Below are 48,957 nucleotides of genomic sequence, written 5' to 3' on the forward strand. Positions count from 1 at the left end.
ACGGAAAACCCTTCAAACTCGCCATCAACGCTGCAATGAGAAAGTTCATCACCATCCTCAATGCTATCGTCAACAATCGACAGTTGCTTGACCCGAGGAGACTTCACTTAAGCCAGCGTTTCGCAAGTGCAGTGCCCTCGGGTCGAGCCCGAGGGTGACGCGCGGTGTTTGGTTGCCTAGTAGCTCTTCTCTTTCAGATACCGCTCCAGCAGGCGCACCAGAAGCGACAGCGAAATGGTCATGGTGAGGTAGAGGAAGGCCACGACATTGTAGGTTTCGAAGAACAGGAACGAGCCGGAGGAATAGACCTTGCCGAGCTGGGTGATGTCCTGCACGCCCAGGGCCGAGACCAGCGCGGAATCCTTGATCATCGAGACGAAATCATTGGCCAGAGGCGGCAGGATGGTGCGCAGGGCCTGGGGGAAGGTGACGAGGCGGAAGCATTTCCAGCGGGAAAGGCCGAGCGAGCGCGCCGCTTCGAGCTGGCCGCGATCGACCGATTCTATCCCCGCGCGGAAAATCTCGGCGATAAAGGCAGAATAGCAGATGGTGAGCGCGACGATGGCGCGCCAGACGAAATCGAACTGGCGGATGGTGACGACGGTGTCGAAGGGCTGCAGCAGCCAGTTCAGGCCGGCCACCATGCCGGGCGCGCCGACAAAGGCGACGTAGAAGAGGAAAACCAGGACCGGAATGCCGCGGATGATTTCGACGTAGAAGGTGGCGATTTCGCGCAGGACGCGGTTGCCCGAAGTGCGGGCCAGGGCGACGAGCAGGCCGATCAGCGTGGCCACGGTGAAGGCGACCAGAGTGACCCAGATGGTGGTGAGGACGCCGCCTGACAGGGCGCGGAAAATCTGGCTATAGCCCGCATCATTGGTGATAGCCCAGAGGCCGGTGACAAAGAGCAGCCCGATGGCAAGCAGCCACCAGGGGATACGGGCGAGGATGGAGGGGCGGCGGGCGATATAGGTCATGGTTTTGTTTTGCCCCGCAGGCCCTCAGTCGGTCTTCCCTCCCCCTTGAGGGGTGGGATCGAGGGTGGGGGTGTCGAGGGCTCCTCGCATACCGAGTTCGGGGAGAGCTCGACACCCCCACCCTGCTCGATTCAACGGACTTAGCTAAAGCTAAGTCCTATCTCGCTTCCAGCCATTCGGGCGTAGCCCTCATGGCCTTCTCACCTCAAATCGCTCCACCGGAGCGATTTGCCCTGCGGGACGGCTCGAAGCCCCGCAAGGGGGAGGGTGACCCGACTGACGCATCGTGACGCCTACTGCGCCGAATTGTATTCGTAGAACCACTTCTGCTGCAGCGCGTCCATGGTGCCGTCGGCCTTGATCTGGGCCAGGGCGGCGTTGATGGGGGCGACGAGGTCGGAGCCCGGGGTGAGGATGAAGCCGAAATCCTCGGTGCCGAGCGGCTCGCCGATGATTTTGAAGGCGCCGGGATTGGCGCCGATATAGCCATTGGCCGAGGTCTGGTCCATCAGCACGGTATCGACATCGCCGGCCTGCAGGGCTGCGACCGAGGTGCCGAATGTGTCAAACAGCTTGATGCGCGGATTGGCCTCGTCGCCATCGAGCACGTTGTAGACGGCAACATAGAAATTGGTGGTGCCGGCCTGGGCCCCGACCAGATTGGCGGCGTCGGCGGCAAAGCTGGCCGCGTCGGTAAAGCGGGTCTCGTCGGCGCGGACCAGCATCAGCTGCTGGCTGGTGAGGTAAGAGTCGGAAAAATCGATCTGGCTCTTGCGCTCGTCATTGATGGTGATGCCATCCATGCCGACCTCGAACTGGCCGTCGCGCACTGCCTGAATCATCACGTCCCAGCTGGAAAGCTGCCAATCGACCTTGGCATTGAGGCGCTTGGCGATTTCGTTGAAGAGATCGTATTCGAGCCCGATGCCCTCGCCGGTCGCCGGATCGGCGAAATTGAGCGGCACATAGGCGTTTTCGGTGACGGCGACAATGGTGCGGCCGCCCAGATCGGGCAGCGCATCCTGGGCCTGGGCGGCAGGCAGGCCCAGGATTGCAACAGCCGCGGCGGCGGCAAGGAACTTGGCGAGCGAAGTCATGAGGCAGCAGTCTCCCGGTCGGTGTTGCCGGGAGACTAGAGCATCCGGCCAAGGCTTGGAAATGGGCTATTACGCCTCGGCTTGGAAATGGGCTATTACGCCTCGTCGCTGACCGGTGCGTCAGGTCCGCGCGTCTGCAGCGATTCAATGGCATTCTTGGCGCTGGACTTGGAGGCATAGGTCTCGGTGCGGACCATGGTCTCGCCATTGCCGGCGACGAAGCGCACGAAATGCTGGCCATCCTTGGAGGCAACGATCTCGAAACGGTAGCCGCTGCCGGCTTCCTCGCCCTTGGAGAGATCGACCGTGGCGGCGCCGCGCGCGTTCTTCTTCAACGACTCGATGGCCGACTTGGCGCTGGCCTTCTGCTTGTAATTCTCCGACCAGAAAATCTTCTCGGAATTGTAGGAGAAATCGAACTTGAACTGATCGTTGGCGGCCGGGGTGACGTTGAATTTATGCGCCATGACGCTGAGACTCCTCTTCGGCGGCCGCGACCCGGCCGCCCTCACAAGGGGGTAGATTAGCGGCATGGGAGCAGAAGGGAAGCCCTCCTATGCCCGGTCGATATGGCCCAGGTCGCGGTCGGGATCGATACGATCGCGGACCAGCTGCTTGAGCTGCTTGACGTCGGGGAAGCCGCCATCGCGCTTGCGTTCCCAGATCAGTTCGCCATCGAGATGGATTTCGAAAATACCCCCGGTGCCGGGCACAAGGGTCACGGCGCCCATTTCGAGGCTGAAGGTGGAGAGGACTTCGGAGGCCATCCAGGCCGATCGCAGCAGCCAGTTGCACTGGGTGCAGTAGGTGATCGATAGCGTAGGCTTGTCGGCCATTCAGGCCTTCTTGCGCTGCTTGACGTCGGCCGGATCGACCAGGCTCGCCAGAATCTGGTCGACGAGGTCGAGATCCTGCCGTTTGCCGGCGGCCTGCTGCTGCAGGTCAACCAGGTAGGACGTGGTGTAATAGAGCCGCCGCGCCAGCATGGTGGCGATATGCAGCGAGAATTCGGGGCGAGAATCGAGGAAGGTCAGCGCATCGGCGATTTCATAGGCGGTGACCGCCGACAGCGCCTTGACCGTGGCCGAATGGGGCATGTCGAGCAGCACCGCCATTTCCCCGAAGATGGACCCCGGTTCGTCAACATGGGTGACCTGGGTGCGCTCGCGGATAACCTCCACCTGCCCCTCGACCAAAACGTAGAGCCGGCCGAAGCGTTCGCCTTCGGGCAGCATGACCGCGCCCGGCTTGAAGCTCGCCTGCTTGAGCCCTTTGCAATATTCGAGAATATCGGCCATCTGCACCTCCGCCTGCCGGCTTTCTATATCGCGTAATCTCAAGGCCGGTCAAAGCAAAGCCGCCCGGCGCGAACCGGGCGGCCAATGGCTGAAAGGCTCGATCAGTTGATCCAGACCACCGTGCGGTTGGACTGATCGACCAGAGCCGGGCGATCGCCGAGATAGACATAGCCGTAATGCGAATCGGGGATGGTTGAAATCGCGGTGCCGTCGGGCAGCACGTAGCCGACCACCGCATCGCCTTCGACTTCGACCGAGGTCACCGGATTGGCGACGGCGAAATCGGCGGCGGTCTGGGGCACCAGATAGCCCGGCGACTGCACCAAAGCGCGGCTCTGCAGGTCGACGATCCAGACGCGGTCATTGGCATAGACATAGCCGTATTTGGCGTCGCCCTCGATGGGGTAGACGGTCACGTCGGCGGGGACGACGAAGCCGATATCGGCGGTGCCATCGAAATAGATCGGCTCGACCGGATGGGCCGCGACATAGTCGATGGACGAAGTGGCGATGCCTGCTTCAGCGCCGATGGTGGCGCCGGCAAAGCCGCCGATGACAGCGCCGATGGGGCCGCCGAGCAGGCCGCCGATCACGGCGCCGGTGGTGCCGCCGCCGGTTGCGCCAATGACGGCGCCCGCTTCAGCATCGGACTGGACGCCGACGACCTTGTCCTGCGCGAAAGCAGGGACTGTGGCGGCGAGCGAAAGCGCGGCCACCGAGGCCAAAAGAATTTTCTTCATTTTTGTTTCCTTTCACGGAGTGGCAAAGCCACTCATTGCGGCGCGCGAACCAGCAGAGGTCCACGCCATTTCCGCCCCGTGACTGGACAACGGGAGTCCGCCCCCTTCGTTCCGGGCGGGGACAAGCCGGCCCGGAGGTGTGGCCGATGGGCTACAGAAGCGCCTGGATGGCCGGCTCGAGCGAAGCCGGCAGGATATCGGGGGCGAAGCGGGCCGCGACCTGGCCATCGCGGCCGACGAGGAACTTGGCGAAATTCCAGGCGATATCGCCGGGATGATTGGCCTTGAGCCAGGTATAGAGCGGGCTCTCACCGGGGCCATTGACATCGAGCCGGGCGAAGAGCGGAAAGCTGACGCCGAAATTGATCTCGCAAAATTGGGCGATCTCGGCGGCCGAACCGGGCTCCTGGCCGCCAAACTGGTTGCAGGGAAAACCCAGCACGACGAGGCCATCATCCCCATGGGCCTGCCACAGTGCCTCGAGCCCCTCATATTGCGGAGTGTGGCCGCATTGGCTGGCGGTATTGACCAGCAGCACCACCTTGCCCGCATAGGCGGCAAGGGGCTGGCTGGTCCCATCCAGCAAAGGCAGGGTGAAATCGGCAAAAGTGGTCATGATGGCACAATCGGCGAGGACGGGGACAGGGGAGGCCCTGCTCAGGGCTGGGTGGGCTGCTGCAGGTCGTTTTCGGACACGATACGCAGATGGGTCTCGGCCTTGGCCTGGACCTTGTATTGCACCGCATGGCCCTCATAGGGCAGCAAGGCGACAATCTGGCATTCGCCGGCCTTGCGGCTGCTGCTGCCACGATTGGGCAACAGGTCGAGCGTTTGGCCGACCTTGTATTTGTGCATGTTGGGAACTCCGGCAAAAACCGACTTTATCAGCTTAACCCGCCCGACGCGAAGATAATCGGCAGGCCGAACGGCCGGACGGCGCGGGCGCCTCCGGATGTGTGGCAGCGGGCGGACCCCGAGACGGTTTTCGCCCCTGAGGTTTTTAGTAGTGAGACGGAAGCCGCCTCGGGGTGCCGGGACTTGCTCGGACGGCGCGATCGCAAACCCCAGCGGATTGCCGTAGCGCCCCGCCCGAATGTTTCGTCCGCTCGACCCGAAAGCAGGCGCGACCCCGCCTTCCCCGGCTGGCTTCCGGACGCTCGTCGCTGCAGCGCCGCCCGTATCCCGGAAGCTGGGGACATCATACGCGCGGTGACGCCTGCAGGGATAAGATGGATAACTTTGCTTGGGACTCTAGCGATTGCGATATTGCTCGATGCGCCTGGCCAGCTTCTGGCGCAGATCGAGCATCTTCGCCTGGTAGGCGGCATATTGCGGATCTTCATGCGGCGCCTGTGGCGTCTCCAGCCGCGGCCGCAGCCGCCGCACCGGCAGGGGCACCTTGTCCTTCACCAGCCAGACATAGGCCTTGAGATCGCTGCGCCAGACGCTGTTGGCCGCCTCCCAACCATCGAGCTCCGCCAGGGCCTGGCCGAGCTGGGTGGCGAGCCCGCCATGATCGGGCGCCGCCATCGGCAGGGGATCATCATGGGCAAGGAAGGGCCTGGCGTCCCGCAACAGCGCCTCGGCCACGCCCATGGTATGGCGGGAAACCGGCGCCTCCGGGCGGCGCGTGGCCACGGAAGTGACCTGCGCCTGCAGGGCGCTGAGCCGGAGCCAGAGGGCTTCGTGGCGGGCCGCGAGGGCGTGGGTGACGCTCGGCAGGGATTTTTTGCGCGGCCTGGCGGGATGGGCGGAGACAGGCGCAGCCTGCTGATCAGGCTGGGTTTGCGGGGATTGTTCCCCGAAAGGCGGCTGGGTGGTGTGTGGGGTCATGAGGTTCTCCTGTTGGGGCGGGATACCGGACAGGAGAGGATAGAGCGGGATGGAGGGGCGGGGATAACTTAATCGAACAGTCTCTACGTCTTGACACCTCGAAGCAGCAAGCGCCTTCTGCGAGTAAATTGGGGGGCAAAGCAACGATGAGTGTTGTTGCTGACGATGAAGTCGTCGTTGAATTAGAAGTTCGGGAGGAAGATACCAATTTCCTCTCCCCGCTCATAACGGAGACTGGGAGCCTAAACTCAGAGCACCGACGGAGACGAAGTGACAGTGACTTCCTCAGCGTCCATCCAGCTGACGTAGCCGCGGAAGAGCTAAAGGGATGGTCGATCCAACGTGCAGGAAAGCGCGCGACCAGGCTAAAGCGTCGAAAGGCACACGATAGATGGCTCGAAGATCGAGTCTGGTGTTTGTTTCGTTCGATGGGCTACGAGACCCTCAACGGTAGCGATTTTAAGATTAGCTTTGCCCGACCGGATGGCTCACGAGGGAAGAAGCAAATTGATGTATATGCCGAAGACGGGGAGACTGCTCTCGTTATCGAGTGCAAGTCTCGGTCGGATCGGGGGCGAAGATCACTCCAGAAGGACATTCAGGAGACTATATCTCTTCAGCAATATTTTCGGGATTCAATCAATAGGCGATTTTCAGGCAAACCTAGGCCAAAAATCGTTTGGATTTATGTGACCAACAACATCCTTTGGTCGACGCCAGATATTGAGCGCGCGGACGCTCACGACATCAAAGTAATTACGGAGAACGAACTTCAGTATTTTGAGACCTTTGTTAAGCATATGGGGCCAGCCGGAAAATACCAGATTCTGGGTGAATTTTTGCGAGGTCAAAAAGTTGCTGGGTTAGCAGACGTTAAGCTTCCGGCTATTAAAGGACGAATTGGCGGTGAAACTTTCTACAGCTTCGTCACCACGCCTAGAAATTTGCTGAAAATAGCATTTATCAATCATCAGGCACTCAATCACCCTGACGGTCGGCCCGCATATCAACGAATGATATCTTCGTCGAGAATAAAGGAAATTGGCTCTTTTATTGCTGCCGGCGGCTTCTTCCCTACAAACATTTTAGTGAATCTTTCGGATTCTCCGCATTTTGATTTTATATCAAACAAGGAAAATACCGATCCGAACTTGAAATTCGGTTGGCTGACCTTGCCGTCGAAGTATCGATCCGCTTGGATAATTGACGGTCAGCATCGGCTATATGGTTTCTCGCACCTAGACGACAAGTACCTAGATCAGAGCTTGTTCGTCCTTGCGTTTGAGAAAATGGCTGTCCAGAAAGAGGCAGACCTCTTCATTACAATAAATCATAAGCAAAAAAGCGTTCCAAAGGGCCTTCTCGTAAGTCTCTTGGCAGATATACGCATGGGCGATAGTGATCCATCGACCGCATTATCCGCTCTTGGATCGGCGGTGGTCCGAGCCTTGAACACTGACAAGACGAGTCCACTCTCTCGCCGGTTCGCTATTCATGGCGTCCCTGCCGAACCTAACCAAAATCTAACCATCTCCGAGGTTGTAAATGGCCTTCGAAGATCAGGCCTAATCGGACGGCTGTCCGGCAAGTTAGTTGCGCCTGGCCCGCTTTCAGGCGCGACTGACGAAGATACCATCGAGCGCGCTTCAGTGGTGTTGAACGCATATTTTGAGCAGGTGCGCGCCGCCAACCCTCCTCGCTGGGAGGCGGGTAGAGAAGCATTTGTTGGCGTCAACCCTGGAGTTCGCGCGCACCTATCGGTCATAGCAGAGGTAGTAACTTACCTAACGCATAAGAAATCTCTCGATTTTGCGCTGATGAGGCCCGAGGAATTTTCTCAGCATATCATCGGTTTCTGCAAGCCAATTTATGAGTTTATCGGCCACTCGTCCGACGAGGTAATCAAGGACAAATTTTCGCGTAAATTTGGCGAGGGTGGTGTCAAGGAATACGCTTATCATCTAATGCATATATTGAAGAGTGCACATCCAGAATTTGGTACTGAAGAATTCCTACGATGGGTGGATCAAAGCAATTCTGAGAAAATCGATGAGGTGAATCAGTTTTTGATGAAGCTCGCGGAACGCCTGACTGACTATGTCATCGACACACTGAAGCGCGTTCACGGAACACATCGCCTGGCAAGCGACGAGCAGGCGTTTTGGGAAATTGGGGTCGAAAGTGAGCGCATTCGGCGCAACGCTTTCGAAGCCCAACAGAATGACAAAGCGCGAAGAAAGCCGAAGGAAGCGTACCTAAATATCGTTGACCTCGCCGAGATTGTGAAGCAAAATAACAATTGGCCGCATTTCGAGTATGTATTTAAGAATGCCTTGCCTGGAGAAAGATCTGGGCAGAAATACTATCTAGCCTGGATCCAAGACTTCAAAGAACTTAGAAACATAGCTGCACATAAAAACCAGCTGAAGACTTACACCGACGCAGATCTGGAGCTGGTAGAGTGGCTGCGGACCGAAGTGCATCCTAAGTTGCCATCATGAGCGATCGTCCATTGAAGCCGTTCCTTAAGTGGGCTGGAGGGAAGCGCTGGCTTTTTGAAAGCGCGCAGTTTTCCTTGCCAAAGTTCACGGGAGCGTACTTCGAACCCTTCCTAGGCGGGGCAGCCGTCTTTTTCGAGACCAGGCCAGACCGTGCGATCCTAAGCGACGCGAACGGGCGCTTAATTGAGCTCTATGTGGCCGTTCGCGACAAACCGCGCGAGTTGGAGTGTCTCATGCGAAAGCACGCGGGCGCCCATTCGAAGGACTACTATTACGCTGTGCGTGAAGAAAATTTTTCCGACGCACTAGATCGAGCAGCGCAGTTTTTATACCTCAACCGCACCTGCTGGAATGGCCTCTATAGGGAAAATCTCAGAGGTCAATTCAACGTTCCAATTGGTACCAAGCAGATTGTCGTCTCGTCCGCCGACGATTTTCCGGCATGGTCCGAGGCACTCGGGAGTGCAACGTTAGTACATAGCGACTTCGAGAAAACAATCGACGCCGCAACCGACGGTGATTTTATTTTTGCTGATCCGCCCTATACGGTCAGGCACAACATGAATGGCTTCGTAAAGTATAACCAGAACATATTTGCCTGGAAGGACCAGGTGAGGTTGCGTGACGCACTGAAGCGGGCCGCCGAAAGGGGGGCGTCGTTCGCCATCACCAACGCTGACCACGAGAGCATTCGGGAGCTCTACAAGGATTTTGGCCACCACAGCCAACTTGGTCGACACAGCGTCATTGCCGCGAGTTCAGTCCATCGGGCGCCTTCTACAGAGCTGCTGATTACAGGTTAAGCGTCATGGCCTTAGACGGCTAGTCATCCCCCATCTTCAGCGCCTTGATGAACGCCTCCTGCGGAATCTCCACAGACCCGAACTGCCGCATACGCTTCTTACCGGCTTTTTGTTTCTCCAGCAGCTTGCGTTTGCGCGTCGCGTCGCCGCCGTAGCATTTCGCCGTCACATCCTTGCGCATCGCCCTGACGGTTTCGCGGGCGATGATCTTGCCGCCGATGGCGGCCTGGATGGGGATGACGAAGAGGTGGGGCGGGATCAGGTCCTTGAGCTTTTCGCACATGATGCGGCCGCGCGACTCGGCGACGGTGCGGTGGACCAGCATGGAGAGGGCGTCGACGGGTTCGGCATTGACCAGGATCGAGAGCTTGACCAGGTCGCCGGGGCGGTGATCGGCCAATGTATAGTCGAAGCTGGCATAGCCCTTGGAGATGGATTTGAGGCGGTCGTAGAAATCGAACACCACTTCGTTGAGCGGCAGGTCGTATTCCACCAAAGCCCGGCTGCCGACATAGCTCAGGTTGCGCTGGATGCCGCGGCGATCCTGGCAGAGCTTGAGGATGGAGCCGAGATAGTCGTCGGGGGTGAGGATGGTCGCCTTGATCCAGGGCTCGCGGATTTCCTCGATCTTCATCACATCGGGCAGATCGGCCGGATTGTGCAGGTGGATGGTCTCGCCATTGGTCAGCACGACCTCGTAGACCACCGAAGGCGCGGTGGCGATGAGATCGAGATCGAATTCGCGGGAGAGGCGCTCCTGGATGATTTCGAGATGCAGGAGGCCGAGGAACCCGCAGCGGAAGCCGAAGCCGAGGGCGGCGCTGGTTTCCATTTCGAAGGAGAAGCTGGCGTCGTTGAGGCGCAGCTTGCCCATGGCGGCGCGCAGCTCGTCGAAATCGCTGGCATCGACGGGGAAGAGGCCGCAGAACACCACTGGTTGTGCCGGCCTGAAGTCCGGCAGGGGCGTGCTGGTCGGCTTGCGATCATCGGTGATGGTGTCGCCGACATTGGTTTCGGCGACTTCCTTGATCGAGGCGGTGAAGACGCCGAGCTCGCCGGGGGTGAGCTCCTTGACTTCGACCAGCTTGGGCGTGTTGACGGCGACGCGATCGAGCTCATAGACGGCGCCCGAGGCCATCATGCGGATCTTCTGGCCCTTCTTCATCACGCCATCGATGATGCGGACGAGGACGACGACGCCGAGATAGGTATCGTACCAGCTATCGACCAGCAGCGCCTTGAGGGGGGCGTCGATATCGCCCTTGGGGGCGGGCAGGCGGTGGACGATGGCTTCGAGCACACCTTCGATATTGAGGCCGGTCTTGGCGGAAATCTCCACCGCCTCGGAGGCGTCGATGCCGATGACGTCCTCGATCTGGCTCTTGACGCGATCGACATCGGCGGCCGGCAGATCGACCTTGTTGAGGACGGGGACGATTTCGTGATTGGCATCGAGCGCGTGGTAGACATTGGCCAGCGTCTGCGCCTCGACGCCCTGGGAGGCGTCGACCACCAGCAATGAGCCTTCCACCGCGGCCATGCTGCGGGAGACTTCGTAGGCGAAGTCGACATGACCGGGCGTGTCGATGAGGTTGAGGATATAGGTCTCGCCGTCATTGGCCTTGTAGCTGAGGCGGACGGTCTGGGCCTTGATGGTGATGCCGCGCTCGCGCTCGATATCCATGGAATCGAGCACCTGCTCCTTCATCTCACGGAGTTCGAGCCCGCCGGTCATCTGGATGAGGCGGTCGGCCAGGGTGGATTTGCCATGGTCGATATGGGCGACGATGGAGAAATTGCGGATGCGGGAAAGCGGCGTTGTCATAAGCGCGCTGATAGCAGATGCGCTTGGGGCGAGAAAGATGGTTTAGCGCAGGTTAACGGCGGCGGCGCGCACCCTTTTGCATGGCTCATGCGTTGCGAAGGCATGCGCAAACTCATCCCGCTGTTGATCGCCCTCCCGCTGCTGGCCGCCAGCCCTGCCCTGAGCCAGGATTTGCTGGGACCAATCGAAGATTTCGTCGAGACCCTGACCGACCCGCCGGACCAGCGGCAACCGGCGCCGCGGCCCGAGGCCGAGACGCCGCCCCCGGTGCCTAGGCCGCGGCCGCCCAGCCTGCCCGATGGCCCGGTGGTGGAGCGACCGGCGCCGCCTGTCACGGCCCCGGCGGCGGAGGAGGAACCCGCGGCGGAGCCGGAGGTGGAGCCTGAGCCGGAGCGTATCTACCAGGTGGCCTGTCCGGCCGTGATCATGGGGCTGGTGGAGGCCGAGATGGCGCCGCCGCTGCGTGAGGGGATTTGCGGGGAACAATCGCCGCTGGTGGTGACGGGGGTGATGAGTCGGGGGCGGATGGTGCCGCTATCGAGCCCGATGACGACCAATTGCCAGATGGCCGGCGCCCTGCCCGGCTGGGTGGAGACGGTGGATGGCTATGCCGAAACCGTGCTGGGGAGCGCACTGGCACAGATCGATGCCGGCACCAGCTATATGTGCCGCAACCGCAACAATGCCGAGGCGGGATTCACGTCAGAACATGGCTTTGCCAATGCGGTGGACGTGACCGGCTTTACGCTGGAGGACGGGCGGACCATCGCGGTGAAGGCCGACTGGCCGCCGGCGGCAGCGCCGGAGGGGCGATTGCTGCGGCTGGCGCATGATGCGGCGTGTTCGGGATTCAGCACCGTGCTGGGGCCTGAGGCCAATGCGGAGCATGAGGACCACCTGCATCTGGACCTGGGATGCCATGGAGCAAGGTGTATGGCGCGGATTTGCGAGTGAGGGCGGACCCAACCTTCGATCGTCAGAGCCCGGCAATCCACGGCTCTGCGTATGCCAGGACAAGCCGGGTGATGACGATGGGGGCGTGATGGCATGCCGCAATGTTTCAGTCGTCTCCCTCCCCCTTGCGGGGAGGGATCAAGGGTGGGGGATGGTTAGCCCGGATATCCGGGCTAAACGACACCCCCTCCCAACCTCCCCCGTCAAGGGGGAGGAGCCGCGCAGTGGGCGTGGCGAGGTTGCGATAGCACTGGCGCCACTCCCAGTCGAATTGCCTCAGAAACTTACTGCGCCGGGGTCTGGGTGGTGACGGTGCCAGCTGGCGGGGCGGCAGGGGCCGCTGGAGCGGGGGCGGTGTAGATGGCGGTTACGGCGTCGACGCCGCGACGGTCGGCGCTGCCATCGGCGCAGTCGGGCGTGGTTTTTTCGACATCGGCCTTGACCTGGTCATAGGCGGTGGCGGCCATGGCGGGATCCATGCCCAAAGCGGTTTCGAGGCGCTTGCGGTCGGCGTCCATGCCGGCGGTGACATCGGGTTCGATGGTGACCGCGCAAATCTCGATGACCGCCAGCGTGGCGTAGAAGCCGGTCAGCATATTGGCCTGCTTGGGCGTGGTATTGAGGCTGGCGGCGGGATCAATGACGATTTCGGGCGCCGCGGCGGGGGCAGCTTCCTGCGCGGCGGCAGTGCCGAGCGTCAGGGCGAGGGCAGCGAACACGGCGAGCGGACGGATCATCGGGGGCTCCTTGAAGGGCGGGTCTGATTACCCCCCTTCAAAGGCGCGATTATGGCTTCAGCACGGCACCCGGTCGCGAGACGGATGATGCACGGGCAGATCGGCCCAGTCGCGCAGGCTCATGCTTTCAGGGTCGAGCGGCAGGCGGGGTGCGGAAAACAGGCCGGCGAAGAGGCGAGTAAGCCTGGGCAGGAGACTGGACATTTTGTGACCTCCTTTCGGTCGCGACAGATGGTGATGGGCTGTTCATGCGCTTCCGGCGCCGGGCCCGCAATGGACAAGGTCGCCGCTGCATTGTAGAAAAACTATATGGCCAGCCCCTTCCCCATTCCGCTCAATGCGCTGCGCGCCATTGAAATCGTGGCCCGACGCGGGGCCCTGGCCCCGGCGGCCGAGGAACTGGGCGTGACCATCGGCGCGGTGAGCCAGCATCTGCGGCGGGCCGAGGACAGGCTGGGCATGGACCTGTTCGAGCGCACGCCGGCGGGATTGCGACCGACCCCGGCGCTGAAAGCGGCGCTGCCGCAACTGACAGCGGGCTTTGCTGCCCTGCAGGACGGCCTTGCCGGGCTCAAGGGCAGCGACGAGGGGGTGCTGAACCTGACGGTGGGCAGCGTCTTTGCCTCGCGCTGGCTGATCTGGCGCATCAACAAATTCACCGCGCTCAACCGCAATATCGAAGTGCGGCTCAACGTGACGGCGACCATGCTCGATCTCAGCCGGCCCGACCTGGACTGCGGCATCCGCTATGGACATGGGCAATGGCCGGGGGTGAATGCCGAACTGGTGGGGGGCACGGCATATCAGCCGGTCTGCGCCCCTGTCGTGGCGAAGCGATTGAAGCGCCCGGCGGACCTGGGCGACGTGCCGGTGATCCAGGACGAAACCACGATGCTGAGCTGGGATGCCTGGCGGGCGGAAGTGGGGCTGGACGCGGGCATCAGGCTGAGCGGGCCGGTCTATTCGGATGCCTCGCTGGCCTTCGACGCGGCGATTTCCGAACAGGGCGTGCTGATGGCGGCCGACATGATGAGCGCCGACGCGGTCAGCGACGGGCGGCTGGTGCGGGTGTTCGAGCATGCAGTGGACGGGCCGCAGGGCTATTGGCTGGTGACGGCCAAGGGGCGGCGCGAGAGCCACAAGCTGCGGGCATTTCGCGAATGGCTGAAACGGGAAGTGCCGGCCAGCGTGCGCGGCTATGTGTATCAGAGCCGGGGGTGAGGCGCGATGGCGGCGATGCAGAGCTATCTGGTGCTGTTGCGCGGCATCAATGTCGGGGGCAGGAACAAGATTGCCATGGGCAAGCTGAAGGCATTGCTCGAGGAACTGGGCTTTGCCGGCGTGGCCCCCTATCTGCAAAGCGGCAACGTGATCGTGCAGTCGGACCTGGCGGCGGCCAGCATTGCGCCGCGGATCGAGCAGGCCATCACGGCCGCATTCAAGCTGGACAGCGACCTGATCAAGGTGCTGGTGCTGAGCCGCGCGCAGCTTCGGGCGGTGTTCGCGGAGCGGCCGAAGGGTTTTGGCGACGCGCCGGACACCTATCACAGCGACGCCATTTTCCTGATGGGAATGGGAATCGAGGAGGCCATGACGGCGTTTTCGCCCAAGGCGGGCGTCGATACGATCTGGCCGGGGAATGGCGTCATCTATTCGCAACGGCTCAGCGCTTTGCGGACCAAGACGCGGCTGAACCGGATGATGGTGAGCCCGCTTTACCTGTCGATGACGATCCGGAGCTGGGGGACAGTGGGCAAACTGCTGGAGATGATGGGGGATGGGGCGGCGTAGTGGCGCGGCCGCCCGGTCACCCTTCTCCCCTCGTGGGACAGGGCTATCGCTTATGGGGTTGCTCGCAATTGTCTCAGTCGTCTCCCTCCCCCTTGCGGGGAGGGATCAAGGGTGGGGGGATGTTTAGCCCCGATATCCGGGCTCCCAACACCCAATCCCAACCGCCCCCGTCAAGGGGGAGGAGCCGCACGGTGGGTGAGGCGAGATCACACCCATGTCCATATGCGATTGCCCTGCCCGTCAAGGGTCTCGACCCGGGCCATACAAGGACTAACACGCTATCGGTGGCCGTTGACTGCCCCTGATAATTCGATATATCTCGATATATGGAATCAAGTGACGCCATTGCCGTGTTTTCTGCGCTGTCGCAACCGACGCGGCTGGCGGTGTTTCGGCTGCTGATGCTGCATGAGCCGGCCGGGCTGCCGGCCGGGCGAATTGCCGAGCAACTGGATGTGCCGCAGAATACGCTGTCGACGCATCTGGCGATTCTCAGCCGGGCCGGGCTGATCGCGGCGGAGCGCGACGGCCGCAGCATTGGCTATCGGGCGGAGCTGGGGCGAGTGCGGGATATTACGCGCTTCCTGGTGCAGGACTGTTGCGGCGGCCGGCCGGCGCTGTGCGAGACGCTGATGGCGGAGCTGGCGCCCTGTTGCTCGCCGCAGAGCATAGCCCATGGCTGAGGCGCGGCACGATCTCGGCCGGTCATTGGCGGCCGAGGCGCTGGGCACCGGAGCGCTGGTGGCGACGGTGGTCGGCTCGGGCATCATGGCGGAGCGGCTGACCGGCGATCCGGCGCTGGCGCTGCTGGCCAACGGGTTGGCGACCGGGGCCATGCTGGTGGTGCTGATCACCCTGTTCGGGCCGATTTCGGGGGCGCATCTCAATCCGGCGGTGACGCTGGTGCTGGCGCTGCGGGACAAATGGCAGCCGCGGCGGGCGCTGGTCTATATGGGCAGCCAGATGGCCGGTGGGCTTGCCGGCACGATGCTGGCGCAGGCGATGTTCGCGGAGCCCATTCTGGAGCTGGCGACATCGACCCGAAGCGGCGCCGGGCTGTGGCTGGCCGAGGGTGTCGCCGGTTTCGGGCTGGTCGGCACGATCCTGATCGGCGCCAGCGTGGCGCGTCCGGCGCTGGCCTGGCTGGTGGGGCTCTATATCACCGCGGCCTATTGGTTCACCGCATCCACCAGCTTCGCCAATCCGGCAGTGACGGTGGCCCGCGCCTTTACCGACAGCTTTTCCGGCATTCGACCGGGGGATGTGCCGGGCTTCATCGTGGCACAAATGGCGGGGGCGCTGCTGGCGCTGCTGCTGACGGGCTGGCTGCTGCGGCCCCTGGAGAAACAGACGCAATGACCGTCACCATCTATCACAACCCCGATTGCGGCACGTCGCGCAACACGCTGGCGATGATCCGGCAGTCCGGCGTCGAGCCCGACGTGATCGACTATCTCCGGACCCCGCCGAGCCGGGAACGGATCGTGACGCTGGTGGCGGCGGCGGGGCTGACTTTGCGCGCGGCTTTGCGGCAGAAGGATACCCCTTATGCCGCGCTGGGGCTGGATGATCCGGGGCTGGATGACGAGGCGCTGCTCGATGCGATTGCCGAGCATCCAATCCTGCTGAACCGGCCCTTCGTGGTGACGCCGCTGGGCGCAAGGCTGTGCCGGCCGAGCGAGGTGGTGCTCGAAATCCTGGAGAATCCGGATATCGGGCCCTTCACCAAGGAGGATGGCGAAGTGGTTGGTCGCGGCGACGCGCGATAGCAGGACCGCGTCACCGTCCTGGGGTCAGACGCGAGAATATTGCGCGCATTGGCCATTTGGCCGCATAACGTTGCGCGTTGGCGGATCGCGCTCCGCCGAATGAATGAAACTCTCCAAGGGGCTGTGCTAGCATCGGCAAAAGTTCGGTGCAGCGGAGCCTGTGGGTCATGAGCGATGTCATCATTCTGGGGGCCGGCATTGTCGGGGTGGCGACGGGCATTCATCTGTTGCGGCGCGGGCGCAGCGTCACGCTGATCGACAAGAACCAGCCGGGACGCGAGACCAGCTTCGGCAATGCCGGCATTATCCAGCGCGAGGGGGTGCGGCCGCATGCCTTTCCGCGCGACCTGGCCATGCTGATGCAGGTGGGGCTGCATCTGAGCACCGCGGCGCGCTACGAGCCGCTGGCGCTGCCGCGGCTGGCGCCGGCTCTGCTGCGCTATTGGTGGGAATCCTCGCCGGAGCATTATCGCCGGGTGGTGCAGAGCTATGCGCCGCTGATCGCCCGCTCGATCGTGACCCATGCCGACCTGATGGCACAGGCGGGGCCCGACGCCGAAGCGCTGGTGAGCAAGAGCGGGTGGCTGCTGGCCTTCCGCAGCGACAAAGGCCTGCGCCGGGAGGCCGAAAAGGCCCGGCAGGACCACGATCAGTTCGGCATTTCCCACCGCGTGGTGGAATGGCCCGAGCTCAAGGCGATGGAGCCGGACCTTAAGGGCGGGCTGGCGGGGGCGATCCACTGGACCGACCCCTGGACAGTGCGCGATCCGGGCGCGCTGGTGACCGAATATTTCAAGCTGTTCGAGCGGCTGGGCGGCCGTTTCGTGCGCGGCGCGGCGAGCGGGCTCATCCAGGATGGCGCCGGCTGGGCGGCCGAGGTGGACGGGACGCGGCATGGAGGCAAGCAGGCGGTGATCGCGCTGGGGCCATGGGCGCCGGACGTGCTCGACAGGCTGGGCTATCGGCTGCCGCTCTTCGTCAAGCGCGGCTATCACATGCATTACGGCACCCAAGGCGGGGCCAGGCTCAACCAGCTCATTCTCGATGCCGAGGTGGGCTATGTGCTGGCGCCGATGGCGCGGGGCATCCGGCTGACCACCGGGGCGGAATTCGCCATGCGCGACGCGGCGCCGACGCCGATCCAGCTCGGGCGGGCCGAGCATGCGGCCAAGGAACTGTTCCCGCTGGGGGAAAGGCTCGACCCCGAGCCATGGAAGGGCGCGCGGCCCTGTACACCCGACATGATGCCGATCATCGGCAAGGCGCCGCGGCATGAGGGGCTGTTCGTCGGGATCGGTCATGCTCATCACGGCTTTACGCTGGGGCCGGCGACGGGGGAATTGCTGGCGCAGACGATGACCGGCGAAGAGCCCGCGATCGACGTCAAGCCGTTCGGGATGGAGCGGTTTATCGGGCGGTAGGGGCGGCGCGCCACCATCCCTGATCCGGCCCGCAATAGCGGTGCCGATGTTCATCGCCTCCCTCCCCCTTGAGGGGAGGGATTGAGGGAGGGGGTCCATCAGTGATCCACAAAGCCACCCCCTCCCCAGCTCTGCTACGACCCTGCGGGCCGAGCGTCGCTACCCTCCCCTCAAGGGGGAGGGTGGGGCGGGAGCCGAGGGAGCAGCGTCGCTTTCAGCGCCCAAAACGCTAACGCAACCAGCCGGTGGGGCGGGGGTGGAGTTCCATCTGGCCGTCCTTGGTGGCGGCGTCGATGGCGGCGATTTCGTCGGCCGACAGGGATAGATTGTTGAGCACGCCCAGATTGTCTTTGAGCTGATCGAGATTGCGCACGCCGATCAAGGCCGAGGTCATTTCGGGGCGGCGCAGCACCCAGGAGAGGGCGAGCTGGACCATGGACTGGCCGCGGCTCCTGGCGATGTCGCCGAGCCTGTCGACGGCGGCAAGAACACGCGGCTCGATATGGCTGGCGCGGAGGCTGCCATTGGGATTTTCGCCGCGGGTGCCGGACTTGTCGCCGGAATTGTATTTGCCCGACAGCACGCCCTGGGCCAGCGGGGAGAAGGCGATCATGCCGATGCCCAGTTCGCCGCAGGCGTCAATGGTGTGGTCGTTCTCAATCCAGCGGTTGATCATCGAATAGCTGGGCTGATGGATGGTGGTGGCGACGCCCATCTGCTTGAGGATGGCATGGGCCTCGCGGGTTTCCTTTTCCGGGTAGCTGGAAATGCCGACATAGAGCGCCTTGCCGCTTTGGACGGCATGGGCCAGCGCGCCCATGGTTTCCTCGAGCGGGGTCTCGGGGTCGAAGCGGTGGGAATAGAAGATATCGACATAGTCGAGCCCCAGGCGCCGGAGCGATTGATCGAGGCTGGCCAGCACGTATTTGCGGCCGCCGAATTCGCCATAGGGGCCGGGCCACATATTGTAGCCGGCCTTGGTGGACACGATCAGCTCGTCGCGATAGGGGCGGAAATCGCGCGCCATGACCTGGCCGAACAATTCCTCGGAAGAGCCGGCGGGCGGGCCGTAATTGTTGGCGAGATCGAAATGGGTGATGCCGTTGTCGAAGGCGTGCCCGAGGATTTCCATGGCCGAGGGATAATCGCGCGTGCCGCCGAAATTCTGCCAGAGGCCCAGGCTGATGACTGGCAGCTTGAGGCCGGAGCGGCCCGAGCGCCGGTATTGCATCGTGTCATAGCGTGCCGTATCGGCCCGATAGGTCATGGTTATTCTCCCGAAAATTTGCGATTTGGCCGCGCGTGACGCTGGGCGCGGCGAATGGTATGAGCGGGCCGATGAGCCCGCGTGAATCCGATATGAACGCTAATCTGCCCCAAGGCCAGCAACCATACAAGGTGATGGCCATCTATAAATTTGCCGACCTGCCGGATGCCGAAGCGATCCAGCCGGAACTGGCCGCATTCTGCTGCGGGCTTGGGATCAAGGGCACGCTGATCCTGGCGCCGGAGGGCATCAACGGCACGGTGGCGGGAACGGCCGGTAATATCGATGCGCTGGCGGAATGGCTGTTTGGCGGCGCGGTCTTTGCCGGGCGGCTCAATGGCGCCGAGGTGAAATATTCGGCGGCGGCGGAAATGCCCTTCCTGCGCATGAAGGTGCGGCTTAAGCCGGAAATCGTCACCCTGCGGGCGCCGGAGGCCAATCCGGCCAGGACGGTGGGCACCTATGTCGAGCCGGCGGACTGGAACGGGCTGATCGCGCGCAACGACGTGGTGCTGGTCGATACGCGCAACGACTATGAGGTGGGGCTGGGCACGTTCCAGCGGGCGCTGGACCCGGCGACCCGGAGCTTCACCGAATTCAAGGATTACGTGGCCGAGCATCTGGACCCGCAGCGGGACAGGAAGGTGGCGATGTTCTGCACCGGCGGCATCCGCTGCGAGAAGGCGTCGAGCTACCTGCTGAGCCAGGGCTTCGAGGAAGTGTTCCACCTCAAGGGGGGGATCCTGAAATATCTCGAGGTGGTGCCGGAAAGCGAAAGCCGGTTTACCGGGGAATGTTTCGTGTTCGACGAGCGCGTATCGGTGGGGCATGGACTGGTGGAAGGCGACGCGACCTTGTGCCGGGCCTGCCGGCATCCGCTGACGGCGGCGGATCGGGCGGCGCCAGACTATGTCGAGGGCGTAAGCTGCCCACATTGCGCCGGGGAGGCCGGCAAGCATGCGGCGGCGGCCGAGCGACAAAAACAGATGGAACTGGGCCGCAAGCATGGCGTGGCGCATCTGGGCGATGCAGCGGCAACTGTTGCGGCGGAACGCAAGGCGGCCAAACGGGCCCTGGCCGAGGCATCGCGGGCGCGGAACAAAACGGGCTAGGCCGCGCGCGGGCGCGCAGGCTTTCGCCATTGCTTCGGCGCCTGTGTGCCGCTGAGCACTGTATTGCCCGGACGAGCCGGGCAATGACGGTGGATTCAACCACCCCTTTCTGCGCGTGTTGCATGCCGCGCCGGTTCTGGCGGCCTGAGCTCAGGCATTGCCGATAAGGATGCCGGCGGCGAAGACCAGCGAGCCGCCGAGCACCACCTGCAGGACCGCGCGCCAGAACGGCGTCTGCATGTAACGGTTCTGGATAAAGGCGATGGCCCAGAGTTCGATCAGCACGATGACGATGGCGACCGTAGTGGCCGTCACGAAATCGGCGATGAGATAGGGCAGTGCATGACCGAGGCCGCCAATGGCGGTCATGATGCCGGCGGCGAGGCCCCGCTTGATCGGGGAACCGCGGCCGGTGAGCTTGCCATCGTCGGAGGCGGCTTCGGTGAAGCCCATGGAAATGCCGGCGCCGATGGCGGCGGCAAGGCCGACAAGAAAGGTCTGGTGGGTATCGCCAGTGGCGAAGGCGGCGGCGAAGACCGGAGCCAGGGTGGAGACCGAGCCGTCCATGAGGCCGGCGAGGCCGGGCTGCACATAGGTCAAGACGAACTGGCGGTGCGCCTCGGTGGATTCACTGTCGCGGCCTGCGGCGCCGAGCACCGTGGCGTCGATGCGGTCGGCGGCATCGGCATGCTTGCGCTCCTGGACGGCGAGGTCGCCGAGGAGCTTGCGGATACCGGCATCGGTCGCCTGCTTGGCAGCCTCCATATAGAAGCGATAGGCCCCCTCCTCCATCTCCCACACCTGCTGGCGCACCGCTTCCAGGGTCAGCGTCTTCATCAGCCAGAGCGGCTTGCGGGGCACGAAGCCTCGGACATGCTCGCGGCGGATGGGGACGAGGCGCTTGCCGAAGCGCTCCACGTAAAGATCGAGCAGACGGCGGCGATGCTCGTCCTCCTCGGCGGCCATGCCCTCGAACAAGGCGGCCGAGCCGGGATAGGTCTCGGCGAGGCGCGTGGCGAATTCGGAATAGATGCGGCCGTCTTCCTCTTCGGCGGCCACGGCAAGGGAGAGGATTTCGCGCTCGGACAGGGAGGAGAAGCTGCGGCGGGTGTCGGGGCGGAGCGAAAACATGACGGGCACACTTTGGAATAGTTCTAAATAATGATTAGAACGGTTCTAAGGTGATGGCAAGAGTGGGGGTGAGGTGGAAGGGGTTGGGCTGTGAAGATGAACGCGCCACGCCCTCGTGGTTCGAGGGTCGCTACGCTCCCGCCTCACCATGAGGGCTACTTTTAGCTCGATGTTCCAGTAGCCCTCATGGTGAGGTGCGCTTCTTCAGCGCCTTGAACCACGAGGGCGTGGCATGCGCCTAAACCAGCATCGACTGCTGGGCGAAGATCGCGGCCATGGCGCCGTGGGCGCTGGCGAGGGTGACCGATGCCATGGGGTTGGCCAGGTCGCCGGCGGCGTAGATGCCGGGCATGGAGGTCTCGCGGCGGTCGTCGACCTTGAGGGCGATGCCGACGGGGGTATCGACAGTTTCGAGGCCGAGGGTTTGGTGGAGGTTGGCGGAGGGCTGGTTGCGCGGATGGGCGAAGAGCACATCGACGGCGACATTGCGGCCGGTATCGAGATTGACGGTGGCGAGCTGGCCCCCGGCATGGGCGATCTCGACGATCCTGCCATCGATGACGGGGACATTGCGGCGGGCCAGGTCGGCGCGGGCAGCGGCGTCGATGTCGTGACCATCGGCAAACAGGGTCAGCGTGTCGGTCCAATCATGGAACAGGGAAACGGCACGCAGGGCCTGCGGGCCGCTATAGACCAGGCCCCAATGCCGGCCGGCGACCTCGAAGCCGTCGCAATAGGGGCAGGGCACGATGGACTGGCCCCAGCATTCGGCAAAGCCGGGTATGGATGGCATCTGGTCGGCGACGCCATAGCTGAGCAAGAGGCGACGGGATTGGAGGCTTTCGCCATCGTCGGTGAGAACGGAAAAATCGTCGATCGCGCCGGAAATGGCGTTGGCGCGGGCATTGACCAGCTTGACCGTGGGATAGCGAGCGAGCTGCCGGCGGGCCTCGGCGAGAATGTCCAGCGGCGGCTTGTGATCGTGGCCGAGCAGGCCGTGGGAATGGCCGGCGAAGCGGTTGCGCGGCAGTCCGGTATCGAGGACCGTAACCTTGCGACGGGCGCGGCCGAGCTGCAGGGCACCGGCCAGGCCGGCAAAGCTGCCGCCGATGATGATGACGTCATCCATGATGGTGGTTTCCGTGGTGCGGGTGAAGGGGATTGGGGGTGGCCTCACGGGCGATATCGTCGAGCGAGACGCGCTCGAGGCGGGCCGCGAGCAGGGCTTCGGCATCGGCCAGGAAATCGCCCATGACGGCATTGACGGTGCGGACAATGCCACAGGCAATATCGCCGGGGTCGCTTTCGGTGCGGATGAGCAGGCTCTCGCCCATGGCGGCATAGACCTGGCGCAGGTTGATCTCGCCGGCGGGACGCAGCAGGCGCCAGCCGCCATCGTGACCCCTGGTGGAGGCGACGAGGCCAGCCTCGCGCAGGGTGCCGAGGACACGGCGGACGACGACCGGATTGGTCATCAGGCACTGGGCGAGCGTTGACGAGGTGATAGCCTCGTCGGGCTGCTTGTGCAGGTGAACGAGGGCGTGGAGGGCCAGGGACAGGCGGCTGGAGCGTTTCATGTAACTTTTATTGTTACATTATTAGACATTGTCAACCCCTGGCGGGCTTCGCGCTTTCGCCGCAATGGCGGAATGCTATGGTCGGCAAATCTGCAGAGACCGGGAGGACGACAATGAGAACGATGCTGGCGGCCATGGCGATCATGCTAATGACGGGCTCGGCGGCCCTGGCTTTCGACGCCGATACGCAGGCTGTCATCGACCGGCACAAGGCCGGCAAGCCGGTGTCGATGACGGATGTGGCGGTGCTGATGCGGGCCAGCGCGCAATGGTGCTACATCAACCAGGATCACACCTGCGCCTGGACCGACATCTATCTGGACGTGACCGATACCGGCGCGACGTTCGAAATCGGCAATGCCTGGGATGCCGATACCGATATCGCCTTTACCGACGAAGGCGTGTTCAAGGATGACCGCTATATCTGCGAAAGCGGCAAGGACTGGGTGCCGAGCGTGCGCGCCACGCGGCGCAGCGATGGCAGCGTGATCGGCGGGCGGCAACTGTGGGAACTCAAGGCGGCGATCGAGGCGAAGCGCAGTGCCGAATCCATCGACTGTTTCGACTATGTCTATCTGCGGTCGGAGCCGGACCAGCAGGTGGTGACGCTGCGGCAGCGGCAATATACCGACGGCGTGCATGTGGAGGGCAATGACGTCGAGGTGACGCTGCATATGAACAGCGAGGATGCGGCGGGGCTGTCGTGGCGGTGGTGAGGGGTGGCGGTTGGCCCGGATATCGGGGCCAGACACACCCCCACCCTTGATCCCTCTCGCCTAAAATCGCTCCACTGGAGCGATTTTGCCTTCGGCCGGTTCGAAGTCCGCAAGGGGAGGGAGACGACTGGGCGTTCCGCAGACCTAAATCCGCCCATCCGCCCATCGTCATTGCCCGGCTTGTCCGGGCAATCCTCGGTTCCGCGAGAGATGGATGATGACGGGAAGGCAGGGGCTGGCGCTAGATCCGGCCATCCTTCAACGATGTTGCCAGGGGTTCCGGCCGGGCGACGGGGGTCTTGATGTCCACGGTCCGGCCCTCGGCGGAGGCGGTGGCGATGGCTTCCATGACTTCGAGGACGTGGAGGGCCAGGTCGCCATTGGCGCGGTGCGGGCGGTTGTCGAGAATGCCGGCCACCATGTCGGCGACGCCGAGCGAGCGGTAATTGCCATCGGCATAGGGCTGGGTGACCGGCACCTTGACCCAGTCCTCGCCCTTGCCGCGCTTGCGGATCTCGACGTCGCCGCCGAAGAAATTCGGATCAGGCACGATGAGGCTGGCCTCGGTGCCATAGAGTTCGAGCGGCACATGCTTGTGGGCCGGCACGTCGAAGGAAAAGCCGACCTGGACGATGGCGCCATTGGCAAAGCCGAGCGAGGCGGTGGCGTGGGTATCGACCACGACATCCATGACCTGGCCCTGTTTGGGTTCGGATAGCACGGTGCGCTGGCTGCGCAGGCGCGAGGCCATGGCCGAGACGCGGGCGACCGGGCCGAGCAGGTTGACCAGGTCGGTGATGTAATAGGGACCCATATCGAGCACCGGGCCGCCGCCGATATCGTAGTAGAAGGCCGGATCGGGGTGCCAGGCCTCGTGGCCAGGGCACTGGAAGAAGCCGGTGCCGCCGACGAGCTGGCCGAGGGCGCCGCTATCGACCACGGCGCGCGCCTGCTGGTGCGACCCGCCGAGGAAGGTATCGGGGGCCGAGCCGATGCGCAGGCCGGCCTTGTTGGCCGCGTCGAGCAGCTTGCGGCCTTCGGCATAGGTGATGCCGAGCGGCTTTTCGGAATAGACATGCTTGCCGGCAGCGAGGCATTTGAGCCCGACATCGACATGGGCGCGCGGAATAGTGAGATTGACGATGAGCTGGATGTCGGCGCTGGCCAGCATCTCGTCGATGCTCGTCGCCTTGAGGCCGAATTCGGCGGCGCGCGCCTGGGAGGCTTCGGGGCGCATATCGGCCAGGCCCTTGATGTCGAGGGCGGGGAAGCCGGCCATGGCCTCGTGACCGGTAATGGCCCGCAGATAGGCCGATGAAATATTGCCGGTGCCGATGAAGCCGATACCGAGGCGCCTGGTGGTCATGGGCGCGATCCTCCCTAAAATGTTAGGGCAACCTAACGGGGAGAATCGCGCCGCGCCAGACGGGAAGACGAATTTATTTGGATCGCGCAGAATTTGTCTCCGCGCGGGCTTCCAGCGCCCCGACCCGCTTCGCCAGTTCCTGCACCGCCGCTATCAGCGGGGCGATGAAGGCGTCGTAGCGCAGGCCCTGTTCGCTCTGCGAGTCGGCGGGATCGGCGAGGATGTGGCCGGCGAAATCGGTGCCATCGAGGGCGACCCGCACCTCCTGGGCGATGAGGCCGTAATGGGTGCGGCGGCCGGGGCGGGACGTGCCGGATTCGGCGCCGCCCACGGTCCAGCGGTATTTGACCGGGTTCAGCGCCAGGATGAAATCGAGGCCGAGATCGCTGGGTTCGATATCGGTCTTTTGCCTGATATCGGAGGTCTGGATGGTGCCGGTGGCGGCCCAGACGGCGGACCAGCGGGCGCCCGAGCCGCCCAGGGTCACGGCATTGTCGGTGGCGGGGCGGAAGGTGGCGGCCACAGTTGCGGCGCCGGTGGTGGCGTTGACCGTCAGCGCATTGATCCAGGTGGCGCCATCGGGGCTGACCTTGAGCCGCCAGTGATCGTCGCCGGCCAGGCCCATTTCGGCGCGGCCGGACCAGTTGGTCTGGTAGAGCAGGCTCGCCGTATCGCCCGTCGCAGCCTTGTTGATCTTGACCTGATGGCCATTGCCCACATGGGTGAGCAAGGTGGCGGCAGCGGCGACGGCGAGGCGATTGGTGGTATCGGCGGTGGTGTTGACGCCAAGGCGCGGCAAGGCCGGGCCGAGCGAAGCCAGTGGCGTCCAGGCGCCGGAATCGAAGACCAGCTGGGTCTTGTCGGACCGATCATAGACCTGCCAACCGGCGGCCGGATCGAGAAAGCTCCAGGCGCCGGCCTGATAGGCCGCGATCTCGTTCGTGTGACCCGACCAGACGCCGGTCGCACCGGCCGGAACGATCCAGGCTTCGCCCTCCAGCGGACTGGTGGGCGGCGTCGTCAGCATGCGGCTTTCGACCGTGGGCTGCACGAGGTTGTCGAGGGCCTGGATGGCCTCGTTATGGGTGATGTGCTTCTGTGCCTGGCTCGGCATGATGAAGGGCAAAGTGAGGCGAGGGGTGTGATCCATGGGGTTCTCCTTTGAGGGGAGTATCCGGCTGGATGGCGGGGCGGGGATAAGTGGGAGACATGGGCGGGAATCGGCCACATGCTCGATCGGCACCTCCCCCTTGACGGGGGAGGTTGGGAGGGGGTGCGAGAGCCCCGATATCGGGGCCAAACGCTCCCCACCCTTGATCCCTCCCCGCAAGGGGGAGGGTGTCGACTGCGAATTCAGGTGCTCACAGGAACGGCTGGCCCCCGCATCGTCGTCACGAAAAATGTCACGACAAACGTGGCGCTCATCAGCAGCACGATCGTCGGGGCGGGGGCGCTGTCGATGAAGAAGCTGGCATAGATGCCGACCAGCGAACTCAGCACCGAGACCGTCACCGCGATCAGCATCATCGGGGCGAAGCGCCTGGAGATGAGGTAGGCGATGGCGCCGGGGGCGACCAGCAGGGCGATGACCAGCACGATGCCGACGGCGGTCAGGGCCGCGACGATGGTCAGGGACAATAAAGCCAGCAGGCCATAATGCAGCACGCGGACGGGGAGGCCGATGGCGCCGGCCTGTTGCGGATCGAAGGTGAAGAGCAGCAGATCGCGCCATTTGGCGAGGACAATCACGCTGACCACCAGCGCGATGATGCCGGTCTGGATCAGGTCGGCCGGGCTGACGCCGAGGATGTCGCCGAACAGGATATGGTCGAGATGCACATCGGTCCGGATCGAGGTGTAGAGCACGATGCCGAGGCCAAAGAGGCCGGAAAACACCACGCCCATGACGGTGTCTTCCTTGATGCGGGAATTTTCCTTGAGATAGCCGACCGACAGGGCGCAGCCCATGCCGGCGGCGAAGGCGCCGACGCCCAAAGGCAGGCCGACAATATAGGCCAGCACCACGCCGGGCAGCACGGCATGGGAAATGGCGTCGCCCATCAGCGACCAACCCTTGAGTACCAGGAAACAGGAGAGCAGGGCGGTGGGGATAGCGACCATGACCGCGATCAGCATGGCCGAGGTCATGAAGGGGAACTGGAACGGCCAGAGGGCGTAGATGAGAAATTCGCTCATGAGGCGATCTCCGCGGCGGCCTTGCGGCGGCTGGCCAGCAGGCCATGCTTGGGGGCAAAGACGAAGGCGGTGAGGAAGACGATCACCTGCAGCACGACGATGACGCCGCCGGTGGCGCCATCGAGGAAGAAGGAAATATAGGCCCCGAACAGGGAAGAGAGCGTGCCGATGGCGATGGCAATGAGAATGAGGCGGGGGAAGCGGTCGGTGAGCAGATAGGCAGTGGCGCCGGGCGTGACTACCATGGCGATGACGAGGAAGGCGCCGACGGTCTGCATGGCGGCGACGGTGGAGGCGGCGAGCAGGGTGAAGAAGATGATCCGCAGCAAAGGCGGATTGAGCCCGATGGAACGGGCATGGCTTTCATCGAAGAAGGTGACCATGAGGTCCTTCCAGATGAAAAACATCACCACCAGCGTCACCACCGCGATGATGACCAGTTGCAAAGTGTCCTCGGGTGTCACGGCCAGGATATTGCCCATGACGATGGTCTGGATGTTGACCGAGGTGGGGGACAGGGAAATCATGAACAGTCCGAGGCCGAAAAAGGCGGTGAAGATCAGCCCGATCACCGCATCTTCCTTGAGCTTGGTGCGCTGGGTGAGGAACAGCATGGCGCCGGCGGCGAGACCGCCCGAAAAGAACGCGCCGATGGAGAAGGGGAGACCCAGCATATAGGCACCGGCCACGCCGGGGACGATGGAATGGCTGAGCGCATCGCCGATCAGCGACCAGCCCTTGAGCATGAGATAGGCCGAGAGGAAGGCGCAGACGCCGCCGACCAGGGCGGAGACCCAGATGGCGTTGATCATATAGTGGTAGTTGAAGGGCAGCAGCAGGGTTTCGATCATTTGGGTTCGACCGGATCGGATTGCCTGGTGGTCATCTTGCCCTTTTCGCCATACATGACCAAAGGCCGCTCATCGTCGGTGAGAACCGAGATGTGGCGCGGATCGTCGTCATCATGCAGGCCCGCCCCCGCCAGCACGAAGTGGCGCAAGGCGCCGCCGAAGGTTTCCTCGAGCCATTCTCGGGTGAAAATCTCGCTGGTCGGGCCGGAGGCCAGCACGGTGCCCTTGACCAGCACGGTGCGGTCGCAGAATTCGGGGACCGAACCCAGATTGTGGGTCGAGACCAGCATGACCTTGCCCTCGTCGCGCAGCGCGCGCAGCAATTCGACAATGGCATCTTCGGTCTTGACGTCGACGCCGGTAAACGGCTCGTCGAGCAGGATCACCTGCCCTTCCTGTGCCAGGGCGCGGGCCAGGAAAACCCGCTTCTTCTGGCCGCCAGAGAGCTCGCCGATCTGGCGGTGGCGGAATTCGAGCATGTTCACCCGTTCGAGGGCCGAGGTGACCATCTGGTGGTCCACCGGCCGGGGACGGCGCAGCATGCCCATATGGCCGTAGCGGCCCATCATCACCACGTCTTCGACCAGGACGGGGAAGTTCCAGTCGACATCCTCGGACTGCGGCACATAGGCGACGAGATTGCGCTTGAGCGCCTGCCGGCCGGGAATACCCAATATATCGACCGAGCCCGATGCCAGCGGCACGAAGCCCATGATGGCCTTGAACAGTGTGGATTTTCCTGAACCGTTGACGCCCACCAAAGCGGTGATGGAGCCGCGCGGAATGGAGAAGCTGGCATGCTTGATGGCGGTAGTGCCGTTGCGATAGGCGACGGTGATGTCTTCGACCACCAGGCCGGGTGCGGACAAGTCGTTCATGGCGTCAGGCCTTTGACGATGGTGGTCGTGGTGACCGAGAGCAGATCGAGGTAAGTCGGCACGGGACCGTCGGGGTCCGACAGGGAATCCACATAGAGCACGCCGCCATACCTGATACCGGTCTCGCGGGCGACCTGCTCGGCCGGCTTGGGGGAGATGGTGCTTTCCGAGAAGATGGCGGGCACGGCGTTTTCGCGCACCGCATCGATGACGTGGCGGACCTGCTGCGGGGTGCCTTGCTGGTCGGCGTTGATGGGCCAGAGATAAAGTTCCCTGAGGCCGAAATCGCGGGCCAGGTAGCTGAAGGCGCCTTCCGATGTGGCCAGCCAGCGGCGCTGTTGGGGAATGGCGGCGAGGGCGGCGCGGATGGGTTCGACCGTGGCGGTAATCGCGGCGGCATAGGCGGCGGCATTGGCATTGTAGACGGCCGCATTGGCCGGATCGGCGGCGACGAAGGCCTGGCGGATATTGTCGACATAGATCAGCGCATCACTGGGCGACATCCAGGCATGGGGATTGGGCTTGCCCTCGTAGGGCCCCTCCCCGATGCCCATCGGCTCGATCCCCTCGGTGACGATGACGGAAGGCACGTCGCCCAGATTGCTGAGGAACTGCTCGAACCACTGTTCGAGATTGAGCCCGTTCCACAGGATGAGGTCGGCATGCTGGGCGGCGATCAGGTCGCCGGGCGTGGGCTGGTAATTATGGATTTCGGCGCCGGGCTTGGTGATCGACACCACGTCCGCGGCATCGCCGGCGACGTTGCGCGCCATGTCAGCAATGATGGTGAAGGTGGTCACGGCCTTGAGGCGCTCCTGGCCCATGGCCGGCAGGGAGGCGACGAGCACGGCGGAAAAGGCAAGAACGGAAAATACGCGGCGGTGCATCGAACACTCCAGGAGGACTGATCCTGAAATAGTGCAATTGCAAATCATTCGCAATAGCAAAACTGGGAGTGGTGGGGTGCTGTGGTTGATTGTTGGCGGGTGGATAGGATTGCCCATTGCCACTCAAAAATGGCCCACGCCCCCCTAGCAGTTTGGCCCTTGGGCGATAGCCGTCAGAAAGTCACGTGCATGGCGCCATCAGGGGCACAACCGATAAGTGTCGAGAACCGGCCCCCTATTTTGAGCTACACTAGTTCTGCTTTGGGGCCGAGAGCGGTCCGGAATCTTTGGTCGAGGCCTGACGAAGGCAGCCGCTGGAGGGCCGCCGTGCCGATAGAACCTCCAGCTATTCTACCGCAGCCGCAAAAGTCCGCCGACGTCCAAGGCACGCCGACTATTGAGCTCGGTTGGGGAACTCCCTACCATGATCGCCGCAAGCCCGAATGGGCATGAGGAGGGTAGCGGTGAGGACTGCCAAGGCAGCGACGGAGGCCGCCTTAGACAAGGGGCAGAGAGAGGCCGATGGCGCGCAAAGCATCCATCGCGCGATCGACATAATCAGGCTGATTTCGGCTAGTCCGGCGGATGGAATGAAGCTGGTGGATATCGCCGAGGGATGCGGTCTCAGCCATCCCACGGCCTACCGAATACTGCGGGCGCTGGAGAGTGAGGGCGTGGTTGAACGCGCTGGAGACTCAAAACGGTACGTGATCGGCACGGAGGTCGCCTGGCTTGGCCTCAAGGCGGCACAGCGGTTTCCGATTGCGGCCCTGGCGGCCCCTGCCTTGGATCGCGCTTCCATTGAAGTGGGCGATACCCTGCTGCTCAGCGTGCGCAGCGGTGATTTTTCGGTCTGCGTGGAGCGGCGGGCGGGGCGCTTCCCCATTCCGGTCACCGTGGCGGCAGTTGGCGCGCGGCTGCCTCTCAACACGACGCCGGCTGGGCGAACCATGCTGGCCTTCATGTCGCCTCGCGGACCAAGGCCGAAACTCGCGGCAGCCCTGGACGACGGCCCGGGATCGGAAGTCGCCCAGACGCGGCTCCAGGGCTACCTGGTCAGCGATGGCCTGACTGTCCGGGACACCAAATCGGTGACCGTTCCGATCTTCGATGCGGGCGGTCATGCCATTGCGGCGCTGAGCGCCATTACGGCGGCCAACCGGCTGCATGAAGAGCGCCTGGCAAGTGTCGTCAGTGCCTTGTCCACTTGTGCAAGGGCAACATCAGGGGCCCTGGTCCGGCATGTGGCGGAACGGGCAATGGCCGGGGCAAGCTGATCGCGATTGCCCAAAAATGAGATGGCCGAAACCTGGCTCGGCCATCCCGCCAAGCTACTGCCTCAGTGGCTGACGAGGCTGGGCAGCCACAAGGCAAGGCCCGGCACCAGGATCAGCACCAGCAGGCGAACGGCGTCGGCCAACAGGAAGGGCGCAATGCCCTTGAAAATCCTGGCGACCGGCAGTTCGGGCAGCATGGCCTTGAGAATGAAGACGTTTATGCCCACCGGTGGCGTGATCAAGCTGATTTCCACCACCGTCACGGTAACGATTCCCCACCAGACCAGATCAAAACCCAGGCTGGCAACAATGGGGGCAACCACCGGGACGGTGAGGAAGATCATGGCGAAGCCGTCCATCAGGCAGCCCAGAAACAGGTAGAAGGCGATCAGGCAGAAGATGACCATCATTGGGCTGAGATGAAGCGACTCGATCCAGGCGACGGTGTTGCCAGGAATGCCGGACAGGTTGATGAACTGGTTGAGCACCAGGGCTCCGGCGGCGACGATGAAGATCATGCCTGAAATGCGGGCGGTTTCGATCAGGCTGTCGGCGAAGACCTGAAAGGTGAGCCTACCGCGCCACAGCACGAAGATCAGTGCACCACCGGCCCCTATGCCGCCGGCCTCAGTCGCGGTGAACCACCCGGCGGTAAGACCGACCATGATCAGGGCGAAGAGGACCAGGATGCCCCAGAGGCTGCGCAGCGAGGCGAACCGTTCGGCAAAGCTGAACCGGGGGCCGGTGGGTGCCCAGCCGGGCGCCAGCAGTCCGACGCACAGCATGACCAGCAGATAGGCGAGGACCTGGGCGGCGCCCGGCACGACGCCGGCAACAAAGAGCTTGCTGACACTCTCCTCGGTGAGCAGGGCATAAATGATGAGAGCACCCGATGGCGGGATGAGAATACCCATCGTGCCGCCCGCCGCGATCGTGCCGGCCGCGAAGCCACGGTCATAGCCGGCCTTGTCGAGCTCAGGCATGGCGATCTTGGTCATGGTTGCCGCGGCCGCCGAAGAGGAGGCGCACATGGCGGAGAACCCGCCGCAGGCGGCAATCGTCGCCATCCCCACGCCACCCCTGTAGTGACCGAGCCAGCGCCGGGCAGAATCGAACAGTTCATTGGCAAGGCCAGCGCGGACCACGAACACGCCCATCAGAATGAAGAGGGGCAGCACGGAGAACTGGTAATTGGTGGCAAGGTCCATCACCTGTTGCTCGGCGATGGCGAGCGCCGCACCAATGCCGCGCGGATGCAGGGCCGCAATGCCGGCCGCACCCGTGAACATCATGACGAAGCCGAGCGGCAGCCGCGTGAAGGCGATCAAGGCCAGCAGGGATCCAAAAACGAGAATTGGCGTGACCATTATTCGGGCCTGTCGTGAGAAGGTTGCGGGTCACGGCCATGGAAAATGTTCCAGACATTGAAAGCCATGAAGACCAGCGCAGTGAGGGTCAGGATCGCCGCAGCGTAGACCCAGGGCGCCACGGGCATCAGGAAATGCACCGAAAGCGTGCCGAAGCGGGCGAGCCGGTCGGCCTGGTCGAAAATCATCCAGGTGAGGCCGGCCAGGCACAGCAGTTCGACGACGGCGGTAAAGTACTTTTCCGCCTGCTTCAGCGCTGGCGCATAGGCATCGGTGAACAGTCCAACGCGGATGTGCCCATTGGACTGGACCACCAACGGGATGGCCGCGAAGAAGAAGGTCAGCAAGGTGAAGGTGACGTATTCTTCGGCCCCGTGCAGGGGATGGTTGAGCTTGCGCCCGACGCTGTCAACGAAGGCCACGAGCATCATGATCACCAGTGCGGTTCCGGCGACAATCGCGCAGAGCCGCGCCAGCCAAAGATTCATTCGGTCGATCATGAGTTGCTCCGAAGGCTGTTCCCCGCGCGCCGGGCGCGCGGGGAGGCAAAGTTACTGAGCGGCCAGTTCGCGTTCCAGCACACTGCGATAGAAGCGCAGTACCTCGTCCGGGTTTTCAAGGCCCTTGGCGGCCACGCGTTCCTTCCAGGTGGCAATCGTGCCGCCAAGAACCTCCTCGAAGGACGTCAATGCAGCGCCCTCGGGGACGATCGTGTCGATGGCCGAGACCTTGTCGGCAATTTCAGCTTCGGCCTCGTCGGCGGCCTGTCCGGTGCGGCCCGGCAGACCATCGGCCGCACGCAGTATGGCATCCTGCTGCTCGGTCGTCAGTTCGTTCCAACGTTCATTGGAAATGAACACTGCAAAGGAGAGCGAGCCGAGGCCACCCGGGATTTGCGTATAGCTGGTCACACGATCCAGCACGCGGGCGCCGTCAGCGGACCCGGGAGTCATGATGATCGCATCGACATTGCCCTTGGTCACATATTCCTGCAGCTCGGTGAATTCGGTGTTGATGGCGACCGAACCCAGCGCCTTGGCCGTTTCGAACAGGGCACCCGGTGGCGACCAGAGCTTGACGCCATCGAGGTCGCTTGCTTCCTCGATCTTCACGTTGCCGGTGACCGACAGCAACTGCCTGCCGGGCAGGACGTTGGTCGAGAGCACCTTGACCCCGGTATATTCATCGAAGGGCAGGAAGTACTTGTTGTAGGTTTCCCAGAGGGCGATGGAAGCGGCCCTGGCCGAAGGCGAGTTGAACGGCAGGTCGGCGATGCGGTTCATCACCACCAGTTGCGGCACGGCGCCCGATGAGACCAATGCCATGTCGGCAATGCCGTCGCGGACCATTTCGTACTGGCGATCCGAGGGGGCCAGAGTACTGTCGGGAATGGTGATCTTGATCGATCCGCCGGATTCTTCCTCGATGGCGGCAGCGAAGCCCTTGATGGCGACTTGGTACATTTCGTCATAGGGCTGCAGGTAGCTGTTGAAGATCAGCTCCGTCTGCCCGAGCGCGAGGGTTGGCGTCAGCGCCACCACCGATGCCAGGGCCATTGTGCGAATAGAAAACATGTTCTCCTCCCATGTCGTCCTCGGCAGATTGCTGCCGATCAGACTGATCCGATAGTGTGAAGCAGTCGGGTTGGCCGGCAATCGGACTCCGGCCAAACTTTCACATTGCGGACAGCACGCCTCAGGCGGCGACTGCCGGGTCTGCAATGACGGTGTTTTCGATATGGCCCAGGCCTTCGATTTCGAGTCGCATGACGTCGCCCACAGCCAGGAAGCGGTTGCTGGCTGCACCCACGCCTGAGGGCGTGCCCGTGGCGAGGATGTCACCCGGCTCCAACGACATGACAGTCGAGAGATATTCGATCTGGTCGTAGATGTCGTAGATCATGTCATTGGTGCGATGATGCTGGCGCACCTCGCCATTGACCTTGAGCACCATATCCAGGTCCAGCGGATCGGCCACTTCGTCATCGGTGGTGATCCAGGGGCCGATAGGGCCATGGGTGTCAAATGACTTGCCCAGCGTGAAGGTCGGCGAACGGTGCTGCCAGTCCCGGGCCGAAACGTCATTGACGATGAGATAGCCGGCGATGACCGACCGCGCATCGGCGCGCCTGACGTGACGGCAGCGCTTGCCGATGACCACACCGAGTTCGATCTCGTAGTCCATCCTTTCGGACACGGCGGGTTTTTCGACGCCGTGATAGGGGCCGGTAATGCACGATACCTGCTTGTTGAACCAGAGCTGGCTCGTTGGAATGGGGATGCCATTGGCCCGCGCCTCTTCGGCATGTTCCTTGTAGTTCATGCCAATGCCGAGGAATTTCTGCGGGTCGGCGATGGGTGCTTCGAGGATAACGTCCGCAAGCGCAAAGGTAGACCCTGATGCCGCCTGCAATTGCGGCCGCAACTGATCGAGGTCGGCCAGGATCGTTCGCATCGAGGCCTCGCGGCCGACAATGGCGGAAAGGTCGACAATCTCTTTGCCGACGACCTTGCCGATCCGGGTAATGCCCCCTTGGGTAAATCGGGCGAGTTTCATTATGAGGCTCCTTGGAACAGCGGGGCTCAACCTTGCTTGCGCACGGGGCCATCGCGGAATGGGGTGAGTTGGGAAAGAACGATCTGCCAGCCGCGCCGCCCCCGGCGCAGGATCATGGTAGCGAAGCCTTCGAGCGTGATGTCCTCGCCAGTCTGAACATGCCGCACACCGTTGATCGTGCTGCCGGTGACGATGGCGATGTTCCCGTCCACCTTGATATCCAGTTCACCCCGCTCGATGGAGCGGAAGCCACCCATGCGATTGAGATGGGCGATGAATTCGGGCTTGCCATGCACCATGCCGGATGAATGGACATGGATGAGATCGTCGGCCAGCAGCCATTCAAGGGCGGCCAGATCCCTGGTCACAAGTGCATGTTGGCGCGCTTCCTCGGTTTCGAGAATGTCGGCGATGTCGGCGTCGGAATAGGTCGCCATCAGATCAACCCCTCATAGGAGCCGCCATCGAGCTGCAGGTTCTGGCCGGAAATGAACCCGGCCTGGGCGCTGCAGAGGAAGGCACAGGCGGCACCAAACTCTTCGGGTGTGCCGAAGCGCCTGGCGGCGATGGATTGGACGGAGCGGGCCCGGGCCTCGTCGCGGGAGATACCCTCCAGCTTCATCCGCCTCTGGGCCATGAATTCCTGCCGGGGCGTGTCGATCCGCTCGGGTAGCAGGTTGTTGATGGTGACATTGTCGACCACAACTTCCCCGCTGATCGCCTTGCTCATGGCGGTGAGGGCAGCGCGCGCCGAGGTCGAGAGGCCCATCATGTAGTGCGGCGACTTCACCATGGCGGACGTGATGTTGACGATGCGGCCAAACCTGCGGGCGCGCATACCCGGGACGAAGGCGCGGATGAGCTGGATGGCGGGCAGCATATTGGCGTTGATGGCGCCGATGATCGCCGCCTCGTCCCAATCATCCAATGCGCCCGGCGGCGGGCCGGCATTGTTGGTGACCAGAATATCGGGCTGCGGGAACGCCGCCAGTATGGCCTGGCGACCCTCTGTCGTCGTCAGGTCCGCCGCAACGAAATCAACCTTCGCACCGGGAATTGAAGCGCGGAGCGCTTCTGCCGCAGCGGCCAGTTTGGAGGCGTCTCGACCATTGAGCATGACGGCCACGCCTTCGGCAGCCAGCGCTGTGGCGCAGGCCAGGCCGAGCCCCTGGGACGATGCACAAATCAAGGCCTTGCGGCCCTTTATACCCAGATCCATCGTCGGCTCCTTGCTCGTCGTCGTTTGCCGACATTTTCCGCGCTGCGGCCCGAGCGCAACTTCGCCCTTTGCGATTGTTCACATTGCGAAAAGCCGCGCCGATCAGGCGGCGTCGGGCACAAAAAAGGCGGCTCGAAAGCCGCCAGGGTCTGCTCACAGGGAGGAGTAATCAGGCCGCGATGGCACGCTGAACGAGGTCGCGGGAAATTTCCTGTGCCGCGGCGCGCAGGGTCGGAACGATCTGCGGCCACCGCGCTTCGGGTAGCCGGCTGATCGGGGCAATGACGCTGATCGCGGCGACCGGATTGCCGGCCATGTTGAGCACCGGCACGGAAATGGCTCGCCGGTCCTGGGCGGTGACGCTGTCCGCGCAGAGATAGCCCTGGCGGCGGACATCCTCGAGATTGGCCTGCACGCGTTCGGGCGTCATCTTGTAAGGCTCGTAGCGCGCGCTGTTCTGCGTCAGCACAGCGTCGATCTTGCGCTGCGGCATGAAGGCCATCATGGCGCGCCCGGCAACACTGATTCCCAGAGGTCGACGCGCTCCCACCGAAAGGGTGGTGACGCGCACCGGAAACGTGCCGACGCGGCGGTCTGCATAGACGGAATCGTTGTGGCTGGGCACGGCCAGGAAGACCGAGTCGCGGATGCTGGCTGACAGTTGATCGAGCACCGGGGCAGCGACCGCGGTAATGGGAAAACGCTCCGTGGCTGCCAGGCCAAGCCAGGCGGCTTCGGCACCCACGGTGTAGCGACGCGAACCCTGCACACGTTCGACCACACCTTCCTCTTCCAGCGCCTTGAGAATGCGATGGGCCGTCGGATGCGACAGGTCGAGTGCGGCGGCGATGTCGACCAGCTTGAGCCCCTCGCGGGCGCTGCTCGCGAGGAGGCGCATGACGCCGAGCGAGCGATGGATGCACTGGGTGCCGGACTCATCGCGGCGCTTGCGCGGGGCTTCGGCCTCAAGGTCGGTCTGCATGGTCATTTCTCCTCCACTGCCAGGTCAAGGCGTGCCGGACGGTTCTGGCCGTCCGTGCTGTCGAACAGCGCCGATCCCGACGAAAGCAGGAGCTTGGCTGTCAGATTGAGATGTTCGGTGAGCGCGGCGCAGGCCTTGTCGGCATCACGCGCCAGCGTCAGATCGAGAATTTCACGGTGTTCGCTATCTACATCGCGGCCGCCGCGACGGTGCGGCAGGATCATGCGGCGATAGCGTTCGGCCTGCATGTAGAGCTGTTCGCGCAGGCGCAGCCACCATTGGGAATCACATGCGGCGATCAGGTCGTCGTGGAACTGGGCGTGCAGGCGCGCCCAGTCCGCGTTGGCGGCTCCGCCTGTCACAGGCTGGGTGCGGGACAACTGATGCCATGTGCTGAGCAGTCGCCCCTCCCATTCCAGGCTGCCCAGCTCGATGGAGCGCCGCAGGCAACGTGTTTCGATGTCGATGCGAACGGCGGTCAGATCCAGCAGGTCTTCCACCGAGACCTTGGCAACCAGGAACCCCTTTTGCGGCTGGGCAACCACCAGATGGTCCGACGTCAGGCGCGACAGTGACTCGCGAACGGCGCCAATGTTGACGCCAAACCGATCGGCAAGCTGGTCAATGGCGAGCTTGGAGCCCGGGCGATGGATGCCGTCGAGCAGTTCTGACTTGAGCGTTTCGTAGACCGTCGCGGTCTTGGATTGGGCCATCGCGTCCTCCTGCCCGACTTGCTCGCGCAAAAATCGAGGGAATGCAAGTAAAACTATTTTCTTTGTAAAATCGATTTTGTATAAGGCCATCGATTAGAGGGCGACAGCCGGGAGGCATCATCATGTCCAGCAACGATTTCCGCGACTACCTGCTGCCGGCGGATTCGCCACGCATTCTCAATGCACGCGGGCTCGACCCCATCACCTATTCCAGGCCGATCCTGGCAACCGACCGGGCCATTGCGCTCAATGCCGAGTGGCAGGGGCGCTATAGTGAGCCATTCAAGGGCGTGACGGCCGGCGGAGAGCTTGTCGAAAACCTGTTTGCACTGGAAGACGAGGGTTTCGATCCGGCTCCGGCCGTGGCCGCCATGCAATCCATGCTCGGCACGCTCAGCGGGGTGCAAAGGACGAAACTGTCCCATGCCGTTGACGCCAATGAGTGGCGCGGCTGGTACAATCCCGAAATCGTCTTCAACGACCACGGTGTCAGGCTGGAGGATATGCCGGAGACTGCGCGCGCCGCTTTCCTGGACCTGCTTGCCGCCTGCACCAGCACCGTGGGTTTTACCAAGATCCGTCAGCTGCTGTCGGCCAATCTCTATCTCGGGGAGCTCTACGACCTCCGCAACATCATGAATGAGTGGAGCTTCCACTTCCTGATGTTCGGAACGCCATCGACCGGCGAGCCCTGGGGATGGAGCATCTATGGGCACCACGTCGGCTTCAACTGCTTCATCCTCGGTCGGCAGATGGTGATCTCGCCTACCTTCATGGGCGTCGAACCCAATGTGATCGACCGTGGCAATGGCGACCGTTTCGTCCTTTTTACCGAGGAGGAGCGGCTTGGCCTGAACCTGATGCAATCGCTGACCGCCGAGCAGAAGGCCCGCTCCACCATCTATGAGCAGATGGTCGACCCTGCCATGCCGCCGGGCCGCTTCAACTTTGCCGACCAGCGCCATCTCGGCGGCGCCTTCCAGGACAATCGCATCATACCGCTTGAGGGGATCAGGGCCTCGGAGATGACCCCTGAACAGCAGCAGCAATTGCTCGCCCTCGTCGAGACCTTCATCGAGCACCTGCCCGATGGGCCGCGCGCGGCCCAGATGCGGCGGATCGAAAGGCACCTCGCCGAAACCTGGTGGAGCTGGATCGGCGGGCATGGCGACGAGGACCCGTTTTATTTCCGCATCCAGAGCCCGGTCGTCATGCTCGAATTCGACCATCATGACGGGATGTGGCTGACCAATGACCAACCGGCCAAGTTCCATATCCATGTGATCAGCCGCATTCCGAACGGCAATGATTATGGACGGGCGCTGCTGAAGCTGTGGCGGGACGCGAAGGCGCCCTAGGCGTAGGGGTCCCTGGTCGCACCAGTCGTCGGCGCGACCGCCCTGAAATCTGCCAGCAGCTTGCTCGCGGCATTGGCGAGCATGGTCACATCATTGCCAATGGCAACGAAGCTGGCGCCCAGGTCGAGACAGCGCCGTGCGAAACCCTGGTCACTGGTGAGAATACCCGCAGGCTTGCCCGCCGCGACGATGCGCCGGATCGTGTCTTCAACCACGGCGACGACTTCCGGCGCGCCGGGTCTGCCCAGATAGCCCAGGTCGGCCGCGAGATCGGCGGGCCCCACAAAGACGCCGTCGACGCCATCCACGGCCAGGATGTCGTCGAGCCCATCCAGCCCATGGCGGCTTTCGACCTGCACCAGCAGGCAAGTCTGCTGGTTGGCGGTGGTGAGATAGTCGGGGGTCCGGTTGAAACCGGAAGCCCGCGCCAAAGCCGCGCCCACGCCGCGAATGCCTTCGGGCGGGTAGCGCATGGCGCGCACCAGCTCGGCAGCCTGCGCGCCGCTTTCAACCATGGGCACGAGCAGGGTCTGGGCGCCGATGTCGAGCAATTGCTTGATGATCCAGGCCTCCCCGATGGGAGGACGGATAATGACGCTGCTTGCCGAGGCCGACAGCGCCTGTAACTGGGCCATCAGGCCGGGGACATCATTGGGGGCGTGCTCGGCATCCAGCAGCAACCAGTCATACCCGGCGCCCCCCAGTATTTCAGCCGTATAGGGATTGGCCAGCGCGGCCCAAAGGCCGATCTGCGGCTGTCCTGCCTTCAGGGCCGCCTTGAAGCGGTTGAGCGGTGCGGGCATGGCGCATCCTTACTTGAAATGGCAACTCACGGTGCCATTGGGACCAAAGTCGCTGGTGATGGTGTCGCCATGCCGCGCTTCTATGGGGCGGATGAAGGAGCCAGCCAGCACCACCTGCCCGGCCGAAATGCGCTCGCCATACTGGTGCAATCGGTTGGCCAGCCAGGCAATGCCGCGGGCCGGATGATTGAGCACCCCTGCCCCAAGACCGGTCTCTTCCACCTCGGCATTGCGCGACACGATGGCGCCCATCCAGCGCATGTCGAGCGCGTCGGGGCGCATGGCGCGGCCACCGAGGACGATGCCGGCATTGGCGGCATTGTCGGACACGGTATCGACAATCGTGCGGATCTTCTTCGTCTCGGGGTCGACGCGCAGGACGCGCGTATCGAGGATTTCGAGCGCCGGGGTGACATAGTCGGTGGCGTTGAGCACGTCGAACACGGAGACGTTGGGCCCCGACAGGTCGGCCTTCATCACGAAGGCGATCTCCGCCTCGATGCGCGGCTGGATGAACCGGTCTTCCGCAATGACGGCGCCATCCTCGAACAGCATGTCGTCGAACAGCACGCCGGAATCGGGGATGTTGATGTTGAGCGCATATTGCATCGCCTTGGAGGTGAGGCCGATCTTCCAGCCGATGACCTTCCGACCGGCCTCGCGCTTCATCCGCACCCATTCCGCCTGCACGGCATAGGCGTCATCGAGGGTCATGCCGGGAAACGCCAGCGACAGAAGGCCAATCTGGGATCGCGTCTTTTCGGCCTGGTCGAGGCGGCGCGCGGCGTCAACGAACTGGTCTGGCGTCATCCGATAACCTCGTCGGCTATGGTGTTGCGCAGCATGCCAATGCCCTCGGCTTCCACTTCGACCACGTCGCCGGGCTTGAGCCAGATCGGCGGATCGAAGCGTGCACCGGCGCCGGTGGGCGTGCCGGTGACGATGATGTCGCCGGGCAGCAAGGTGGTGAAAGTCGAGACATAGGCGATGATCCTGCGGAACGGATGCAGCATGCGGCTGGTCCGGTCCGCTTGGCGGACCTCCCCGTTGACGCGGGTGACCAGTGCGATATCGGCAATCTGACCTTCATCGCGGAACGGCACCAGCCACGGCCCCATGGCACCGGACCGATCGAAATTCTTGCCCTGGGTGACGTTGAATTTTGCGTGCCGCATCCAGTCGCGGATCGACCCTTCATTGCACAGGGTCAGTGCCGCGATGTGACTGAGAGCATCGGCCTCGGCAACGCGACGGCCCGGTCTGCCAATGACAATGGCGATCTCGCCTTCATAGTCGAGTTGCTCGCTTTCCGGCGGGCGGATGAGCGGCTGGTGGTGACCGGTCAGTGATGCCGGGAAGCGCACGAACAGCGAGGGGTTGGAGGGCCCGGCCTGACCGTCCTTATACTCTTCATTGCGATCCGGAAAGTTGACCCCGACACAGATGATCTTGCCGGGCCTTGGCAGCGGTGGCTCATAGGTCACCTCGTCGAGGGACAGCGCCGCCGCCAGGCCCGCGCCGGCCTCGGCGATCCGTTCGAGACCACCGGCCTCGACCACCGCGCTGAGATCGGCCCATTGCGGAAAGTGGGAGGACAGGTTGACCATGCCCTCGTCGGTAACAAGGCCATATCCCTTCCCACCTGCTTGGGAAAAACTGGCAATTCTGGGAAGGGTCATGGCGCTGGGGTCACTCCGCTTGCGCCTCAGGCGATGCCGCCGAGGCAGACATATTTGATCTCGATAAAGTCCTCGATGCCGTAGCGCGAACCTTCGCGGCCCAGCCCCGACATTTTCATCCCGCCAAAGGGGGCCTCGGCGGTGGAGACGAGGCCGGTATTGACCCCGACCATGCCGTATTCGAGCGCTTCGGCGACCCGCCAGACGCGGGAAAGGTCGCGCGCGTAGAAATAGGAGGCGAGGCCAAACTCGGTGTCATTGGCCTGCGCGATGACATCGGCTTCGTCTTTGAAGCGGAAGAGCGGCGCCAGCGGCCCAAAGGTTTCCTCCCGCGCCACCGCCATGTCCTGGGTCACCCCGGCCAGAATGGTCGGCTCATAGAATGTGCCGCCCAGCGCATGCGGCTTGCCGCCCCTCAGCAGGGTTGCGCCCTTGCCCAGGGCGTCCGCGACATGCTCCTCGACCTTGTCGAGCGCCGCCTGGTCGATCAGCGGCCCCAGCATGACGCCTTCGTCAAAGCCATTGCCCGTCTTGAGGGTGCTCACGGCATTGGCCAGCTTCTCGGCAAAGGCATCATAGACGCCGTCCTGCACATAGAGGCGATTGGCACAAACGCAGGTCTGGCCGTTGTTGCGGAATTTGGCGATCAGCGCGCCCTCGACGGCGGCATCGAGATCGGCATCGTCAAAGACGATGAAGGGCGCATTGCCGCCCAGTTCGAGCCCCAGTTTCTTGATGGTCGGGGCGCTCTGCCTGTAGAGCTCGGCGCCGACTTCGGTGGAGCCGGTAAAGGTCAGCTTGCGCACGATGGGGCTCGCGGTCATTGCCGCGCCAATGTCGCGCGCCGAGCCGGTGACGACGCTGAACAGACCCTTGGGCAGGCCGGCGCGCTCGGCAAGGACCGCCAGTGCAATGGCGGAAAACGGCGTCTGCGACGCCGGCTTGAGGACCATGGCGCACCCGGCGGCGAGAGCCGGCCCGGCCTTGCGGGTGATCATGGCATTGGGGAAATTCCACGGGGTGATGGCGGCGACGACGCCGATGGGTTGCTTGATCACCATGATGCGGGCATCGCGCCGGTGACCGGGGATGAGATCGCCATAGACGCGGCGGGCTTCTTCGGCAAACCACTCGATGAAGCTGGCGCCATAGGCGATTTCACCCATGGCTTCCTTCAGGGGCTTTCCCTGCTCAAGGGTGAGGATGCGCCCGAGATCGTCCTGGTTTTCCATCATCAGCTCGAACCAGCGTCGCAGGATATTGGACCGCTCCTTGGCGGTGCCGGCCGCCCAGTCCCGCTGCGCGGTCTCGGCGGCCTGGATTGCCGCGCGCGTCTCGGCCGCCCCAAGTTTGGGGACATGGCCGATGATTTCACCCGTGGCCGGATTGGTCACGGCAATGCCGGTCGCCGCATCGGCGTCGATCCAGGTGGCGCCGACAAGAGCGCCCTGGCGCAGTAGGGTCGGATCGTCGAGCTGCATATCCCTAGCTCCTTTGGTTGGTCTTGGTATTGTGGCCGCCCAGGCAGCCCGCTCGCCAAAGGACTATCGTCCCAGCGCGTGGAAAAGTTCCAGTGCCGGGACGAGAGATTGTCGGATCAGATGCCGAAGAGCTTCTGGGCATTACCGCCGAGGATCTTGGTCTTGGCCCCGTCGGAGATGTCGAGCGCCTGCACCGTGGGCACGCCGTCGAAGAACCAGTCCTTGCGGATCGGATAGGACGCGCCATAGAGGATGTTGTCCTCGCCGAGCACTTCGATGGCGCATTCGAGCTGCTTCTTGCCCCATTGCGGCGGGCCAGAAATATCGAAGAACAGGTTCTTGCGCAGCTGCTCGCGCAACTTGGACTGGCCGGTGTCGAAACGGTCGACAGCATCCCCATAGGAATGTCGCGGCTGGGGCACCAGCATGTCGACAAAGGCGAAGAAGCCGCCGCCGAGCATGGAGTGGCTGAGGCGCAGTTCAGGGAAACGGTCGAACAGACCCGAGAACAGTTCGCGGCCGACCGCCGTGCCCTGGGCAATGCAGCGGCCATACTGGCGGCGCTGATTGTTGAAGCTCAGGATCGAGCCATAGTCGACCGGCAGCGGCGTGTGGTGCACCACGGCCGGCAGCTTGCGGTCGTTGAGGAACTCGAAATAGGGGAAGAAGGCCTCGTCATCGAGGTAGATATCGCCATATTTGCAGGCGAGCTGCACGCCCTTGAAACCGAGCTGGTCGATACAGCGCTCGACTTCGGTCAGGGTCGCCTTGTCGCCCCAAGGCGGAGCCACGGCCAGTGCGGTAAACCGGCCATTCGAGCGCGAGATGTAGTCGGCCAGACCGTCATTGATACGCTTGGACGTCTCGAGGTTCAGCCATTCCTGCCAGACAGGGATGCGGAACACGGCCTGATCGATCCCGGCCTTGTCCATGTCCTCGAGCTGGCTCTCGATATTGTACTGGCCTTCGGCATAGTTGATGTTCACGAAGCCCTTGGGCTCCTCGATGATGATCTGGTTGAGGTTCTTGCCGGGGATAGCCTCCATGCGCACGTGGATGCCGTGCTGGCGCGGAATGCAGTCCATCATGGCTTCACGGAGCGTTTCGTCCGTGAACAGGGTATCGGGAAGCCAATGCATATTGGCATCGATCACTTTGGTCATACGTCTTTGTCCTTTCAGAAAATATTGGGGCCGCGCGATCAGCCGCGCCTGCCGCCCGTGGATTGGGAAATGTCGGTTCCGGTACTGGCCTTGCTGGCGCGGTCTTCGTTGAAGAAGCTCTCGCGGAAGCCCAGCGGCCCGGCATCGTCCGGACGCTGCATTCCCGCCATGCGGTGGTATTCGAGGAAGATTTTCTCGCATTCGGCGATGGGGAATATCTGCTCGATGTCGTCGAAGGGCTTGCCACCGGAGCGCTCCTCGACGATGCGGCGGACCACTTCGGGGCCCTCGCCGCGATTGGCGATGACGAGGCGATTGGCGAAGGGCCGCCGGATCTCCTCATATTGCTTGAAGGCCTCTTGCGGGTTGTTCACCTCGCTGAGCTTTTCCGCCAGCACGCGGGCATCGACCAGCGCCTGGCAAAGGCCATTGCCGCCGCGCGGATACATGGCGTGGGCGGCGTCGCCCATCAGCGTCACCCGGCCGAACGACCATTGGTCGAGCGGGTCGCGGTCAACCAGGGGGTAGAGATAGACCTCGCTTGCATTGCGGATGATCTCGCCGGGATCGACGAAGCCGAGTTTGCATTCGTCAAAATTGTGAGCGATCTCGTCGGGAGTGACACGCTGGTTCCAATCCTCAAGCGACTTGGGTTGCCCATTCTGCTCGACGACCCAGTTGATGAGCTGGCTGCCCTGGCCTTCCACATTGTTGGCGATGGGGTAGACGATCATGCTGCCCTGGGCGATCGGATCGCCAAGGTGCAGGATGGTCCCGCCATTGCGGTAGGGCTTCATCACGGTGACGCCGCGCCACATGGCAATGCCGGAATAGTGGCTGCCGGTGGACGAAGGCACCAGCTGATTGCGCACCACCGACTTGATGCCGTCGGCACCGATGACCACGTCATGCCGCGCGGTCCTGGGCACGCCTTCAGCGTCTTCAAAGGTCAGGGTGACGCCGGCTTCATCCTGCTCGAAGCCCTTGAGACGGGCGCCCAGCTTGACCCGTTCGGCGCCAAGCCGCTGCAGCACCGCGTCGAAGAACATCATCTGCAGGGTGCCGCGATGCACGAACCGCTGCTCGTGCGGATAGCCCATATGCTTGCCGCACTTCTCGCCGTAGATCATCTGGCCGTAGCGGGTGAAGAACAGGGAATCGATGGCTTCGACCGAAATGGCCCGGAACTCCTCGAGGAGCCCCATTTCGGTGATTTCCCTGGTGCCGTAGATCTTGATGTCGACGCCGACGCCAAGCGGCTTCAACTCCTTGACACCCTCGTAGATCGTCGGGCGAAAGCCCTTCTGTTCGAGGCGCAGCGCCAGGGCGAGACCGCCCGGGCCCGCGCCGATGATGGCGATATCGAGCATGTTCATTCTCCTCGTTCGGCAGCCTTGCGCGCCAGGAAGCGCTCCAGCGTCGGCAGCGGCACCTTGGCGTCGGGTTGTTTGGGGTCGGCACCGGCGAAACGGGTCGCCTCGACGAACCACTGTTCCTGCGCCGGCAAGCCCCATTGATCGGCGCGCTTGGGATCAGCCAGATCCCAGGCAATGGCCGGTTCAAGGTCGATACTCTGGTAGTGGGTGTTGAAAAGCTCGATGCGGTGACCGTCGGGATCCCGGAAATAGAGGAACATGGCGCCGCTGATGCCGTGACGTCCCGGACCGCGCTCCAGGCGCTGACCGATGCCCATTGCGCCGGCCACGTCGCAGGCCCGGATCATGTCGCTGGCGTCCCGCAGCGTATAGGCAAAGTGATGCAGGCGCGGGCCCGGGCCATGGGTGAAGACGATATCGTGCGGATTGCCCTTGCGCTGCATCCACACGCCCCACAGATGAAGGCTGCCGTCGTCATTGCGCGAATAGGTGTATTCGCTCGTGCGGAAGCCGATCGGCTGGTAGAACTCGTAGGCCCGCTGCACGTCAGTCGTCTGCAGCTGATAGTGGTCCAGACGCTGGGCCGAGGCGCCACGATACTGGTCATAGGCCGTCATCAGGCGCGGCCGGACATCCATGTTGGCGCAGAATTCGAGCGGCACGCCGTCGCTGTCGCGCACCTGCAGGGTGAGGCCCTGATAGGGGACACCAGCGAAGCTGGCCGCCACGCCCTCGGCGTCAAACCAGTCCTTGGCCGCGCGCAGATCATCATCCGTCTGGACCCGGAAACCGACCTGCTGGCACAGGGGGTCGTCGCCCTTGCGCAGGACGAGACTGTGATGGCAGCTCTCTTCCATGCCGCGCAGATAGACCGCATCGCTGTCCTCGTCGCTCACGGCCAGTCCGGCCAGATCGGTGTAGAAGGCCTTGCTGGCGGCAAGGTCCCTGACCGCCAGCACCACATGGCTGGCGCGCGTGGTGTTGAATGGTGGGTGCAAGACGATATCGTCCAGATCCATCGCTCGCCGGTCCTCCGTGGGGCCACGCCGACATGGCGCGCCGTTTATCTGTCCCTAGCTGGCGTGGCGGGGTCGGGAGGAGCAAGCAAAGCCCGCCGTTTTGTTCACATAGCGAAAACTCCCCCGCCCGGAAGCGATCGCGCCAGAAGGAATTCCGCATTGTGAACACTGGGCGGCATGGCGCTTGTTTCGGATGCCCCGGACCCGACTATCAGGCGAGGCTCCGGCCGGGGCCTGCAGGACTGCAGGGGATCGGGAGAGGACATTCATGGCGCGCCGCACCAGCATCTATGTCGACAGTTTCGCGCACAAGAATCCGGTGCCGGCGGCCTGCCGCATCGGCAACATGGTCTATTCGGGCGGCATTCACGGCCTCGACCCGGCAACCGGCAAGACCGCTGAGGGAATGGAGCGGCAGTGCGAACTGATGTTCGGCCATGTCCGCACGATTATCGCCGCCGCCGGCGGCACGCCTGACAATATCATCAAGATGACCTTGTGGATGAAGGATCGCTCGCAGCGCGAACTCGTCAACCCGCATTGGGAGGCGCTGTTTCCGGACCCGGCCAACCGCCCGACCCGGCATGCCCTCAAATCCGATCTGGATGGCATGCTCATCCAGTGCGATTTCATCGCCGTGCTCGGCAGCTAGTCGCACACGGAAGCAGGAGACACCGGGACCACCGAGCAACGCACGTCGCGGACAATTCCCTGATATGAAAATAGCCACAACTTATGGGTTGCGGGCCGATCGAATTATGCCTGCCGCAACCTTTCGCCTAGCCTGTCCTGAACGTCCGAGAACCAGGCTGGCCCATGTCCGAACCCTGTCACGACATTGCACATCTTGCCCATGTCGAGCTGCTCACCGATCGGTTCGATGAAAGCCTCGATTTTTTTACCCGCGTCTATGGCCTGTCGGTCAGCGCTCAGGGCGAAGGCGTCGCTTATCTTCGCGGCTATGACGACTACGAATTCCACACGCTCAAGCTGACCGCCGCCGGCACGACCGGCATCGGTCATGTCGCCTATCGAGCGACCTCGCCGGAAGCGCTGGAGCGCCGCGTGGTAGCCATTGAAGCGCTGGGCTGCGGTATTGGCTGGATCGAAGGCGATGAAGGCCATGGCAGGGCCTATCGGTTCAACGACCCCGACGGCCATATCTTTGAGATCTATTATGAAACCCGCCGCGCCGAACCAGCCGAGGGACAAAAATCTGCCCTCAAGAACATCGCCAGCCGGTATCACGGCAACGGCGTCTGCGTGCGCCGCATCGACCACCTGAACCTCCTCGCAAAGGACGTCTCGGCGATCCGGGACTGGATGCCCAAGGCCCTGGGCAGCCGGGTCACCGAATATATCCAGCTCGACAATGGTCGGCTGGGGGGCTGCTGGTTCACCGTCAACAACAAGACTTATGACGTCGCCTATACCGAAGACCATTCGGGCATGAGTGGCCGGTTCCACCACGTCACCTATGCCGTGGACCAGCGCGAGGATGTCCTGCGCGCCGCCGATATCTTCCTTGAGAACGGCGTTCATATCGAGACCGGCCCGCACAAGCACGCCGTGCAGGGCACGTTCTTTCTTTACGTCTATGAGCCCGCCGGCAATCGCGTCGAAGTCGCCAATGCCGGTGCGCGCCTGATCCTCGCGCCCGATTGGGAGCCGGTCCGCTGGACCGAAGCGGACCGCAGGAAGGGCCAGGCCTGGGGCCTCAAGACCATCGACACCTTCCACACCCACGGCACGCCCCCGGCGCCCGCCAAGCACTGACCCGTTTCGATCCGATGAGGACCTAACCAAAATGACCAAAAAGACTGCACTGATCGTCAGCGCCCATTCGGCCGATTTCGTGTGGCGCTGTGGCGGCGCCATCGCCCTGCATGCTGCCAAGGGGTACGACGTCACCGTCGTCTGCCTGTCCTATGGCGAGCGCGGGGAAAGCGCCAAGCTATGGAAAAAAGAGGGCATGACCCTGGACGTGGTCAAGACCGAGCGTCGCAAGGAAGCCGAGAATGCCGCCAAGGCGCTCGATGTGCATGACATCCAGTTCTTCGATCTGGGCGATTATCCGCTGGAAATGACCCGCGAGGCCAAGGACCGGCTGGTGGACGTGATGCGGGCGGTGCAGCCGGCCTTCATGATGACCCATTCCAAATACGACCCCTACAATACCGACCACATGTATGTGTCGCAGTGGACGCTCGAATGCCGGGCCATCGCCCAGGCCTGGG

53 protein-coding genes are annotated in these 48,957 nt (G+C 63.1%); 16 read left to right on the forward strand and 37 right to left on the reverse strand.

Annotated elements, in window-relative coordinates:
* Positions 1-176 precede the first annotated feature (176 nt).
* From ASD80_RS08690 to ASD80_RS08730, 9 genes are all read right to left on the reverse strand, one after another.
* Positions 177-968, reverse strand: coding sequence for an amino acid ABC transporter permease (locus ASD80_RS08690; protein WP_413813370.1), 792 nt, complete (start codon positions 966-968; stop codon positions 177-179).
* 302 nt (positions 969-1,270) lie between these two features.
* Positions 1,271-2,074: a transporter substrate-binding domain-containing protein gene (locus tag ASD80_RS08695; protein WP_056231533.1), complete on the reverse strand. Its 804-nt coding sequence runs from the start codon at positions 2,072-2,074 to the stop codon at positions 1,271-1,273.
* A 95-nt stretch (positions 2,075-2,169) separates the two neighbouring features.
* Entirely contained in the window at positions 2,170-2,541 is a 372-nt protein-coding gene (locus ASD80_RS19280) for a YegP family protein (protein ID WP_056231535.1), read from the reverse strand.
* Between the two features lie 87 nt (positions 2,542-2,628).
* Positions 2,629-2,910 (reverse strand): SelT/SelW/SelH family protein, encoded by a 282-nt coding sequence (locus tag ASD80_RS08705; RefSeq protein WP_056231538.1) that lies wholly within the window; start codon positions 2,908-2,910, stop codon positions 2,629-2,631.
* Complete coding sequence (locus tag ASD80_RS08710; RefSeq protein WP_156460383.1) at positions 2,911-3,372, reverse strand: Crp/Fnr family transcriptional regulator; 462 nt, start codon at positions 3,370-3,372, stop codon at positions 2,911-2,913.
* 101 nt (positions 3,373-3,473) lie between these two features.
* A complete protein-coding gene (locus ASD80_RS08715; RefSeq protein WP_056231543.1) occupies positions 3,474-4,112 on the reverse strand; it encodes a DUF1236 domain-containing protein in 639 nt (212 codons plus the stop codon).
* A 151-nt stretch (positions 4,113-4,263) separates the two neighbouring features.
* Complete coding sequence (locus ASD80_RS08720) at positions 4,264-4,728, reverse strand: glutathione peroxidase (RefSeq protein ID WP_056231546.1); 465 nt, start codon at positions 4,726-4,728, stop codon at positions 4,264-4,266.
* A gap of 41 nt (positions 4,729-4,769) precedes the next feature.
* Entirely contained in the window at positions 4,770-4,967 is a 198-nt protein-coding gene (locus tag ASD80_RS08725; RefSeq protein WP_056231548.1) for a hypothetical protein, read from the reverse strand.
* A gap of 396 nt (positions 4,968-5,363) precedes the next feature.
* Positions 5,364-5,945, reverse strand: coding sequence for a hypothetical protein (locus tag ASD80_RS08730; RefSeq protein ID WP_056231551.1), 582 nt, complete (start codon positions 5,943-5,945; stop codon positions 5,364-5,366).
* 428 nt (positions 5,946-6,373) lie between these two features.
* On the opposite strand from ASD80_RS08730, the gene ASD80_RS18480 reads away from it, so the two are divergent.
* Together ASD80_RS18480 and ASD80_RS08740 are read left to right on the forward strand one after the other, a co-directional pair.
* Positions 6,374-8,446: a DGQHR domain-containing protein gene (locus tag ASD80_RS18480; protein ID WP_210168427.1), complete on the forward strand. Its 2,073-nt coding sequence runs from the start codon at positions 6,374-6,376 to the stop codon at positions 8,444-8,446.
* A complete protein-coding gene (locus ASD80_RS08740) occupies positions 8,443-9,249 on the forward strand; it encodes a DNA adenine methylase (protein WP_056231558.1) in 807 nt (268 codons plus the stop codon). Before ASD80_RS18480 ends, ASD80_RS08740 begins: the two co-directional genes overlap by 4 nt.
* A 19-nt stretch (positions 9,250-9,268) precedes the next feature.
* On the opposite strand, the gene lepA is transcribed toward ASD80_RS08740, so the two are convergent.
* Entirely contained in the window at positions 9,269-11,074 is a 1,806-nt protein-coding gene (lepA, locus tag ASD80_RS08745; RefSeq protein ID WP_056231561.1) for a translation elongation factor 4, read from the reverse strand.
* A gap of 102 nt (positions 11,075-11,176) precedes the next feature.
* Here lepA and ASD80_RS08750 point away from each other — a divergent pair, with 102 nt between their 5' ends.
* A complete protein-coding gene (locus tag ASD80_RS08750) occupies positions 11,177-12,028 on the forward strand; it encodes an extensin family protein (RefSeq protein ID WP_056231564.1) in 852 nt (283 codons plus the stop codon).
* A gap of 284 nt (positions 12,029-12,312) precedes the next feature.
* Here the strand turns inward: ASD80_RS08750 and ASD80_RS08755 are convergent, their stop codons facing one another.
* Together ASD80_RS08755 and ASD80_RS18735 are read right to left on the reverse strand one after the other, a co-directional pair.
* Entirely contained in the window at positions 12,313-12,765 is a 453-nt protein-coding gene (locus ASD80_RS08755; protein ID WP_056231567.1) for a hypothetical protein, read from the reverse strand.
* Between the two features lie 57 nt (positions 12,766-12,822).
* Positions 12,823-12,969 carry a hypothetical protein gene (locus ASD80_RS18735; protein WP_156460384.1) on the reverse strand — a complete coding sequence of 49 codons (147 nt, stop codon included), beginning with the start codon at positions 12,967-12,969 and terminating at the stop codon, positions 12,823-12,825.
* Between the two features lie 105 nt (positions 12,970-13,074).
* Between ASD80_RS18735 and ASD80_RS08765 the strand changes: the two genes are divergently transcribed.
* The 6 genes from ASD80_RS08765 to ASD80_RS08790 all read left to right on the forward strand — a co-directional run bounded on the left by ASD80_RS08765 (position 13,075) and on the right by ASD80_RS08790 (position 17,746).
* On the forward strand, positions 13,075-13,986 hold the full coding sequence (locus ASD80_RS08765) for a LysR substrate-binding domain-containing protein (protein WP_056231571.1): 912 nt from the start codon (positions 13,075-13,077) through the stop codon (positions 13,984-13,986).
* Positions 13,987-13,992: 6 nt separating this feature from the next.
* Positions 13,993-14,556 carry a DUF1697 domain-containing protein gene (locus ASD80_RS08770; protein WP_200950270.1) on the forward strand — a complete coding sequence of 188 codons (564 nt, stop codon included), beginning with the start codon at positions 13,993-13,995 and terminating at the stop codon, positions 14,554-14,556.
* 326 nt (positions 14,557-14,882) lie between these two features.
* Positions 14,883-15,239: an ArsR/SmtB family transcription factor gene (locus tag ASD80_RS08775; protein WP_056231574.1), complete on the forward strand. Its 357-nt coding sequence runs from the start codon at positions 14,883-14,885 to the stop codon at positions 15,237-15,239.
* Positions 15,232-15,915 carry an aquaporin gene (locus tag ASD80_RS08780; RefSeq protein WP_056231577.1) on the forward strand — a complete coding sequence of 228 codons (684 nt, stop codon included), beginning with the start codon at positions 15,232-15,234 and terminating at the stop codon, positions 15,913-15,915. The genes ASD80_RS08775 and ASD80_RS08780 overlap by 8 nt, the downstream gene beginning before the upstream one ends.
* Positions 15,912-16,325 (forward strand): arsenate reductase (glutaredoxin), encoded by a 414-nt coding sequence (gene arsC / locus ASD80_RS08785; RefSeq protein ID WP_056231578.1) that lies wholly within the window; start codon positions 15,912-15,914, stop codon positions 16,323-16,325. Before ASD80_RS08780 ends, arsC begins: the two co-directional genes overlap by 4 nt.
* A gap of 167 nt (positions 16,326-16,492) precedes the next feature.
* Positions 16,493-17,746 (forward strand): NAD(P)/FAD-dependent oxidoreductase, encoded by a 1,254-nt coding sequence (locus ASD80_RS08790; RefSeq protein WP_056231581.1) that lies wholly within the window; start codon positions 16,493-16,495, stop codon positions 17,744-17,746.
* Between the two features lie 229 nt (positions 17,747-17,975).
* Here the strand turns inward: ASD80_RS08790 and ASD80_RS08795 are convergent, their stop codons facing one another.
* On the reverse strand, positions 17,976-19,013 hold the full coding sequence (locus tag ASD80_RS08795) for an aldo/keto reductase (RefSeq protein WP_056231583.1): 1,038 nt from the start codon (positions 19,011-19,013) through the stop codon (positions 17,976-17,978).
* A gap of 92 nt (positions 19,014-19,105) precedes the next feature.
* On the opposite strand from ASD80_RS08795, the gene ASD80_RS08800 reads away from it, so the two are divergent.
* The gene (locus tag ASD80_RS08800) at positions 19,106-20,125 is read left to right on the forward strand and encodes a rhodanese-related sulfurtransferase (protein WP_056231681.1); all 1,020 of its coding nucleotides are present in this window, start codon (positions 19,106-19,108) and stop codon (positions 20,123-20,125) included.
* A gap of 150 nt (positions 20,126-20,275) precedes the next feature.
* Here ASD80_RS08800 and mbfA read toward each other — a convergent pair whose 3' ends face one another.
* From mbfA to ASD80_RS08815, 3 genes are all read right to left on the reverse strand, one after another.
* Positions 20,276-21,256 (reverse strand): iron exporter MbfA, encoded by a 981-nt coding sequence (gene mbfA, locus ASD80_RS08805; protein WP_056231586.1) that lies wholly within the window; start codon positions 21,254-21,256, stop codon positions 20,276-20,278.
* 238 nt (positions 21,257-21,494) lie between these two features.
* On the reverse strand, positions 21,495-22,385 hold the full coding sequence (locus ASD80_RS08810; protein ID WP_056231588.1) for an NAD(P)/FAD-dependent oxidoreductase: 891 nt from the start codon (positions 22,383-22,385) through the stop codon (positions 21,495-21,497).
* Positions 22,378-22,833 carry an RrF2 family transcriptional regulator gene (locus ASD80_RS08815; protein WP_056231591.1) on the reverse strand — a complete coding sequence of 152 codons (456 nt, stop codon included), beginning with the start codon at positions 22,831-22,833 and terminating at the stop codon, positions 22,378-22,380. The genes ASD80_RS08810 and ASD80_RS08815 overlap by 8 nt, the downstream gene beginning before the upstream one ends.
* Before the next feature lie 113 nt (positions 22,834-22,946).
* Between ASD80_RS08815 and ASD80_RS08820 the strand changes: the two genes are divergently transcribed.
* Positions 22,947-23,549 (forward strand): hypothetical protein, encoded by a 603-nt coding sequence (locus tag ASD80_RS08820; RefSeq protein ID WP_156460385.1) that lies wholly within the window; start codon positions 22,947-22,949, stop codon positions 23,547-23,549.
* A gap of 241 nt (positions 23,550-23,790) precedes the next feature.
* On the opposite strand, the gene ASD80_RS08825 is transcribed toward ASD80_RS08820, so the two are convergent.
* From ASD80_RS08825 to ASD80_RS08850, 6 genes are all read right to left on the reverse strand, one after another.
* On the reverse strand, positions 23,791-24,915 hold the full coding sequence (locus ASD80_RS08825) for a Gfo/Idh/MocA family protein (protein ID WP_056231596.1): 1,125 nt from the start codon (positions 24,913-24,915) through the stop codon (positions 23,791-23,793).
* Between the two features lie 73 nt (positions 24,916-24,988).
* Positions 24,989-26,065 (reverse strand): DUF2793 domain-containing protein, encoded by a 1,077-nt coding sequence (locus ASD80_RS08830; protein ID WP_082555158.1) that lies wholly within the window; start codon positions 26,063-26,065, stop codon positions 24,989-24,991.
* 203 nt (positions 26,066-26,268) lie between these two features.
* Entirely contained in the window at positions 26,269-27,111 is an 843-nt protein-coding gene (locus ASD80_RS08835) for a metal ABC transporter permease (protein WP_056231600.1), read from the reverse strand.
* Entirely contained in the window at positions 27,108-27,962 is an 855-nt protein-coding gene (locus ASD80_RS08840) for a metal ABC transporter permease (protein WP_056231602.1), read from the reverse strand. The genes ASD80_RS08835 and ASD80_RS08840 overlap by 4 nt, the downstream gene beginning before the upstream one ends.
* Entirely contained in the window at positions 27,959-28,840 is an 882-nt protein-coding gene (locus ASD80_RS08845) for a manganese/iron ABC transporter ATP-binding protein (protein ID WP_056231605.1), read from the reverse strand. Before ASD80_RS08845 ends, ASD80_RS08840 begins: the two co-directional genes overlap by 4 nt.
* Positions 28,837-29,727: a metal ABC transporter substrate-binding protein gene (locus ASD80_RS08850; protein ID WP_056231607.1), complete on the reverse strand. Its 891-nt coding sequence runs from the start codon at positions 29,725-29,727 to the stop codon at positions 28,837-28,839. Before ASD80_RS08850 ends, ASD80_RS08845 begins: the two co-directional genes overlap by 4 nt.
* A 464-nt stretch (positions 29,728-30,191) precedes the next feature.
* On the opposite strand from ASD80_RS08850, the gene ASD80_RS08855 reads away from it, so the two are divergent.
* Positions 30,192-31,004: an IclR family transcriptional regulator gene (locus ASD80_RS08855; protein ID WP_162247337.1), complete on the forward strand. Its 813-nt coding sequence runs from the start codon at positions 30,192-30,194 to the stop codon at positions 31,002-31,004.
* 62 nt (positions 31,005-31,066) lie between these two features.
* Here the strand turns inward: ASD80_RS08855 and ASD80_RS08860 are convergent, their stop codons facing one another.
* The 8 genes from ASD80_RS08860 to ASD80_RS08895 all read right to left on the reverse strand — a co-directional run bounded on the left by ASD80_RS08860 (position 31,067) and on the right by ASD80_RS08895 (position 37,841).
* The gene (locus tag ASD80_RS08860) at positions 31,067-32,332 is read right to left on the reverse strand and encodes a TRAP transporter large permease (RefSeq protein WP_244488968.1); all 1,266 of its coding nucleotides are present in this window, start codon (positions 32,330-32,332) and stop codon (positions 31,067-31,069) included.
* 38 nt (positions 32,333-32,370) lie between these two features.
* Positions 32,371-32,871, reverse strand: coding sequence for a TRAP transporter small permease (locus ASD80_RS08865; protein ID WP_056231615.1), 501 nt, complete (start codon positions 32,869-32,871; stop codon positions 32,371-32,373).
* A gap of 51 nt (positions 32,872-32,922) precedes the next feature.
* Complete coding sequence (gene dctP, locus ASD80_RS08870; protein WP_082555160.1) at positions 32,923-33,945, reverse strand: TRAP transporter substrate-binding protein DctP; 1,023 nt, start codon at positions 33,943-33,945, stop codon at positions 32,923-32,925.
* A 121-nt stretch (positions 33,946-34,066) separates the two neighbouring features.
* Entirely contained in the window at positions 34,067-34,927 is an 861-nt protein-coding gene (locus ASD80_RS08875; RefSeq protein ID WP_056231621.1) for a fumarylacetoacetate hydrolase family protein, read from the reverse strand.
* 26 nt (positions 34,928-34,953) lie between these two features.
* Positions 34,954-35,364, reverse strand: a complete 411-nt coding sequence (locus tag ASD80_RS08880; RefSeq protein WP_056231624.1) for a nuclear transport factor 2 family protein — start codon at positions 35,362-35,364, stop codon at positions 34,954-34,956.
* A complete protein-coding gene (locus tag ASD80_RS08885; RefSeq protein WP_056231627.1) occupies positions 35,364-36,146 on the reverse strand; it encodes an SDR family oxidoreductase in 783 nt (260 codons plus the stop codon). Before ASD80_RS08885 ends, ASD80_RS08880 begins: the two co-directional genes overlap by 1 nt.
* Positions 36,147-36,315: 169 nt before the next feature.
* On the reverse strand, positions 36,316-37,128 hold the full coding sequence (locus tag ASD80_RS08890) for an IclR family transcriptional regulator (protein WP_056231630.1): 813 nt from the start codon (positions 37,126-37,128) through the stop codon (positions 36,316-36,318).
* A 2-nt stretch (positions 37,129-37,130) separates the two neighbouring features.
* Positions 37,131-37,841 (reverse strand): GntR family transcriptional regulator, encoded by a 711-nt coding sequence (locus ASD80_RS08895; protein WP_056231632.1) that lies wholly within the window; start codon positions 37,839-37,841, stop codon positions 37,131-37,133.
* Positions 37,842-37,963: 122 nt separating this feature from the next.
* Between ASD80_RS08895 and ASD80_RS08900 the strand changes: the two genes are divergently transcribed.
* Entirely contained in the window at positions 37,964-39,199 is a 1,236-nt protein-coding gene (locus ASD80_RS08900) for a DUF3500 domain-containing protein (RefSeq protein WP_056231636.1), read from the forward strand.
* Here ASD80_RS08900 and hpaI read toward each other — a convergent pair.
* The 7 genes from hpaI to hpaD form a co-directional block, all read right to left on the reverse strand.
* On the reverse strand, positions 39,196-40,002 hold the full coding sequence (gene hpaI / locus ASD80_RS08905; RefSeq protein ID WP_056231638.1) for a 4-hydroxy-2-oxoheptanedioate aldolase: 807 nt from the start codon (positions 40,000-40,002) through the stop codon (positions 39,196-39,198). The genes ASD80_RS08900 and hpaI overlap by 4 nt on opposite strands.
* A gap of 9 nt (positions 40,003-40,011) precedes the next feature.
* Complete coding sequence (gene hpaH / locus ASD80_RS08910; protein ID WP_056231646.1) at positions 40,012-40,812, reverse strand: 2-oxo-hept-4-ene-1,7-dioate hydratase; 801 nt, start codon at positions 40,810-40,812, stop codon at positions 40,012-40,014.
* The gene (locus tag ASD80_RS08915; protein WP_056231649.1) at positions 40,809-41,681 is read right to left on the reverse strand and encodes a fumarylacetoacetate hydrolase family protein; all 873 of its coding nucleotides are present in this window, start codon (positions 41,679-41,681) and stop codon (positions 40,809-40,811) included. Before ASD80_RS08915 ends, hpaH begins: the two co-directional genes overlap by 4 nt.
* Positions 41,682-41,707: 26 nt before the next feature.
* Entirely contained in the window at positions 41,708-43,162 is a 1,455-nt protein-coding gene (gene gabD / locus ASD80_RS08920) for an NADP-dependent succinate-semialdehyde dehydrogenase (RefSeq protein ID WP_056231652.1), read from the reverse strand.
* Between the two features lie 116 nt (positions 43,163-43,278).
* Positions 43,279-44,325 carry an amidohydrolase family protein gene (locus ASD80_RS08925; protein ID WP_056231654.1) on the reverse strand — a complete coding sequence of 349 codons (1,047 nt, stop codon included), beginning with the start codon at positions 44,323-44,325 and terminating at the stop codon, positions 43,279-43,281.
* Between the two features lie 38 nt (positions 44,326-44,363).
* On the reverse strand, positions 44,364-45,695 hold the full coding sequence (locus tag ASD80_RS08930) for an FAD-dependent monooxygenase (protein ID WP_056231664.1): 1,332 nt from the start codon (positions 45,693-45,695) through the stop codon (positions 44,364-44,366).
* A gap of 2 nt (positions 45,696-45,697) precedes the next feature.
* Complete coding sequence (gene hpaD / locus ASD80_RS08935; RefSeq protein ID WP_056231667.1) at positions 45,698-46,720, reverse strand: 3,4-dihydroxyphenylacetate 2,3-dioxygenase; 1,023 nt, start codon at positions 46,718-46,720, stop codon at positions 45,698-45,700.
* A gap of 268 nt (positions 46,721-46,988) precedes the next feature.
* Between hpaD and ASD80_RS08940 the strand changes: the two genes are divergently transcribed.
* The 3 genes from ASD80_RS08940 to ASD80_RS08950 form a co-directional block, all read left to right on the forward strand.
* Complete coding sequence (locus ASD80_RS08940; RefSeq protein WP_056231670.1) at positions 46,989-47,372, forward strand: RidA family protein; 384 nt, start codon at positions 46,989-46,991, stop codon at positions 47,370-47,372.
* A 164-nt stretch (positions 47,373-47,536) separates the two neighbouring features.
* The gene (locus ASD80_RS08945) at positions 47,537-48,496 is read left to right on the forward strand and encodes a VOC family protein (protein ID WP_056231674.1); all 960 of its coding nucleotides are present in this window, start codon (positions 47,537-47,539) and stop codon (positions 48,494-48,496) included.
* A 31-nt stretch (positions 48,497-48,527) separates the two neighbouring features.
* A partial coding sequence (locus ASD80_RS08950; protein WP_162247338.1) for a PIG-L deacetylase family protein occupies positions 48,528-48,957 on the forward strand: 430 nt, incomplete at its 3' end.

This window comes from Devosia sp. Root635 (assembly GCF_001427605.1).
Classification (GTDB): domain Bacteria; phylum Pseudomonadota; class Alphaproteobacteria; order Rhizobiales; family Devosiaceae; genus Devosia.

What these genes read in the sequence shown, in the direction of transcription:
- ASD80_RS08940 (WP_056231670.1), top strand. Translation starts at nt 46,989, where the DNA reads ATGGCGCGCCGCACCAGCATCTATGTCGACAGTTTCGCGCACAAGAAT.
- ASD80_RS08845 (WP_056231605.1), bottom strand. Translation starts at nt 28,840, where the DNA reads ATGAACGACTTGTCCGCACCCGGCCTGGTGGTCGAAGACATCACCGTC.
- mbfA (WP_056231586.1), bottom strand. Translation starts at nt 21,256, where the DNA reads ATGTTTTCGCTCCGCCCCGACACCCGCCGCAGCTTCTCCTCCCTGTCC.
- ASD80_RS08715 (WP_056231543.1), bottom strand. Translation starts at nt 4,112, where the DNA reads ATGAAGAAAATTCTTTTGGCCTCGGTGGCCGCGCTTTCGCTCGCCGCC.
- ASD80_RS08755 (WP_056231567.1), bottom strand. Translation starts at nt 12,765, where the DNA reads ATGATCCGTCCGCTCGCCGTGTTCGCTGCCCTCGCCCTGACGCTCGGC.
- ASD80_RS08850 (WP_056231607.1), bottom strand. Translation starts at nt 29,727, where the DNA reads ATGCACCGCCGCGTATTTTCCGTTCTTGCCTTTTCCGCCGTGCTCGTC.
- dctP (WP_082555160.1), bottom strand. Translation starts at nt 33,945, where the DNA reads ATGTTTTCTATTCGCACAATGGCCCTGGCATCGGTGGTGGCGCTGACG.
- ASD80_RS08740 (WP_056231558.1), top strand. Translation starts at nt 8,443, where the DNA reads ATGAGCGATCGTCCATTGAAGCCGTTCCTTAAGTGGGCTGGAGGGAAG.
- ASD80_RS08770 (WP_200950270.1), top strand. Translation starts at nt 13,993, where the DNA reads ATGGCGGCGATGCAGAGCTATCTGGTGCTGTTGCGCGGCATCAATGTC.
- ASD80_RS08790 (WP_056231581.1), top strand. Translation starts at nt 16,493, where the DNA reads ATGAGCGATGTCATCATTCTGGGGGCCGGCATTGTCGGGGTGGCGACG.
- arsC (WP_056231578.1), top strand. Translation starts at nt 15,912, where the DNA reads ATGACCGTCACCATCTATCACAACCCCGATTGCGGCACGTCGCGCAAC.
- ASD80_RS08810 (WP_056231588.1), bottom strand. Translation starts at nt 22,385, where the DNA reads ATGGATGACGTCATCATCATCGGCGGCAGCTTTGCCGGCCTGGCCGGT.
- ASD80_RS08890 (WP_056231630.1), bottom strand. Translation starts at nt 37,128, where the DNA reads ATGCAGACCGACCTTGAGGCCGAAGCCCCGCGCAAGCGCCGCGATGAG.
- ASD80_RS08815 (WP_056231591.1), bottom strand. Translation starts at nt 22,833, where the DNA reads ATGAAACGCTCCAGCCGCCTGTCCCTGGCCCTCCACGCCCTCGTTCAC.
- gabD (WP_056231652.1), bottom strand. Translation starts at nt 43,162, where the DNA reads ATGCAGCTCGACGATCCGACCCTACTGCGCCAGGGCGCTCTTGTCGGC.
- ASD80_RS08750 (WP_056231564.1), top strand. Translation starts at nt 11,177, where the DNA reads ATGCGCAAACTCATCCCGCTGTTGATCGCCCTCCCGCTGCTGGCCGCC.
- ASD80_RS08720 (WP_056231546.1), bottom strand. Translation starts at nt 4,728, where the DNA reads ATGACCACTTTTGCCGATTTCACCCTGCCTTTGCTGGATGGGACCAGC.
- ASD80_RS08765 (WP_056231571.1), top strand. Translation starts at nt 13,075, where the DNA reads ATGGCCAGCCCCTTCCCCATTCCGCTCAATGCGCTGCGCGCCATTGAA.
- ASD80_RS08820 (WP_156460385.1), top strand. Translation starts at nt 22,947, where the DNA reads ATGAGAACGATGCTGGCGGCCATGGCGATCATGCTAATGACGGGCTCG.
- ASD80_RS08945 (WP_056231674.1), top strand. Translation starts at nt 47,537, where the DNA reads ATGTCCGAACCCTGTCACGACATTGCACATCTTGCCCATGTCGAGCTG.
- ASD80_RS18480 (WP_210168427.1), top strand. Translation starts at nt 6,374, where the DNA reads ATGGGCTACGAGACCCTCAACGGTAGCGATTTTAAGATTAGCTTTGCC.
- ASD80_RS08795 (WP_056231583.1), bottom strand. Translation starts at nt 19,013, where the DNA reads ATGACCTATCGGGCCGATACGGCACGCTATGACACGATGCAATACCGG.
- hpaD (WP_056231667.1), bottom strand. Translation starts at nt 46,720, where the DNA reads ATGGATCTGGACGATATCGTCTTGCACCCACCATTCAACACCACGCGC.
- ASD80_RS08885 (WP_056231627.1), bottom strand. Translation starts at nt 36,146, where the DNA reads ATGGATCTGGGTATAAAGGGCCGCAAGGCCTTGATTTGTGCATCGTCC.
- ASD80_RS08895 (WP_056231632.1), bottom strand. Translation starts at nt 37,841, where the DNA reads ATGGCCCAATCCAAGACCGCGACGGTCTACGAAACGCTCAAGTCAGAA.
- ASD80_RS08780 (WP_056231577.1), top strand. Translation starts at nt 15,232, where the DNA reads ATGGCTGAGGCGCGGCACGATCTCGGCCGGTCATTGGCGGCCGAGGCG.
- ASD80_RS08775 (WP_056231574.1), top strand. Translation starts at nt 14,883, where the DNA reads ATGGAATCAAGTGACGCCATTGCCGTGTTTTCTGCGCTGTCGCAACCG.
- ASD80_RS08710 (WP_156460383.1), bottom strand. Translation starts at nt 3,372, where the DNA reads ATGGCCGATATTCTCGAATATTGCAAAGGGCTCAAGCAGGCGAGCTTC.
- ASD80_RS08705 (WP_056231538.1), bottom strand. Translation starts at nt 2,910, where the DNA reads ATGGCCGACAAGCCTACGCTATCGATCACCTACTGCACCCAGTGCAAC.
- ASD80_RS08830 (WP_082555158.1), bottom strand. Translation starts at nt 26,065, where the DNA reads ATGGATCACACCCCTCGCCTCACTTTGCCCTTCATCATGCCGAGCCAG.
- ASD80_RS08725 (WP_056231548.1), bottom strand. Translation starts at nt 4,967, where the DNA reads ATGCACAAATACAAGGTCGGCCAAACGCTCGACCTGTTGCCCAATCGT.
- ASD80_RS08900 (WP_056231636.1), top strand. Translation starts at nt 37,964, where the DNA reads ATGTCCAGCAACGATTTCCGCGACTACCTGCTGCCGGCGGATTCGCCA.
- ASD80_RS08930 (WP_056231664.1), bottom strand. Translation starts at nt 45,695, where the DNA reads ATGCTCGATATCGCCATCATCGGCGCGGGCCCGGGCGGTCTCGCCCTG.
- ASD80_RS19280 (WP_056231535.1), bottom strand. Translation starts at nt 2,541, where the DNA reads ATGGCGCATAAATTCAACGTCACCCCGGCCGCCAACGATCAGTTCAAG.
- ASD80_RS08865 (WP_056231615.1), bottom strand. Translation starts at nt 32,871, where the DNA reads ATGATCGACCGAATGAATCTTTGGCTGGCGCGGCTCTGCGCGATTGTC.
- hpaI (WP_056231638.1), bottom strand. Translation starts at nt 40,002, where the DNA reads ATGCCCGCACCGCTCAACCGCTTCAAGGCGGCCCTGAAGGCAGGACAG.
- ASD80_RS08925 (WP_056231654.1), bottom strand. Translation starts at nt 44,325, where the DNA reads ATGACCAAAGTGATCGATGCCAATATGCATTGGCTTCCCGATACCCTG.
- ASD80_RS08800 (WP_056231681.1), top strand. Translation starts at nt 19,106, where the DNA reads ATGAACGCTAATCTGCCCCAAGGCCAGCAACCATACAAGGTGATGGCC.
- ASD80_RS08825 (WP_056231596.1), bottom strand. Translation starts at nt 24,915, where the DNA reads ATGACCACCAGGCGCCTCGGTATCGGCTTCATCGGCACCGGCAATATT.
- ASD80_RS18735 (WP_156460384.1), bottom strand. Translation starts at nt 12,969, where the DNA reads ATGTCCAGTCTCCTGCCCAGGCTTACTCGCCTCTTCGCCGGCCTGTTT.
- ASD80_RS08915 (WP_056231649.1), bottom strand. Translation starts at nt 41,681, where the DNA reads ATGACCCTTCCCAGAATTGCCAGTTTTTCCCAAGCAGGTGGGAAGGGA.
- ASD80_RS08730 (WP_056231551.1), bottom strand. Translation starts at nt 5,945, where the DNA reads ATGACCCCACACACCACCCAGCCGCCTTTCGGGGAACAATCCCCGCAA.
- hpaH (WP_056231646.1), bottom strand. Translation starts at nt 40,812, where the DNA reads ATGACGCCAGACCAGTTCGTTGACGCCGCGCGCCGCCTCGACCAGGCC.
- ASD80_RS08880 (WP_056231624.1), bottom strand. Translation starts at nt 35,364, where the DNA reads ATGGCGACCTATTCCGACGCCGACATCGCCGACATTCTCGAAACCGAG.
- ASD80_RS08695 (WP_056231533.1), bottom strand. Translation starts at nt 2,074, where the DNA reads ATGACTTCGCTCGCCAAGTTCCTTGCCGCCGCCGCGGCTGTTGCAATC.
- ASD80_RS08875 (WP_056231621.1), bottom strand. Translation starts at nt 34,927, where the DNA reads ATGAAACTCGCCCGATTTACCCAAGGGGGCATTACCCGGATCGGCAAG.
- ASD80_RS08840 (WP_056231602.1), bottom strand. Translation starts at nt 27,962, where the DNA reads ATGATCGAAACCCTGCTGCTGCCCTTCAACTACCACTATATGATCAAC.
- ASD80_RS08835 (WP_056231600.1), bottom strand. Translation starts at nt 27,111, where the DNA reads ATGAGCGAATTTCTCATCTACGCCCTCTGGCCGTTCCAGTTCCCCTTC.
- lepA (WP_056231561.1), bottom strand. Translation starts at nt 11,074, where the DNA reads ATGACAACGCCGCTTTCCCGCATCCGCAATTTCTCCATCGTCGCCCAT.